At 65.0% G+C, this 54086-nt stretch carries 48 protein-coding genes, 1 tRNA gene and 2 pseudogenes; 23 read left to right on the top strand and 28 right to left on the bottom strand.

Going from position 1 to position 54086, the window contains the following annotated elements; all coding sequences use genetic code 11:
• Positions 1 to 97 (top strand): annotated as a pseudogene (locus Q319_RS29085) (IS630 family transposase); the annotation flags it as partial.
• Positions 98 to 528: 431 nt separating this feature from the next.
• Here Q319_RS29085 and Q319_RS0105900 read toward each other — a convergent pair.
• On the bottom strand, positions 529 to 1575 hold the full coding sequence (locus Q319_RS0105900; RefSeq protein WP_034413994.1) for a metallophosphoesterase: 1047 nt from the start codon (positions 1573 to 1575) through the stop codon (positions 529 to 531).
• A gap of 15 nt (positions 1576 to 1590) precedes the next feature.
• Between Q319_RS0105900 and Q319_RS0105895 the strand changes: the two genes are divergently transcribed.
• Positions 1591 to 2136 (top strand): GNAT family N-acetyltransferase, encoded by a 546-nt coding sequence (locus tag Q319_RS0105895; RefSeq protein ID WP_245618996.1) that lies wholly within the window; start codon positions 1591 to 1593, stop codon positions 2134 to 2136.
• Positions 2137 to 2143: 7 nt separating this feature from the next.
• On the opposite strand, the gene Q319_RS0105890 is transcribed toward Q319_RS0105895, so the two are convergent.
• From Q319_RS0105890 to hisF, 4 genes are all read right to left on the bottom strand, one after another.
• Positions 2144 to 2680, bottom strand: coding sequence for a 5-formyltetrahydrofolate cyclo-ligase (locus Q319_RS0105890; RefSeq protein WP_029481139.1), 537 nt, complete (start codon positions 2678 to 2680; stop codon positions 2144 to 2146).
• Between the two features lie 361 nt (positions 2681 to 3041).
• Positions 3042 to 3932 (bottom strand): DUF4394 domain-containing protein, encoded by an 891-nt coding sequence (locus Q319_RS0105885; protein ID WP_034413984.1) that lies wholly within the window; start codon positions 3930 to 3932, stop codon positions 3042 to 3044.
• 157 nt (positions 3933 to 4089) lie between these two features.
• A complete protein-coding gene (gene hisIE, locus Q319_RS0105880; RefSeq protein ID WP_029481137.1) occupies positions 4090 to 4761 on the bottom strand; it encodes a bifunctional phosphoribosyl-AMP cyclohydrolase/phosphoribosyl-ATP diphosphatase HisIE in 672 nt (223 codons plus the stop codon).
• Positions 4758 to 5573, bottom strand: coding sequence for an imidazole glycerol phosphate synthase subunit HisF (gene hisF / locus Q319_RS0105875; protein WP_034413981.1), 816 nt, complete (start codon positions 5571 to 5573; stop codon positions 4758 to 4760). Before hisF ends, hisIE begins: the two co-directional genes overlap by 4 nt.
• A 339-nt stretch (positions 5574 to 5912) precedes the next feature.
• Between hisF and Q319_RS0105870 the strand changes: the two genes are divergently transcribed.
• Complete coding sequence (locus Q319_RS0105870; protein WP_029481135.1) at positions 5913 to 6350, top strand: response regulator; 438 nt, start codon at positions 5913 to 5915, stop codon at positions 6348 to 6350.
• Between the two features lie 124 nt (positions 6351 to 6474).
• Positions 6475 to 7302 (top strand): DUF72 domain-containing protein, encoded by an 828-nt coding sequence (locus tag Q319_RS0105865; protein WP_029481134.1) that lies wholly within the window; start codon positions 6475 to 6477, stop codon positions 7300 to 7302.
• Between the two features lie 207 nt (positions 7303 to 7509).
• Here Q319_RS0105865 and Q319_RS0105860 read toward each other — a convergent pair whose 3' ends face one another.
• The 3 genes from Q319_RS0105860 to nirB form a co-directional block, all read right to left on the bottom strand.
• Entirely contained in the window at positions 7510 to 8346 is an 837-nt protein-coding gene (locus Q319_RS0105860) for a uroporphyrinogen-III synthase (RefSeq protein WP_029481133.1), read from the bottom strand.
• Positions 8325 to 8699 carry a nitrite reductase small subunit NirD gene (gene nirD, locus Q319_RS0105855; protein WP_051655142.1) on the bottom strand — a complete coding sequence of 125 codons (375 nt, stop codon included), beginning with the start codon at positions 8697 to 8699 and terminating at the stop codon, positions 8325 to 8327. Before nirD ends, Q319_RS0105860 begins: the two co-directional genes overlap by 22 nt.
• A 116-nt stretch (positions 8700 to 8815) precedes the next feature.
• A complete protein-coding gene (gene nirB / locus Q319_RS0105850; RefSeq protein WP_029481131.1) occupies positions 8816 to 11407 on the bottom strand; it encodes a nitrite reductase large subunit NirB in 2592 nt (863 codons plus the stop codon).
• 221 nt (positions 11408 to 11628) lie between these two features.
• On the opposite strand from nirB, the gene Q319_RS0105845 reads away from it, so the two are divergent.
• The 3 genes from Q319_RS0105845 to Q319_RS0105835 all read left to right on the top strand — a co-directional run bounded on the left by Q319_RS0105845 (position 11629) and on the right by Q319_RS0105835 (position 15553).
• Complete coding sequence (locus tag Q319_RS0105845; protein ID WP_029481130.1) at positions 11629 to 13752, top strand: molybdopterin oxidoreductase family protein; 2124 nt, start codon at positions 11629 to 11631, stop codon at positions 13750 to 13752.
• Between the two features lie 53 nt (positions 13753 to 13805).
• Positions 13806 to 15059 (top strand): MFS transporter, encoded by a 1254-nt coding sequence (locus Q319_RS0105840; RefSeq protein ID WP_029481129.1) that lies wholly within the window; start codon positions 13806 to 13808, stop codon positions 15057 to 15059.
• A 164-nt stretch (positions 15060 to 15223) separates the two neighbouring features.
• Positions 15224 to 15553, top strand: coding sequence for a non-heme iron oxygenase ferredoxin subunit (locus tag Q319_RS0105835; protein WP_029481128.1), 330 nt, complete (start codon positions 15224 to 15226; stop codon positions 15551 to 15553).
• A gap of 57 nt (positions 15554 to 15610) precedes the next feature.
• Here Q319_RS0105835 and Q319_RS0105830 read toward each other — a convergent pair whose 3' ends face one another.
• From Q319_RS0105830 to Q319_RS0105820, 3 genes are all read right to left on the bottom strand, one after another.
• The gene (locus tag Q319_RS0105830; RefSeq protein WP_029481127.1) at positions 15611 to 16138 is read right to left on the bottom strand and encodes a hypothetical protein; all 528 of its coding nucleotides are present in this window, start codon (positions 16136 to 16138) and stop codon (positions 15611 to 15613) included.
• 77 nt (positions 16139 to 16215) lie between these two features.
• Positions 16216 to 16881, bottom strand: a complete 666-nt coding sequence (locus Q319_RS0105825; protein WP_029481126.1) for an ankyrin repeat domain-containing protein — start codon at positions 16879 to 16881, stop codon at positions 16216 to 16218.
• Between the two features lies 1 nt (position 16882).
• Positions 16883 to 18079 carry an acetyl-CoA C-acetyltransferase gene (locus tag Q319_RS0105820; RefSeq protein WP_029481124.1) on the bottom strand — a complete coding sequence of 399 codons (1197 nt, stop codon included), beginning with the start codon at positions 18077 to 18079 and terminating at the stop codon, positions 16883 to 16885.
• A gap of 35 nt (positions 18080 to 18114) precedes the next feature.
• Between Q319_RS0105820 and Q319_RS0105815 the strand changes: the two genes are divergently transcribed.
• The gene (locus Q319_RS0105815) at positions 18115 to 18582 is read left to right on the top strand and encodes an acyl-CoA thioesterase (RefSeq protein ID WP_029481122.1); all 468 of its coding nucleotides are present in this window, start codon (positions 18115 to 18117) and stop codon (positions 18580 to 18582) included.
• A gap of 119 nt (positions 18583 to 18701) precedes the next feature.
• Entirely contained in the window at positions 18702 to 19778 is a 1077-nt protein-coding gene (locus Q319_RS0105810; RefSeq protein ID WP_245618994.1) for a TRAP transporter substrate-binding protein, read from the top strand.
• Between the two features lie 106 nt (positions 19779 to 19884).
• Here the strand turns inward: Q319_RS0105810 and Q319_RS0105805 are convergent, their stop codons facing one another.
• The 6 genes from Q319_RS0105805 to Q319_RS0105780 all read right to left on the bottom strand — a co-directional run bounded on the left by Q319_RS0105805 (position 19885) and on the right by Q319_RS0105780 (position 23691).
• Complete coding sequence (locus Q319_RS0105805; RefSeq protein ID WP_245618993.1) at positions 19885 to 21207, bottom strand: TRAP transporter large permease; 1323 nt, start codon at positions 21205 to 21207, stop codon at positions 19885 to 19887.
• Positions 21207 to 21869, bottom strand: coding sequence for a TRAP transporter small permease subunit (locus tag Q319_RS0105800; RefSeq protein WP_081845908.1), 663 nt, complete (start codon positions 21867 to 21869; stop codon positions 21207 to 21209). Before Q319_RS0105800 ends, Q319_RS0105805 begins: the two co-directional genes overlap by 1 nt.
• Positions 21870 to 22120: 251 nt before the next feature.
• Positions 22121 to 22513: a DoxX family protein gene (locus Q319_RS0105795; protein WP_029481118.1), complete on the bottom strand. Its 393-nt coding sequence runs from the start codon at positions 22511 to 22513 to the stop codon at positions 22121 to 22123.
• 78 nt (positions 22514 to 22591) lie between these two features.
• Positions 22592 to 22813, bottom strand: a complete 222-nt coding sequence (locus tag Q319_RS0105790; RefSeq protein WP_029481117.1) for a hypothetical protein — start codon at positions 22811 to 22813, stop codon at positions 22592 to 22594.
• An 82-nt stretch (positions 22814 to 22895) separates the two neighbouring features.
• Positions 22896 to 23456, bottom strand: coding sequence for a dCTP deaminase (dcd, locus tag Q319_RS0105785; RefSeq protein WP_029481116.1), 561 nt, complete (start codon positions 23454 to 23456; stop codon positions 22896 to 22898).
• A 34-nt stretch (positions 23457 to 23490) separates the two neighbouring features.
• Complete coding sequence (locus Q319_RS0105780) at positions 23491 to 23691, bottom strand: hypervirulence associated TUDOR domain-containing protein (protein WP_029481115.1); 201 nt, start codon at positions 23689 to 23691, stop codon at positions 23491 to 23493.
• A gap of 156 nt (positions 23692 to 23847) precedes the next feature.
• Between Q319_RS0105780 and Q319_RS0105775 the strand changes: the two genes are divergently transcribed.
• Both Q319_RS0105775 and Q319_RS0105770 read left to right on the top strand, forming a co-directional pair.
• Positions 23848 to 23921, top strand: a tRNA-Gln gene (locus Q319_RS0105775).
• A gap of 232 nt (positions 23922 to 24153) precedes the next feature.
• Positions 24154 to 24780: a DUF4384 domain-containing protein gene (locus Q319_RS0105770; RefSeq protein ID WP_029481114.1), complete on the top strand. Its 627-nt coding sequence runs from the start codon at positions 24154 to 24156 to the stop codon at positions 24778 to 24780.
• 89 nt (positions 24781 to 24869) lie between these two features.
• Here the strand turns inward: Q319_RS0105770 and Q319_RS0105765 are convergent, their stop codons facing one another.
• Entirely contained in the window at positions 24870 to 25832 is a 963-nt protein-coding gene (locus tag Q319_RS0105765) for a homoserine dehydrogenase (RefSeq protein ID WP_029481113.1), read from the bottom strand.
• 235 nt (positions 25833 to 26067) lie between these two features.
• On the opposite strand from Q319_RS0105765, the gene prfA reads away from it, so the two are divergent.
• Genes prfA through Q319_RS0105750 form a run of 3 tightly spaced genes read left to right on the top strand, consistent with a single transcriptional unit; the run spans position 26068 to position 28379 of the window.
• On the top strand, positions 26068 to 27216 hold the full coding sequence (gene prfA / locus Q319_RS0105760; protein WP_029481112.1) for a peptide chain release factor 1: 1149 nt from the start codon (positions 26068 to 26070) through the stop codon (positions 27214 to 27216).
• Positions 27203 to 27697, top strand: coding sequence for an NUDIX hydrolase (locus Q319_RS0105755; protein ID WP_029481111.1), 495 nt, complete (start codon positions 27203 to 27205; stop codon positions 27695 to 27697). The genes prfA and Q319_RS0105755 overlap by 14 nt, the downstream gene beginning before the upstream one ends.
• 7 nt (positions 27698 to 27704) lie before the next feature.
• Positions 27705 to 28379: a Dph6-related ATP pyrophosphatase gene (locus Q319_RS0105750; RefSeq protein ID WP_029481110.1), complete on the top strand. Its 675-nt coding sequence runs from the start codon at positions 27705 to 27707 to the stop codon at positions 28377 to 28379.
• Positions 28380 to 28516: 137 nt separating this feature from the next.
• Here the strand turns inward: Q319_RS0105750 and Q319_RS0105745 are convergent, their stop codons facing one another.
• Positions 28517 to 28987 carry a transcription elongation factor GreA gene (locus Q319_RS0105745; RefSeq protein ID WP_029481109.1) on the bottom strand — a complete coding sequence of 157 codons (471 nt, stop codon included), beginning with the start codon at positions 28985 to 28987 and terminating at the stop codon, positions 28517 to 28519.
• Between the two features lie 136 nt (positions 28988 to 29123).
• On the opposite strand from Q319_RS0105745, the gene Q319_RS0105740 reads away from it, so the two are divergent.
• Positions 29124 to 29465 carry a hypothetical protein gene (locus Q319_RS0105740; RefSeq protein ID WP_029481108.1) on the top strand — a complete coding sequence of 114 codons (342 nt, stop codon included), beginning with the start codon at positions 29124 to 29126 and terminating at the stop codon, positions 29463 to 29465.
• A gap of 60 nt (positions 29466 to 29525) precedes the next feature.
• On the opposite strand, the gene Q319_RS0105735 is transcribed toward Q319_RS0105740, so the two are convergent.
• Together Q319_RS0105735 and Q319_RS0105730 are read right to left on the bottom strand one after the other, a co-directional pair.
• Positions 29526 to 30614 carry a phosphohydrolase gene (locus Q319_RS0105735; RefSeq protein WP_081845907.1) on the bottom strand — a complete coding sequence of 363 codons (1089 nt, stop codon included), beginning with the start codon at positions 30612 to 30614 and terminating at the stop codon, positions 29526 to 29528.
• Positions 30607 to 31416 (bottom strand): enoyl-CoA hydratase/isomerase family protein, encoded by an 810-nt coding sequence (locus Q319_RS0105730; protein WP_029481106.1) that lies wholly within the window; start codon positions 31414 to 31416, stop codon positions 30607 to 30609. The genes Q319_RS0105735 and Q319_RS0105730 overlap by 8 nt, the downstream gene beginning before the upstream one ends.
• A 527-nt stretch (positions 31417 to 31943) precedes the next feature.
• Between Q319_RS0105730 and Q319_RS0105720 the strand changes: the two genes are divergently transcribed.
• The 3 genes from Q319_RS0105720 (at position 31944) to Q319_RS0105710 (ending at position 35837) form a co-directional block, all read left to right on the top strand.
• Positions 31944 to 33182, top strand: coding sequence for an outer membrane protein (locus Q319_RS0105720; RefSeq protein ID WP_029481105.1), 1239 nt, complete (start codon positions 31944 to 31946; stop codon positions 33180 to 33182).
• A gap of 148 nt (positions 33183 to 33330) precedes the next feature.
• On the top strand, positions 33331 to 33690 hold the full coding sequence (locus Q319_RS0105715) for a lipopolysaccharide assembly protein LapA domain-containing protein (protein ID WP_029481104.1): 360 nt from the start codon (positions 33331 to 33333) through the stop codon (positions 33688 to 33690).
• Positions 33687 to 35837 carry a single-stranded-DNA-specific exonuclease RecJ gene (locus Q319_RS0105710; RefSeq protein ID WP_029481103.1) on the top strand — a complete coding sequence of 717 codons (2151 nt, stop codon included), beginning with the start codon at positions 33687 to 33689 and terminating at the stop codon, positions 35835 to 35837. Before Q319_RS0105715 ends, Q319_RS0105710 begins: the two co-directional genes overlap by 4 nt.
• A gap of 82 nt (positions 35838 to 35919) precedes the next feature.
• Here Q319_RS0105710 and Q319_RS0105705 read toward each other — a convergent pair whose 3' ends face one another.
• The 6 genes from Q319_RS0105705 to Q319_RS25380 all read right to left on the bottom strand — a co-directional run bounded on the left by Q319_RS0105705 (position 35920) and on the right by Q319_RS25380 (position 41283).
• Positions 35920 to 36951 carry a S66 family peptidase gene (locus Q319_RS0105705; RefSeq protein ID WP_029481101.1) on the bottom strand — a complete coding sequence of 344 codons (1032 nt, stop codon included), beginning with the start codon at positions 36949 to 36951 and terminating at the stop codon, positions 35920 to 35922.
• A gap of 66 nt (positions 36952 to 37017) precedes the next feature.
• Entirely contained in the window at positions 37018 to 37650 is a 633-nt protein-coding gene (locus Q319_RS0105700) for an SDR family NAD(P)-dependent oxidoreductase (RefSeq protein ID WP_029481099.1), read from the bottom strand.
• Positions 37651 to 37709: 59 nt separating this feature from the next.
• Positions 37710 to 38099: a hypothetical protein gene (locus Q319_RS0105695; protein ID WP_029481098.1), complete on the bottom strand. Its 390-nt coding sequence runs from the start codon at positions 38097 to 38099 to the stop codon at positions 37710 to 37712.
• A 66-nt stretch (positions 38100 to 38165) separates the two neighbouring features.
• Positions 38166 to 38711, bottom strand: coding sequence for a 2'-5' RNA ligase family protein (locus Q319_RS0105690; RefSeq protein WP_029481097.1), 546 nt, complete (start codon positions 38709 to 38711; stop codon positions 38166 to 38168).
• Between the two features lie 7 nt (positions 38712 to 38718).
• Positions 38719 to 40671 (bottom strand): acetate--CoA ligase, encoded by a 1953-nt coding sequence (gene acs / locus Q319_RS0105685; protein WP_029481096.1) that lies wholly within the window; start codon positions 40669 to 40671, stop codon positions 38719 to 38721.
• 156 nt (positions 40672 to 40827) lie between these two features.
• On the bottom strand, positions 40828 to 41283 hold the full coding sequence (locus Q319_RS25380) for a hypothetical protein (RefSeq protein ID WP_051655141.1): 456 nt from the start codon (positions 41281 to 41283) through the stop codon (positions 40828 to 40830).
• Positions 41284 to 41602: 319 nt separating this feature from the next.
• Here Q319_RS25380 and Q319_RS0105675 point away from each other — a divergent pair, with 319 nt between their 5' ends.
• From Q319_RS0105675 to Q319_RS0105655, 5 genes are all read left to right on the top strand, one after another.
• Positions 41603 to 41914 (top strand): DUF4212 domain-containing protein, encoded by a 312-nt coding sequence (locus tag Q319_RS0105675; protein ID WP_156039188.1) that lies wholly within the window; start codon positions 41603 to 41605, stop codon positions 41912 to 41914.
• Positions 41914 to 43638 (top strand): sodium:solute symporter family protein, encoded by a 1725-nt coding sequence (locus Q319_RS0105670; RefSeq protein ID WP_029481093.1) that lies wholly within the window; start codon positions 41914 to 41916, stop codon positions 43636 to 43638. Before Q319_RS0105675 ends, Q319_RS0105670 begins: the two co-directional genes overlap by 1 nt.
• Positions 43639 to 43756: 118 nt before the next feature.
• Positions 43757 to 44965, top strand: a complete 1209-nt coding sequence (locus tag Q319_RS0105665) for an MFS transporter (RefSeq protein WP_245618991.1) — start codon at positions 43757 to 43759, stop codon at positions 44963 to 44965.
• A gap of 566 nt (positions 44966 to 45531) precedes the next feature.
• Complete coding sequence (rpoB, locus tag Q319_RS0105660; protein WP_029481091.1) at positions 45532 to 48987, top strand: DNA-directed RNA polymerase subunit beta; 3456 nt, start codon at positions 45532 to 45534, stop codon at positions 48985 to 48987.
• 127 nt (positions 48988 to 49114) lie between these two features.
• The gene (locus Q319_RS0105655; protein WP_029481090.1) at positions 49115 to 53776 is read left to right on the top strand and encodes a DNA-directed RNA polymerase subunit beta'; all 4662 of its coding nucleotides are present in this window, start codon (positions 49115 to 49117) and stop codon (positions 53774 to 53776) included.
• A gap of 213 nt (positions 53777 to 53989) precedes the next feature.
• Here the strand turns inward: Q319_RS0105655 and Q319_RS29080 are convergent.
• Positions 53990 to 54086 (bottom strand): annotated as a pseudogene (locus Q319_RS29080) (IS630 family transposase); the annotation flags it as partial.

Genomic DNA, 54086 nt, shown 5'->3' with positions numbered 1-54086 from the left:
TTGCTGTATCTCTCGCCCTACAGCCCGGATTTCAACCCGATTGAACTGCTGTTCTCCAAACTCAAAGCTCTGGTGCGCGGTGCAGCACCGCGCACCATTTCGGATGTCATCTCCAGCATTGGGAGGGCACTTCAAGGAATCCAGTCCATGGAAATCCGAGCTTGGTTCAAGCACGCACATCCGAGACTTCTTTTGTGACAAATGCTCTAATATCGCCCAGTTGCGGGGGCGTCAGGCTGGTCTGCGCGCCCCCAGCGCAACTGAATCTGGTGGTGTTCACTGGCTTTCCAGCGCTCATGGACTGTTCCTGAAACTCCGCGCCCGCCCCTGTCCGGCTCAGGGCATAACTGGAGGTGGGCTTTTTGATGTCGCCCGGTGTGACCCGGTAGGTCCAGACCCAGCCCGCCTGCACCGGATTCAGTGCGTTGTCGCAGGCGGCGGCGGCGGGGGCCGTCTATACCGCGCCACAACTCCAGATCAGCAGGCCGCAGAAGGCTGGTTTCCAGCCCGGTCTGAAGAAGGGACGGCTCAATTGCCCCCCTTCCTGATCTCCTGCGTCGCGGCCAGTGTTGGCACGCCGTCTGGGGCCACTGTGTAGGTGTTGATCGTGAGCGTCTGCGGCGTCACATCCAGCCACATGAAACCGGGCTGCCCGAAGAATTCGGCGGCGGCTTTCCGGGTGCCGACTTTGCCGCCCTCCGTTTTGCCCGCCGCCCCTGAAACGGCGGTCCAGGTGCCGGGGCATTCGGGTTGCGGTTCAAAGACCTCCAGTGCGTGGACATGGCCGCTGAGCAGCATGTCCGCCCCGCCGCAGGCCCGCCCGTACAGGTCCCGCACCGCGTCCCCGCGCTGGAAGGCGAAGGGCAGGCCGTCGTAGTGTCCGGCGTCCCCATGCTTGCCGTTGGAAAACAGCGGGTGGTGGCCCAGCACCAGCTTCCAGCGGGCGGAACTGCGCTGGAGTGACCCGGCCAGCCACTCTCGCTGGGCGGCGTCCCACGGGCCTCCGGGCCGTTCGCTGGCGCGGCGCACGGGCAGGTAGGCGGCCAGCGGCGAGGTGTCCACCGCAAAGAACTCGGCCAGCGTTCCCCCCGGTCCCGCACGCACGGGCGCGCGGTAGGTGCGCCCCGGCATGACCCACTGTGGATTCAGTTTGCCGTAAGCGACTTCGGCCTCCGCGCCGCGTGCGTTGGTGCCGTCGCCGCCAAAAAGACCGCTCTCGTCGTGGTTGCCGGGCACCATCAGGAAGGGAATGTTCAGCGGGCCGTAGATGTCCGCGAATCTGGTTTTGAACAGCGGCGAACTGGCCTCCCTCGGTCCTGCCGGGTAAAAGTTGTCGCCCAGACCCACGCCCAGATCGCAGCCCCGTTGGGCGCATACCTTTTGCATGGCCGCCGCCACCCGCCGCTGAACCCCGTCCCCGGTGCCCTGATCGCCCATGACCACCACCCGCAGGCGTTCGGGATCGGGGATGCCCAGCGTCGCGGTCACGTCTGGCAGGGAACCCACCGGGCCGCTGATGGCGGGGGCGCAGGCAGTCAGAAGCAGGCCCAGCAGGGGCAGAAAACGGCGTGACATGCCCGTATGGTACAGATGGCGGATGCGCGTCGGCAGGCGCGGCGTTACGGTGTGGCCATGCATGTGCGCCCCGCCGTCCCCACCGATTTCCCGGCCCTGAAGCCCATGCTGCTGGACATGGGCTTCGTGGAGGACGGGGCGGCGCTGGAAGCCCGTTTTCCCTCGTTCTGCGGCGATCCGCTGCGCCCCCTGCTGGTGGCCGAGACGGGCGGCGGAGAGGCAGACGGTGGAGGGATGATCGGCTACGCCCTGCTCCACGATTACGGCCCGCATCTGCGCTCGGGTAATTCGCACCGTACCGCCAAGCTGGAAGACCTGTACACCGCTCCGGCATGGCGGCGGCGCGGCGTGGCCCGGCTGCTGATGACTGCGGTAGAGGACTGGGCGCGGGCAGGACTGTTGCGCCACGTCTTCTGGTACGCCAACACCCACGAGGCTGGCCCCGCTTACGTCCGCATGGGCTACTGCCACGCCGACGCCGGACAGGAGGGCTTCCTGTTCTTCGAGATCGACTTTGGAAACCCGGCAGACCGTCTGCCTCACCCGCAGCGCGGTTCGTGAAGGGGGGCTAGCACCGCGTGCGCTCCAGTCCGTCCTCTGTTGCCAGCCACGCCACCGGGCAGTCGTGGGCATCGGCAGGCAGGCGGGGCACAATCAGGGCGCGCTGAATAACGCCCACGGTCAGGCCGCCGAATCCAGGGAGCAGGCGGTCATAGAAGCCGCCGCCGTAGCCCAGCCGGACCCCCTGTACGTCGAACGCCAAACCCGGCAGCAAGATGGCATCCACACCGCTCAGCAGGATTTCAGGAGCGTCGGCGGGCGGCTGCAAGGCCCCGAAGCGGCTCATCTCGGTGGCGGTGTCCCAGGGGTGCAGCGTCAGGCGCGGCGTGGGCCGAAAGCGGGCGCGCGGGGCCAGCAGCTCGAAGCCGTGGGCCAGCGCCGACACGTCTATTTCGCCGGGCAGGGCGCGGTAGGCCAGCACCTGCCGCGCCCCCATTTCCCGCAGGAAGATGCTGAGGTGGGCGGTGAACGCTGCCGAATGATCGGGGAGTGCCCGCCGCACCTCACGCGCCCAGGTGCGCCACTCGGCTTTGTTGGAAGGCATCAACGCAGACAAGATGGATTCATTTTAAGCCCACGGCGGACCAGGGCAAAAAAAAGGGGAACGCATGCCTCCCCAGGTGGACACGCGCTCCTGAACAGCCATATGCAGCGGCGGCGGCTTTGGATCACGTCAGGGCTTCATCTTCTTTTCATGCCGCAGTTGGCAGCAGAAGCGCAGGCGACAGCAGAAATACAGAGCAGAGCAGGCCATGCTTTTCAGCCATGACCTGCCCTGTGTGATGTTCAACTCTGTGTGATGTTCAGCGCCGGTAGCGCCCGACTCCGCATCAAGCTCAACTCCCGGTCCTGGGTCCAGCGCTCAGTTCAGTGCGCCCGCCCAGCCAGGAGGTTGAGCCGGAGGCTTAGTTGGTGGGCAGCGTCACGGCCAGATTCTTGATGGTGCCGGGGAAGGTGGTCTTGACGGTGGCTGCGCCGCTGGTCAGGTTGACGGTGTACAGCGTGACCGTGTTGCCGTCATTGACCGTGGCGTAGGCCTCGGTGAGTCCTACAATGTCGAAACCGGTGGCCCCGGCCACGGCGTTAAAGTTCAGCTTGCCGACGGTGTTCAGGGTGCTGAACGCCGCACCAACCGTATGCAGCACGAGCTGATCGGTGTCGGCATCCATGCTGTACAGCGCAGTTGCGGTGGCGTCGGGCCTCTGACCGTTCACCGAGTTGGTGTAGGCCGCCGCCACCAGATTGGGGTTCTTGCCCGCGTTGGCATCGGTCCCAAGATAAACCAGCTTGCCGTCAGCCGTCGTGGTTCCATCAACAGGGGTCACGCGGAAGTTGTCGTCGGTGGTGTTCAGCACGCGCAGGCGAAAGGCCGCCGGGTTGAAGTCGATGGCGGCGGGGGTGCCCACGGTGCTGGGGGTGTCCAGGGTCAATGCGCCAGTCGCGGTGTTGACGCGGTACAGCGCGCCCGTGTTGGACATGGTGTACAGCACGCCGTCCTTGTTCCAGAAATCCAGGTCCACCAGGGTCTGGCCAGCGCCCAGACCGGTCAGGGTCAGGGTCTTGTAGCTCGTGGCGGGATTGTCCAGGCCGAAGGAGGCCAGCTTGCCGCCAGCGTCCAAGCCATACGCGGTGCGGCCCAGGGGCGCGTCTGCACCGGCAGGTCCGGTGGGGCCACCGGGGCCAGCAGGTCCGGCGGGGCCAGCAGGTCCAGCGGGTCCCGCCGGGCCGACGGGTCCCTGGCTACAGGCGCTGAGCAAAAGGGCGGAAACGGCGGCCAGTGCAATCATTTTCTTCATTATTCTTCCTCCGGTAGAGACATGCTCCATCGCCGTCCTGAATGTGAATTAGACGGAATTTCGGTTCTGGAGCTTCAAACAGGAGTATGCAGAAACTGGTCAATCGGATGATCCGTTGATCTTCATTCAAACTTGGCGTTGGTCTCACCTCCAGCGCTCATCCCGCTTCTTTTGGTCCTTTCAGCCCAGTCTTGCCCTCGCGCCCTTGCAGGACGGCGGCCACATCGCCCGGCGAGACGCCCACCTCGGCCATGGCGAACAGGGTGTGAAACAGCAGATCGGCCACCTCGGTTGTCAGTTCGGCGCGGTCATTGTTCTTGGCGGCCAGCAGCACCTCGCCGCTTTCCTCACTGATCTTCTTGAGAACGCGGTCCAGGCCCCCGGCGTGCAGGCGGGCCACGTAACTGCCCTCCGGCAGCGTGGCGAGACGCTCGGTGATGGTGGCGTAGACGCGCTCCAGCGTGCCGTCCAGGTCAGTTGCCGGGGCTTCTTCGGCCAGCAGCGGCGTGTAGAAGCAGGAATATTCTCCAGTGTGGCAGGCGGCTCCGGTCTGCTCCACGCGGTACAGCACGCTGTCGCCGTCGCAGTCCACAGACACCCCCACAATGCGCTGGGTGTGTCCGCTCGTTTTCCCCTTGATCCACTGTGAGGCGCGCGAACGGCTGTAATAGGTGGCCTCGCGGGTTGTCAAGGTGCGCTCCAGCGCGTCCCGGTCCGCATACGCCTGCATCAGCACGGCCCCGGTGCGGGCGTCCTGCGTGACCACCGGGATCAGGCCGTCTGCGCCGAATTTAAGAGCCGAGAGGTCTGGCAGGGGTGCGCCGCTCATCTGGCTCCGCCTTCCAGCACAGCTTCCTGAAGTGCCGTGTCCTGCCACTCGGGCCGCACCGCCACATCCCGCCCATGCAGGTACGCCTTGACCTGCGGTACGGTCAGCTCCCCGAAGTGAAAGACGCTGGCGGCCAGTGCGGCGTCGGCCTGCCCGGCAGTCAGCACGTCATAGAAGTCCGAGAGTTGTCCTGCCCCGCCGGAAGCGATCACGGGCACGTCCACGGCAAGGGCCACGGTGCGGGTGGCGTCCAGATCAAACCCCGCCCGCGTGCCGTCGGCGTCCATGATGTTCAGGCAGATTTCACCTGCGCCCAGGGTCTGCCCGCGCACGGCCCATTCCAGCAGGTCCAGCCCGGTGTCCACCCGTCCGCCCGCGCGGAACACGTTCCATCCGCTGCCGTCCGGGCGGCGCTTGGCGTCGATGGACAGCATCACGCACTGCGCGCCGTGGTGGTCGCTGGCCTCGCGGATCAGTTCGGGGCGGCTCAAAGCGCCGCTGTTCACGCTGATCTTGTCGGCCCCGGCCATCAGCAGTTGCCTGAAGTCCGACAGCGCGTTCACGCCGCCGCCCACGGTCAGCGGCATCATGACCTGCTCGGCCACCCGCGCGGCCACGTCCAGCATCAGGCCCCGGCCTTCATGTGTGGCGGTGATGTCGTAAAAGACCAGTTCATCGGCCTGCTGCGCCTCATACGCCTGCGCCAGCACTAGGGGATCGCCCGCATCGCGGTGGTCCTCGAAAAAACGGACGTTCTTGACCACCCGGCCATTTTGCACGTCCAGACAGGGAATGATGCGCTTGGTCAACATGCCCAGAAGTTTACGCGAGGGCCGGGTATGAGATGGCCGGGTGCGGGGTGGTGCAGGCGTCGACCGGATGGGGGCCGACTTTGTCCCCGTGCTCCTACACGGCCTGTCAGAGACACTAAAATGAGAGACGATTCCTTGACTAGAAAATCGAATTGTGTCCTTCTGCACACAGTATTTGTCCAATGCGTACTAATTCACAGTGCCACTAAACCTTTAAGTTCCCTTCATTCTCTATGCTAAACTCTGGACATCTGGTGGCTTCCCCAGGCCAAGCCAGCCACCTCTGAGCGCCCCTTAAAACAGGGGGCGGTCTTCCGGCCACCCTGACTGGAGAATGCCGTGACCACGCACCGAATTCTGCTCGTAGACGATAACCCCAATGATCTGGAACTGGCCCTGTCTGCCATCGGCGGCGAGAAGGTGGGCGAATCACGGCCCGAAGTCGTGGTGGCCGGGGGAGGCCAGGAAGCCATGAAGCTGCTGCGCTGCGCGGTCAAGTGCGGGCGGCCCCTGCCGGACCTGATCCTGCTGGACCTCAAGATGCCGCAGATGGACGGTCTGGCCGTGCTGGACGCCGTGCGCGCGGACCAGGACCTGCGCGATATCCCGGTGGTGATGCTGACCACCAGCGGCGAGGACCGCGACATCCGCGACGCCTACGCGCACGGCGCGAGCGCCTACGTGATCAAGCCGCTGGACTTTGCTCAGTTCGGTGAGGCGATGCACACCATCCAGGCGTTCTGGACCAACCTGAACCGCCACCCGCGCCTATCCTGATGTGCTGACGGGTCTGCTGGAACGGGAGGCATGGAGGGTGTTCCTCGCCTCTTTTCCTGCCTTCCGCCTTGAACCCATCTTTATCCTCGCTCACCGCGCCTGACCGTCCCCGTACCCTGAACCCATGCGCGTGTATATCGGCTGCGGCGGCTACAGCAACGACGACTGGACGGCCCCCGGCCTGATCTACGAGGGCGTCAAGAAGGACGGCTATCTGGACGCCTATGCCCGGCATTTCGATGCCGTGGAATTGAACAGCTCGTTTTACGCCATTCCCGGCCTGAAAGCCTTTGAAGGCATGGCCCGCAAATCTGGCGGGCGCGTGCGCTTTGCCGTTAAGTTAAATAAGGCGTTCACCCATGAGCGCACCCCCACCGATGCCGACTATGACCGGATGCTCCAGAGTCCCGAACCACTGCGCGAGGCTGGGCTGATGGGGCCGTATCTGGCGCAGTTTCCGTACTCGTTTCACCGCACCGCCGACAACCGCAAGTACCTGCTGGCGCTGTCTGAGCGTTTTGCCGGACACGAGCTGGCCGTGGAGTTGCGCCACGGGAGTTGGGACAGGCCCGAGGTGCGGGAGGGCATGGGCGAGTTTGGCCTGCTGTGGGTCAGCCCCGACTACCCCCCGGTGGGCGGGATGCCCGAACCGCAGGTGCATGTCACCGGGGATGTGGGCTACCTGCGGCTGCACGGGCGCAACGAGGGCAGTTGGTGGGAGGGCAAGAGTGCCGCCGAACGCCACGACTACCTGTACAACCGTGCCGAGATGGACGAGTGGGCCGAGAAAATCGCGCTGGTGGCCGGGGACTTATCGGAAATCTATATCTTTTTCCAGAACACCACCAGGGGCCATGCCCTCAAGAATATCCCCATGCTGCGCGAGGCCCTGAACGCGCGCGGTGTACCCGTGCAGACGCCGGATGCTGGGGATGACGGACGGTTGCTGTAGGGGACCCCTCTCGTTCCGAGCTGTACCAGCCACCTGCCGAGTGGCGCGGCACCCTCTGCAAGCAGGTCTGCGACTCTCCCCGTGCTAAAGGGTCAGAAGGTGACAGATTCACCGTTCGCGCCTCGCACACCCCAACAACAAAAAGCCCCTCTCCGCAGGGGAGAGGGATTGGGGTGGCTTGCAAAGCTGCGGAGCAGAGGGGTCTCTTTACCCCGCCCGCAAAAGCCGCCGCTTCTCAATAATGCCCGGCGCATGTTCGGCGGCCAGTCGCACCAGAATGCCCATCTTGTGGGGGTTGGCTTCCAGATCAATCCGCAGGCCTAGATCGGCGGCGGCCTCGCTGCACGCCGGGCCGATGCTGACGATGACCAGACGGTTCAGCGCCTCGCGGGCGTGCGAGAGCAGTCCCAGCCCCTCGGCGTATTTCAGGAAGTGCAGGGCCTGGGTGCCGCTGGACAGCAGCAGCACGTCCGGGCCGCCCAGAATGCAGTCGCGCACCGCCTGATCCAGGGGGCCAGTGTCCAGCGGAAAGGCGCAGCGGTAGACCGGCAGGCTGGTCACGCGCAGGCCCGCAAAGCCCAGTTCGCGCAGCATCGGGGCGGGCATGGCCTCGCCGTATTCCAGCAGGACGGCGTGCTGCCCGGCTTCCAGCGTGGTCAGCAGGTGGGCCTGAACCTCGTGCCAGGTGTGGGGTTTGGCGACATTCACACCCACCAGACCGAATTCCTTCAGCGCCTGCATGGGCTTGTTGCCGCGTGCCACCAGTTGAATGCCGCGCAGCGTCTCCAGATGGCGGGGGTCACGGGCGGCCAGCTCGCGCAGGAACATGCGGGTGCCCACGCCGGTCATGCAGGCCAGCGCGTGAATGTCCCCGGCGGCCAGCGCCCGCTCAAAGGCGTCCAGCGCGCGGGTCAGATCCAGCTTCTGCTCGCGCATGCTGGGGGCCACCACGGGCACGCCGCCGTATTTGCCGATCAACGTCGCCATTTCCTCGGCGCGGCGCGATTCCAGACTCAGCACCTTCAGTCCACCAAACCAATCCATACCTCACCTCCCTCAACCCGCGCAGGGTAGGTGGGCAGGGTCATGTCCGCGTGGTCCAGCGCCTGTCCCGTTTCCAGATCAAAGGCGTGTTTCAGCAGCGGCGAGGCCACCTTGGGCCGTTCCTGCGAATCCTTGAGATAACTGCCCGTCAGCCCGCGCGAGATCACGTCTGCCCCGGTAAAGGGATCGCGGTTGCCCACAGCGTAGACCTGCCCGGCGACATGAAAGACAGCGATCTGCCGCCCGCCCACCAGCGCGCAGACGCCCAGGCCCGGCAGGATATCTGCTAGGGCGCAAATGCGCTGCCAGGAGGGAAGGGGAGGATTTGGAAGGGTGTTGAGGTTGAGGGTCATGGGAACTCCTTTGGGGAGGGGATGTGGAGCGTGGGTTGTGTGAAAGAAGGAGAGAGTGTGCAGGACGCGATTTCTGGCGCTTAGACAGTTAGACGGTTTGACTTTCAGACCATCCCTCAGTCATCCCCGCCCGCCATCGGCAGCGGCGTCAATCCCTGCGTCAGCTCATGGGCAAAGGCCGGACGCAACTGGCCGCGTTCCTCCACCCACTGCAAGCCGGTGTCGCGGGTGTCGGCGTTGACGAAGGTGCGGAAGCGGGCGGGCGTGGCTGGATCGGCCAGGGCGGCGGCCCATTCGTCTTCATAGCTGCCAACGTGCTGATCCATCGCGGCGTCCAGATCGGCGCACAGGCCCAAAGAGTCGTCCATGATCACCCCGCGCAGATAATCCAGGCCGCCCTCCAGCCCTTCCAGCCACGCGCTGGTGCGCTGGAGGCGGTCTGCGGTGCGGATATAGAACATCAGGTAACGGTCAATGGTGCGGGTCAGCGTGGCCTCGTCCAGCCCCTCGGCCAGCAGCAGGGCGTGTTTGGGGGTCACGCCGCCGTTGCCGCCCACGTACAGGTTCCAGCCCGCCTCGGTGGCGATGATGCCGAAGTCCTTGCTGCGGGCCTCGGCACACTCGCGGGTGCAGCCGGACACGCCGCTTTTCAGCTTGTGCGGGCTGCGGAGGCCCCGGTAACGCAGCTCCAGCCGGATCGCCAGCGTGGTGCTGTCCTGCACGCCGTAGCGACACCACGTTGAACCCACGCAACTCTTGATGGTCCGCAGGCTCTTGCCGTAGGCGTGACCGCTCTCAAAGCCCGCCGCGATCAGCTCGGCCCAGATGGCGGGCAAATCGTCGCGCTGTGCGCCCAGCAGGTCAATGCGCTGCCCGCCCGTGATCTTGCAGTACAGGCCAAAGTTGCGCGCCACCTCGCCAATGGCAATCAGACCATCCGCCGTGATTTCGCCGCCCGGCACGCGCGGCATCACCGAATACGTGCCGTTCTTCTGGATGTTCGCCAGAAAGGCGTCGTTGGTGTCCTGAAGCGGCGCGTGCTGCGGCTTCAGCACGTATTCGCCGTGCAGGCTGGCGAGGATGCTGCCCACGGCGGGCTTGCAGACCTCGCAGCCCAGGCCCGTGCCGTGCGCGGCCAGCACGTCATCCCAGGCGCGGTATCCCCTGACCCGGATCAGGTCAAACAGTTCCTGGCGCGAGTAAGGGAAGTGTTCGCACAGGTGGTTGCTGACCGTCTCGCCCAGCCGCCGCAGTTCGCTTTGCAGCAGGCCGTGCAGGCTGGGCACGCAGCCGCCGCAACCTGTCCCGGCCCCGGTGCAGCTTTTCAGCGCCTTGATATCGCGTGCCCCATCCCCAATCGCGGCGCACACGGCGTCGGCGCGCACGTTCTCGCATGAGCAGATCAGGGTGTTGGTGCTTACAGGGATTGCTGCGCCACCCGGCAGCGGCGGCACGATCAGCGTTTCGGGCGGCACAGTCAATGGCGTGCCCGACAGCGCCAGATCAAGCAGATCGTTGTAACGTGCGGTGTCGCCCACCAGCAGCCCGCCCAGCACGCGTAGGCCATCGGCAGACAGCACCAGTTTGCTGTAGGTGCCGCGCACATTGTCGCTCAGGGACACGGTGCGGCAGCCCTCGGTCACACCCTTGGCGTCGCCGAAGGAACCCACCTCCACCCCCAGCAGTTTGAGTTTGGTGGACAGGTCCGCGCCTGTGAACGTCGCCGGAGCGTCACTCAGCCCCAGCCCGTGCAGGATGTTCGCCGCCGCCACCTTCGCCATGTTGTAACCGGGGGCCACCAGACCGTAGATGCGTCCGTCGTGCAGCGCGCATTCGCCCACCGCGTACACGTCCGGCGCGCTGGTCCGGCAAGTGTCGTCAATAACGATGCCGCCACGTTCGCCCAGCGCCAGCCCACTTTCGCGGGCCAGATCGTCACGGGGGCGGATGCCTGCCGAGAAGACCACCAGATCGGCCTCCAGCGTACCGCCGTCGGCGAAAGCCAGCCCGGAGACATGCCCGGCAGCGTCCAGCGTCACTTCAGAGGTGGATTTGCCGACATGCACGCCGATGCCCATAGCTTCAATGGTGCGGCGCAGGGTCTGGCCGCCCTCCGCGTCAAGCTGGGCGGGCATCAGTTGCGGAGCAAATTCCACGACATGCGTGGTCAGTCCCAGCTTTTGCAGTGCGCCCGCCGCCTCCAGCCCCAGCAGCCCGCCGCCGATGACCACGCCGCTTTTCGCATTCCGTGCCGCATCCCGAATCTGTTCCAGATCATCTAGCGTGCGGTACACGAAGCAGCCGGGCGCGTCCCTGCCGGGGATGGGCGGCACGAAGGGAAAGCTGCCAGTGGCGAACACCAGCGCGTCGTAATGGATGGTCTGATCGTTGACCTGAATCGTCTTCTGCGCGGTGTCCACGCCATGCGCCTTGCCATAGATGACTTGTACACCGCCCTCTTCGTACCTCGCAGCAGTCGCCAGCGCCAGATCGGGGGCCGGGTCATCAAAGTGGCTGGACAGGTGAACGCGGTCATAGGCCAGCCGCGTTTCCTCGCAGATGACGGTGATTTGAAAAGCAGTGTCATTGGCCTGGGCTTGCAATTGCTCCACCAGGCGGTGGCCCACCATGCCGTTGCCGATCACGACGATCCGGGGCGGGTGTGCTGGGGCGAGTGGAGTTGACGGTTGGTTCTGTGGCTGAGGCATAGCAAGGCTCCTGAAACGTCCTCCACGGTTGGAGGCGGGGGAGTCGGGCTGGCGTGGGGCCAGACCTGCTGACCATTTGGACCGATTCATCGCAATTTGTCAAGAGACTTTTGAACGGAATGCAGATTTTCTAGATGTCTAGTGCTAAATGATCCAGATTTCGTGCCATTTGGTCAAATCTGGCCTTGACAGATCGCAGCCTCTCCCGCAGGCTCAGCCCCATGACTGCGCCCTCCCTTCCGTCACCCGGCCCGCGCGTCGTTCGCACCACCTGTCCGTACTGCGCGGTGCAGTGCAACTTTGATGTGCATGTGGAAAATGGGCTGGCCGTCAAGTTGATGCCCACGAAGGAATGCCCGGTGGCGCGCGGCACGGTGTGCAAGAAGGGGCTGGCGGCCCTGAACGATCTGCGTCACCCCGAACGCCTGACCGATTCGCTGCTCCGCAAGAACGGTCAACTGGTCCCGGTGTCCTGGGCCGAGGCGCTGGCCTACGTGCGGGACGCGCTGACACCGCTGCTGGACAGCAATCCGGCGGCGGTGGGCGTGTACGGCAGTGGCAGCCTGACCAACGAGAAGACCTATCTGCTGGGCAAATTCGCGCGGCTGGCGCTCAGGACGCCCAACATTGACTACAACGGGCGCTACTGCATGGCCTCGGCCTCGGCAGCGTTAAACCGCACGGTGGGCTATGACCGGGGGCTGGGCTTTCCGCTGGGCGAGATGGCGGGCAGTGACCTGATCCTGCTGGTGGGCGCGAACATCGCCGAAACCCTGCCGCCGATCATGCAATATCTGAAGGCAGCAAAGGACCGGGGCGGCGTGGTCTACAGCATTGATCCGCGCGCCACCGTCACTTCTAAAGTCGCCGGGCAGCATCTGGCCGTGCGTCCCGGCAGTGATGGCGTGCTGGCGCTGGGATTGATCCACCTGATGAAACGCTGGGGCAAGATTCGCCCCACCGCCCCCGCCCACGGGCTGGCCGAGGTGCTGGCGCAGGCCACCGCGTACCCGTCCCAGCGTGTGGCTGCCGAATGCGGTATCCCCGAAAGTGAGCTGCTGCTGCTGGCCAAACGCTACGCCGAGGCCGCCAAACCGCTGATTCTGACCGGACGCGGCGCGGAGCAGCACGCCCACGGCACCGATACCGTGCAGGCGTGGCTGAACCTGTCGTATCTGACCGGGCATTTCGGCAAACCCGGTGGCGGCTACGGCACCCTGACGGGGCAGGGCAACGGTCAGGGCGGGCGCGAACACGGCCAGAAGAACGATCAGCTCCCTGGCGCGCGTTCCCTGCGCGATCCGCGCCACCGCGCCGAGATGGCCGCGTTGTGGGGCTGCGCGCCCGAAGACCTGCCCCAGCCGGGCCTGAGCGCCCAGAACCTGCTGAACGCCTGCGGCCAGCCGGGCGGTATTGAGGCCCTGATCGTGCTGGGCAGCAACCCGGTGGTCAGCGCGGCGGGGGCGGGGCAGATCACGGAGAACCTGAAAGCCCTCAAGCACCTGATCGTCATTGACTTTCTGCCCAGCGAGACCGCGCAGCTTGCCACCCTGGTCTTGCCCGGCGGCATGTGGTGCGAGGAGGAAGGCACCACCACCAACCTGGAGGGCCGCGTGCAGCGCCGCCGCAAGGCCATCACTGCCCCCGGCGCGGCCCGCGAGGACTGGCGCATTCTGTGTGATCTGGCGGCAGCCGTCGGACGCCCGCAGGGCTTTGAATACGCCGCCTTCCGTGAGTTGCAGGATGAGTTTTTCCGCGCCACGAAGGGAGGTAAAGCTGATTACAGCGGCCTCAGTGCCGAGAGGCTGGACCGTGCCAGCGCCCAGTGGCCGGTGCGGCACCCGGACGGCCCCGACACGCCTCACGCCTACGCGCCCGCCTATCCCACCGCTGACGGCTGGGCGACGCTGCACGTTCCCGAATTGCCCGCCCCGGCCCAGGCCCGCCAACTGACCCTGACTACCGGGCGGCTGGGTCACCACTACCAGAGTGGCACCCAGACGAGGCGCAATACCGCGCTGCTCTCCAAGAACGGGGCCGATCACGGCGCACAGGTCCACCCCGAAACCGCCCGCGACTATGGCCTGCGCGCGGGCGAGGAGGTCATCCTCCGCACGGCGGACGGGCAGGTCACGCTGCCTCTGACCCTGAATCCCAGCCTGCGCCCCGACACGGTTTTTCTGCCCTTCCACTGGCCCGAGGCGGCCAATCTACTGACCGATCCCCACACCCTGGACCCCCATTCTCACATGCCTGCGTTCAAGGCGACGGCGGTGACGCTGCTCCCGGCCCACGCTGAGGTCTTTTCGGCGGCGCGCGGCGGGCTGGAGGTGGTGCTGGGCTAGGCCGCCCGGTTTTCGCCTTCTCCCCTCGCCTCCATTCCCCCAGAGGTTCGCCCATGACCCACACCGCCCCGACGCCCGCTAGCACTGCCCCCGCCCTGACCCCCGACGCCCGCAAAGTCGTGGCCTGGAGTACCGTCGGCTTCACGCTGATGTTTGCCGTGTGGCTGATGTTCGCCATCCTGGGCCTGCCGATTCGCAAGGAACTGGGCCTGAGCGACGCGCAATTTGCGCTGCTGACCGCCATTCCGGTGCTGACCGGATCGCTGCTGCGCCTGCCTGCGGGCATCTGGGCGGACCGCTACGGCGGCAAGAAGGTCTTTCTCGCCAATACGCTGCTGACCGCCGCGTTCTCGCTCGCATTGGCCCTCGTTCCCACCGGGGGCGCTGACGGCTACAACCTGTTGCTGGTCTTGGCCCTGGGCGTGGGTCTGGCCGGGGTCAGTTTCGCGGTGGGCAATGCCTGGATCGCGCAGTGGGTGCCCGCCGCGCGGCAGGGGCTGGCACTGGGCACCTTCGGGGCCGGGAACGCGGGCGCGAGCATCACCAAGCTGCTGGCCCCTGCCCTGATCGGTGTGGTGCCGCTGGGCCTGCTGATTCCGGGCGGCTGGCAGTTCGTGCCCTTCGTCTTCTCGCTGGCGCTGCTGGTGTGCGCTGGCCTGACCGCTGCCCTGACCCCCGCCGATGTCGCCACGCCGGGGACCCGCACGCTGGCCGACTGGCTGCGTCCGCTGGCGCAGGCACAGGTCTGGCGCTTCGGGCTGTATTACGTGGTTTTCTTCGGCGCGTACGTGGCCCTCAGCCTGTTTCTGCCCAGATATTACGTGGACCACTACGGCATTCCACTCGCACAGGCCGGGCTGCTGACCGCGCTATTCATCTTTCCGGCTAGCCTGCTGCGCCCCGTCGGCGGCTACCTGAGTGACCGCTTCGGCCCGCGCGGCGTCACCGTGGTGGCATTCGCCGCGATGCTGCTGGGCCTGCTGTTCCTCACCCGCGAGTTGCCCCTGACCGCCTTTATGCTGCTGACCACCGTGGTGGGCCTGGGCATGGGCGTGGGCAAGGCCAGCACCTACACGCTGGTGGCGCAGTGGCACCCCGGCCAGATGGGCACAGTGGGCGGATTGGTGGGCCTGCTGGGTGGCCTGGGCGGATTTTTCCTGCCGCTGGTCTTCGCGGCCCTGAAGCCCACGCTGGGTACGCAGGCCGCGTTTATCGTCCTGCTGGCCCTGACCGGCCTGACCACCGCCGTCTTTATCGGCAGCATGATGCGCTTGCGGGCGCTGGGACGGCAGCCGAATTTCGCCTGAGCATCTAAAATTCCGGGGGGTCTGTGTGGGCGTGAACAGCCCACCGGACTCCTTTTCGGTTGATGGGCGAAAGGTGGCCATCGGCTGTTGTGGAACACACCGGACGTGCCGAGGGACATGTTTTTCGGTGGCGTCCATCCGCCTGCTGGTCTAGACTCGTGGCAATGAGCGCAGCAACAAGCAGTGAGCGGGTCCGCGTGGGTCCAGAATCCGAGATGCCCGAGGGTCACCAGATCACCGTGGACATGGACGGCATCAGCGTGCTGGTGGTGAATTTCGAGGGCGTGTTCTATGCCCTGCGGAACAACTGCACCCACCAGGATTATCCGCTGCTGGGTGGCGAGGTCAGCATGGGCCGCATCACCTGCCAGAAACACGGCGCGAAGTTTGAGCTGGCGACGGGCAAGGCCAGGTCGCTCCCCGCCGTCAAGCCCGTCAGGCTGTTCAAGACCGAGGTGGAGGAAGGCGTGGTGTACGTCTCACCGCTGGAGTAGAGGCCAAAAAGGGCCGCACTAGAATTCCTTCCGGTGCGGCCTTTTTGGTGCGGAGCGTCAGCGCTGGTTGCCGCTGATCTCGTCTGCGAGTTCCTCGGACTGGCCGGGCAGCAGGTCACCGGGCTGCTCGCGCACATGCGGCGCGACTTTCTCGCTGGGGGGGGTGTAGCCGGGGTTCTGATCGGCGCGTCCCACCACGGGGCCACGGCCCAGCGCCGCCGCCGGGTTGACCCCCAGGCCCGCCGAGGGAACAACCTCGTCCAGCGCCTCGCCGCCCAGCCCAGCCACGCTCTGCGCCCCGGCAAATTCGGGAGCCTCGGGGTCATGTTCCATGGCGATCACGTCCCGCGTGGCCAGATGGTCATATTTGCCGGTGACATCTTCTGCGGCGTCTGCCTGCGGCGGCGTTCCCTCACCGTGGTCCGCGCTGCCCACCCGGTCATCCCCAGGCGTGGTGGTGTAAACAACCGTGTGGTTGTCCTTGGGGTCCGGCGTGTCAAACCCTGTTTCCGCACCCGTCCTGCCATCGGTTTCGGGGCCGATCACGTTGGGGTTGGGGGCGTCTGTTCTGCGCTCGTCACTCATGCCCCAGTCTGTCCCAGGGCGCGGTGAGGTGGATACGGCCCGCCTTCCCGGTTTCTTGAGGGTCCATGAATGCCCGTTCAGGGCGGCCCGGCCAGCAGAATCAGCACCTCGCCGTGGCCTTCCTCCTGCGCCAGATTGGCAGCGCTGAGTCCCTCCTCGTTCACGGCCCCCGGCATGGCCCCGTGCGAGAGCAGCAGCCGGACCAGTTCGGCGTTGCCGTTCTGCGCCGCGCCCATCAGTGGGGTGAGTCTGCCGCTCTGCACGGCATTCACGTCTGCTCCTGCCTCCAGCAACTTCCGGGCGAGGTTGGTGTGGTTTCCGGTCACCGCCGAATGCAGCGGCGCAACCTGCATGGCATTCTGGCTGACCGTGTTCGCGTCTGCCCCGCGCGTGAGCAGCAGCGCCGCCATTTCCTCCTGTCCGAAGAAAGAGGCGAGGCCCAGCGGGGAAAACCCGTCGGGACTTACAGAGTTCAGCAGCCCAGAATCGGCGTCCAGCAACTCGCGCACGCGCTCTGTTTCCCCAATCGCCGCCGCCTCAAAGATGTCCAGCGCCGCGCCCTCCTGCACCAGCACGCGGGCCATTTCAGGGTGATGGTAATAGGCGGCGAACAGCACCGGGGACACGCCCATCGGGCTGAGTGCTGTCAGCAAGGCGCGGTCCTGCCTCACCAGCTCGCGCACCGCCCCGGCGTCGTTGGCGCGGATTGCCAGAAACAGTTCCTTCTCGGCCTCGGTGGTCACGTCAGTTCCTGGCCCGGACCACCACGGCGATGCCCATGCCGCCGCCGATGCACAGGCTGGCCACCCCAGTTTCCTTCCCGGTGCGCCGCAGCGCGTGAATCAGCGTGACCAGCACCCGCGCCCCACTCGCGCCGATGGGGTGGCCCAGCGCAATTGCGCCTCCGGTGATATTCACCCGCGCTGGGTCCGCCCCCAGATCCCGCACCACGGCCAAAGACTGCGCGGCGAAGGCCTCGTTCAGCTCCAGCAGGTCCACGTCGGCCAGGGTCAGGCCGGCCCGCTCCAGCGCAATGGGAACGGCTCTGGCCGGGCCAATGCCCATGACTTTGGGGTCCACGCCAATCGCCGCATAACCGCTGATCTCGGCCAGAATGCTCAGGCCGTTGGCTCTGGCGTAGTCCTCGGTGGTCACTGCCAGCATGGCCGCGCCGTCGTTCAGGCCGCTGGCGTTGCCCGCCGTCACCGTGCCGTCTTTCTTGAATGCCGGGCGTAACTTTGCCAGCGCTTCGGCAGAGGTGGCGCGCGGGTACTCGTCGGTGTCAAAGGTGGTGGGGCCTTTCTTGCCCGGTACTTCTATCGCCACCAGTTCATCGGCAAAGTGCCCGCCCGCCAGTGCGGCGGCGGCGCGGTTCTGGCTTTCCAGCGCGAAGGCGTCCTGCTCTTCGCGTGTAATGCCCCACTGGGCGGCAATATTTTCTGCCGTGATCCCCATGTGGTAATCGTTGAATACGTCGGTCAGCCCTTCACTCAGGATGCTGTCCAGCGCCGTCGCGTGGCCCAGGCGGTAGCCCTCGCGGGCGCGGGGCAGCAGGTACGGCGCGCGGCTCATGGACTCGGTGCCGCCCGCCAGATACAGCCTGCCGTCCCCCGATTTCAGGCCCTGAGCCGCACTGATGACCGATTGCAGACCGCTGCCACACACGCGGTTGACCGTCAGGCCCGGCACATGGTCCGCCAGACCCGCGCCCAGCGCCACCTGCCGCGCCACGTTCATGCCGTTGCCCGCCTGAAGCACGTTGCCCACGATCACGTCGGCAATGTCGTCCCCAGGCAGACCCCCGGCCACCGCCCGCGCCGCTGCCACGCCCAGTTCGGCAGCCGAAACGTCTTTCAATCCGCCCATGAAGCTGCCAATCGGTGTGCGCCGCGCCGCCACGATCACGATTTTCGGGTTGTTCTGAGCTGCGTTTTGAGTCATGGCCCAAGTCTAGCGGGCGGCTCTACTCTGACTCTATGAACTCCGGCTCTGTGAACGCCAGCTCTGCGCCCCGCCCCACGCCCCAGCCCCGCGCCGCCTACCCGTACCACCACCCCATCCAGACCCGCTGGGCCGACAACGACGTGTATGGCCATGTCAACAACGTGACCTATTACGCCTACTTTGATACGGCGGTCAACGCCTATCTGGCTGCTCAGGGGGCGCTGGACATCCGTGGTGGAGAGGTGATCGGTCTGGTGGTGGAAACGGGCTGTGCCTTCTTTGCGCCCGTCGCCTTTCCCGAGGCGCTCCAGGTGGGTGTGCGGGTGGCAAAACTGGGCCGGAGCAGCGTGCGTTACGAACTGGCGGTGTTTCAGGAAGATTCAGAAAAGGCTGCCGCCCAGGGTCATTTCGTGCATGTCTACGTGGACCGGGCCTCGCGGCGTCCGGTGGACCTGCCCCCGGTTCTGCGGGCGGCGCTGGAAGCCCTGACAGTGGCTTGAAACTGGGTTAATCCTCTGCATGAAGTGCGGATCAGGATTGCCCGTTATACTGTGCCCATCTTCAACCAGGGAAAACGCCGTGTGCCATAAGGTTCAGGGGCGTTCACAGGAGGGTATTCATGGGAATTGACCGCCGCAAGTTTTTGAAAGGGGCCGCCGTCACCGCCGCTGCCAGCACCGTCTTCTCGCCTCACAGCTTCGCCCAGACCGGCAACGTGCGCTGGAAATGCGCCACGAGCTGGCCCAAGAGCCTGGACGTGCTGTTCGGCGGCGCGCAGATGATCGCGGACCGCGTGAGTGCCATGACCGACGGCAAGTTCACCATTCGCGCCTACGAGGCAGGGGAACTGGTTCCCGGCCTTCAGGTGCTGGACGCCGTGCAGCAGGGCACCGTGGAATGCGGCCACAGCGCCGGGTACTACTACGTGGGCAAGAACCCCGCCCTGGGTTTTGCCACCGGCGTTCCCTTCGGCCTGACCGCCTCCGAGCAGAACGCCTGGATCTACAGCGCGGGCGGTCTGGAACTGATCCGCGCCGTCTATGACGATTTTGGGATCATCAACTTCCCGGCGGGCAACACCACCGCGCAGATGGGCGGCTGGTTCAAGAGGGAAGTCAAGACGGCGGCGGACTTCAAGGGCCTCAAGATGCGGATTCCCGGCATCGGCGGGCAGGTCATGGCGAAACTGGGCGTGAACGTGCAGGTGCTGCCCGGCGGCGAAATTTATCTGGCGCTGGACCGTGGGGCCATTGACGCCGCCGAGTGGGTCGGGCCATACGACGACGAGAAGCTGGGGCTGCAAAAAGCCGCCAAGTTCTACTACGCCCCCGGCTGGTGGGAACCCAGCGCAGCCTTTGACCTGATGGTGGGCAAAAAAGCCTACGCCGCGCTGCCCAAGGCGTACAAGGAAATTCTGGCGAGCGCCTGTGCCGAGGCCAACCTGGCCGTCGCCGCCGACTACGACGCCAAGAACCAGGCCGCGCTGCAACGCCTCAAGAAGGGCGGCACCCTGATCCGCCGTTATTCCACCGACATCCTCAAAGCGGGCAACAAGGCCACACAGGAACTGCACGCCGAGAACTCGGCCAAGAATGCTGATTACAAGAAGGTGTACACGCCCTGGAATGCCTTCCGCCGCGATGTCCGCGCCTGGCACCAGGTCAATGAACGTCCCATGATTGACTTCACCAGCTAAAATTTTCTGACAGCAAGAAGGCCCGCACTGAGTTTGTGCGGGCCTTCTTCTGTTGCCTTCTGGAAAAGAGGTGGAGCCTTTTGTGCGCCCCACCTCTCCCATTTTCTTACGGCCCAGCGGCCCGCAGCCCCGTCAATCCGGGGAAGACGATGCACAGCGCCAGCACGAAGATCTGAATGAAGATGAACGGCACCACCCCCCGGTAAATATCGCTGGTTGCCAACTGTTTGCCCGCAATCCCTCGCAGATAGAACAGGGAGAATCCAAACGGCGGCGTCAGGAAGCTGGTCTGGAGGTTGATGCCCAGCAGGATGCCGTACCAGATCATGTCCACGCCCAGTTCGCGGGCGACGGGCGCAAAGATGGGCAGCAGAATGAAGGCGATTTCAAAGAAGTCCAGGAAGAAGCCCAGGAGAAAGATGGCCAGATTGGTCACGATCAGGAAGCCCAGCACGCCGCCTGGCAGGTTGGCCAGGATGTTCTGCATGTACAGATCGCCGTCCAGCGCCCGGAACACCAGCGAGAACGACGTGGAGCCGATCAGGATGAAGATGACGAAAGTGGTCAGGCGGGCGGTGGACAGGGTCACTTCCCACAGCGCCCCCCGCGTCATCTTGCGGTTGGCCAGAGCCAGCAGCACCGCGCCCAGCGCCCCCACTGCTCCGGCTTCGGTGGCGGTGGCGAGGCCGAAGAAAATGGAACCCAGCACCGCGAAGATCAGCAGCAGCGGCGGAATCATGGCCCGCACCACCTGCAACGCCATCGCGGCGGGCTTGATGTTCAGTTCGGCGGCGGGCATGGCCGGGGCCAGCTTGGGGTTCATGGCCGAGCGCACGATCACGTACACGATGTACAGCCCCGCCAGCATCAGCCCCGGTACGAGGGAACCCAGGAACAGGTCGCCCACCGACACGCCCAGTTCGCTGCCCAGTACCACCAGCACCACGCTGGGCGGAATGACCTGCCCCAGCGTGCCGGACGCCGCGATCACGCCGCTGGCAAGGCCCTTGTCGTAGCCGTAGCGCAGCATGATCGGCAGGCTGATCAGGCCCATCGTGACCACCGTGGCGGCCACCACGCCCGTCGTGGCGGCCAGCAGCAGGCCCACCAGCACCACGGCCACCGCGATGCCGCCGCGCAGCCGCCCGAACAGCAGACCCGCCGTCCGCAGCAGGTCCTCGGCCAGCCCGCTCTTGCCCAGAATGCCGCCCATGAACACGAAATACGGAATCGCCAGCAGCGTGAAGTTGCTCATGGTGCCGAAGATGCGGTCAGGAATGGCGCGCAGCAGCAGAGCGTCAAATTGGCCGGTACTCAGGCCGATCAAGCCAAAAATAATGCCGGTCCCGGCCAGCGAGAACGCCACCGGAAAGCCGCTGAAGATCAGAACGAACGCGCCGAAAAACATCCACAGCCCGATGGCTTCCACTACTGCTTCCTCTGATTGTTCTTCATCTGTTCTTCAGCCTCGTCGGGGATGCCCACCAGCAGGCCGTCCAGCCCGGCGCGCTCCAACTGCACGTCGGCGGCCAGGGCAGCCACCTCGTCCAGCTCATCCTGGGTGCGGTACTCATAGTGTCCAGTGAGTGCGCCCGCCGCCTTGATCGCCTCGCCGACGCCCTGAATGAACAGCAGCACGAAGCCGATGGGCAGCAGCAGCTTGATGGGCCAGCGCAGCAGCCCGCCCGGATCGGAACTGCCTTCCTGAATGCCGTAGCTGAGCTGGAACCACGGTATCGCCACCCACAGCACGATCACGCAGAACGGCAGCAGGAACAGCAGCGTGCCCAGCAGATTGATCAGCGCCCGGCGTTTGGGGGCCAGCCGCCCATACAGCACGTCCACCCGCACATGCTCGTCCACGCTCAGCACGTACGCGCCGCCCAGCAAAAAGATCACGCTGAACAGATACCACTGGAGTTCCAGCAGGGAATTGCTGCTGAACGCCGTGCCCAGATACCGGTCCGCGAACCGCCCGAACACGTTGAAAAGGCCCACGCCGATCATCAGCAGCGTCACTCCGCCGATCAGGATGCCCAGCCAGGATGAAAAACGGTCTATTGCGCGCGCAAGTCCCAGCAGTGCTGGCATCCCTACCTCTCTTCGGATGGTCCGCGCCGCAACCCGCGCTGCACGCTGAAACCGCTCCTTTAGAATTTGTTTACCTGCGGAGTATACGGGTCCAGCCAGGCAGGGAAGTCATACGGACTCCGATTGAAAGGTGTTGGAAACACCCGGAAATCCGAACGAAGCGAGCAGGAAGAAAACGGGTTCCGGGCGTGGAATGTAAGAACCCTGCGCTGTCCCGATTTCTATGCGAAATAGACGGCATCCGTATCAGGTCATTCGCGCCCGCGCCCGGCCCGCCAGACCAGCCACATCAGCAGCGGCTGGAGCGGCAATCTGGCCCAGGCCACCCACGCGGGCACGCCGAATTTCTGCGGTTCCTGCGCCATGTAGATGTTGGCGGGAAAGACGGCCAGCAGCAGCGCCAGCAGTCCCCAGCGGGCGGCGGGCCGGGTGGCCGGGTGCAGCAGCCCCAGCCCGCCTGCCAGTTCCGCCGCGCCGCTGATCAGCGTGGCGGCGCGGGCGGGCATGGGCAGCCCCGGCGGCACAATCCGGTCAAAAAACTGCGGCGCGACAAAGTGCGTGATCCCCGCAGCAGTGAAAATGAGCGCCAGCGCCAGTACGCCGGGGGTGGGACGGCCAGCTCTGGAAGGGGCAGTTTCGGCCATAGTCCACTGTAGCCGTATAGGTGCAGCAGAAAGGGCCAGGAGATTTCGCCTCCTGGCCCCGCTGTTCTGTGGTCAGCTTTAGCCCTGCTTGCTGGCTGGCACGGAACGCGCTTCCTCGACGTCCTTCTTTTCCTTCAGACCGTCGTGTTCGGTGTTGCGGGCGGCAGTGGCCTCGCGGTCATTGTTGCCCTTGAAAGACGGCTTGTGGCCGTCGTCGATCTCGTGGACTTCCTTCTTGTTGCGCTCGAACTGATCGGGCATGCTGGTGTGGCCGCTGTTCTTATCGTCTTTGTCTGGCATGAGGAGAGGCTGACAGCTTTTCAGTTGCACGAGGACAGAAAAGCTTCAAGCCGCATTCAGAGATGAAGGGGAGATAAAGCCCTCACATCTTGGGCAAGGTAACGCCTTTTTGGCCCTGATACTTCCCTTTGCGGTCCCCATACGTCACTTCGGGGCGCTCACCTTCAAAAAAGAGAAGCTGGACACAGCCTTCAAAGGCGTACATCTTGGCGGGAAGGGGGGTGGTATTGGAAAACTCCAGCGTGACATGGCCTTCCCAGCCGGGTTCTAAAGGCGTTACGTTTGCCACAAGGCCACAACGCGCATACGTCGATTTCCCCAGCGCCACCACCATCACGTTATCGGGAATCTTCAGGTATTCCAGACTGCGGGCCAGCGCAAAGGAGTTGGGCGGAATAATGATCTCGTTTGCTGTGATGTCCACGAAGCTGCGCTCATCAAAGTGCTTGGGGTCCACGATGGCGCTGTTGACGTTGGTAAAGATCTTCCACTCGTCGGCGCAGCGCAAGTCATAGCCAAAGCTGCTCAGGCCGTAGCTGATCACCTGCTGGTTCTCGGCAGTGCGGACCAGACGGTCCTCAAAGGGGTCGATCATGCCCGCGAGGGCCAGTTCGCGGATACGCCAGTCGGGCAGAATGCTCATGGCCGTCATGGTAGCCGCAAACAGAGGCACAAAGTCAGGCTTTCGACAGGGCGTCCGCCGTATGCGCGACATGCTTGCCGCCCTCTACCTCGATGATGTAGCGGGGATCGTCCTGAGTGGCGCGGTACTGAAAGCCGCTGACCTCGCCGTCCTCGTGCGCCACGCGGACCACCCGGTCACTGGCCTCGCCGCCGTGGCTATTCCATTTCACCTGATCGCCTTTCTTAAAGGTCATGCGGCCAGCGTGGCATCCGGCAGACGCGCTGCCCGTTGCCGCCCCTACAGTGTGGATGCCGGGTGAAAGCCGTGCAGTCGTCCAAACGGCAGTTGACCCCCCGTGCCCGCCGCCCTTATACTCTTGACCGCCACGCTGTAAAAGCGGGACAACCCTAGGGATATGGTGTAATGGCAGCACAACAGATTTTGGATCTGTTTGTTCAGGTTCGAATCCTGGTATCCCTGCCACCGCAAACAGAGCAGTCTCCGCGTCACCGGGAGGCTGCTTTTTTCGTTTGGTCCGTCGCAGCCGCGCCTCATGAAAATAAACGTCAGCTTCCTCACCTTCAGTCAGCCTCCTTTCACCGGGCGTCAGGTGCGGGGGCGTAGCGTATGGACACAAGCAAAGACGCACCGAAAACGCGCGCTGGGAGGCTCCCTGCGTGACCGGCGACGCCTGCTTCTCCCCGGAGGCTCCACCATGACTGCATTCTCTAAAACAGCGTCCCTCAAGAAGCCCGCCCTGCTGCTCGCCGTTTCTGCCGCGCTGCTGGGACTGGCCGCGCCCGCTTTCGCTGCGCCCAAGATCAGCGCCCAGAGCATCATCGTCAATCCGGTGGCCACCACCCTCAGCGCCCGCGTGTGGGTGAACCGCGATCCCAGCGGCGCGCAGAACCCCAGCTACCGCGTCGGCGAACGCATCACGCTGTACACCAGCGTCAACGAAAACGCCTATGTCTACCTGTTCAACGTCAACCCGGACGGCAGCAGCGATCAGATTCTGCCCAACCGCATCAGCTCCAGCAACTATGTGCGCGCTGGGCAGACCCGCGCCTTTCCGGCCAGCGGTGACCAGTTCACCTTCGACGTGGCTGGCCCTTACGGCCTGAACCGTGTGCTGGTCATCGCCAGCCGCCGCGCCCTGAACCTGAACGAGCTGAGCAGCTATCAGAACGGGGGCAACTTCGCTGTCGTCAAGCCCAAGACCAGCCAGGGTCTGGCACAGGCGCTGAGCATTGTGGTGGACCCGGTCCCCAGCCCCGTGACGCAGCCCGTGGCCCAGACCGACTGGATCAGCGACACGGCGTATTACACCGTGGGCTACTGATCGTCTGAGGTAAAAGCGCACAGCCTGACCTCTCCACCCCGAAAGTGATCCAGAGCTTTCAGGATGGAGAGGTTCGATTTTTAGACCCCTCAGTGCAGGGGAACGTGGCCGGGAAAGCCTATAACCCAATCTAAAAGATCGCCCACCATCGCGCTGGCCGTGATCATGCCGCCCGCACCGCCCCCGGCGAAGATCAGGGTGCCGCACTCCTCGCCCTCGTAGACCAGGGCGTTGCGGCTGGCCCCGGCGTTGCACAGGGGATGGTTCTCGGGCAGGCGCTGCGGCGCAACCGTAGCCCGCCAGCCTGTCCCGTCGCGTTCCAGCTCGGCCACCAACTTGATGCGTTCGCCTGCCGCGCGGGCGTCCTGAATGTCCTTCTGGGTGATGTCCTCGATACCCTCCACCTGCACGGCACTATACGGAAAATTGCCGTCGGCGCAAAAACGGGCCAGGACCGCCAGCTTGTGCGCGGTGTCGAAGCCGCCGACATCCAGCGTCGGCGGGGTCTCGGCGTAGCCCAGCGCCTGCGCCCCGGCCAGCGCGTCGGCGTAGTCTCTGCCTTCTTCCATCTGGTTCAGGATGTACAGGCACGTTCCGTTCAGCACGGCTTGCAGGCGGGTGAAGGTGCTGGCGCGCAGGACGGTACTCATCGGGCCGATCACCGGGGTTCCAGCCATCACGCTGGCCTCGTAGTACAGGCTTCCGGCCAAAGCGTACTCGCGCAGCACGTCCCAGCGTTCGGCCAATAGCGCCTTGTTGGCGGTAATGACCGGACGGCCCGAGCGCAGGTACGGCAGCAGCATTTCCAGCGGGCGGTCCACGCCCCCCATCGCCTCGATGACCACCCCGCATTCCTGCAAAAAGCCCGGATCGGTGGTCACGCGCGTTCCGGGCGGCACGTCGCGCACCTTGTTCACGTCGCGCACCAGCACCCCGGAAATCTCGATCTTCACGCCCAGGTCCGTAAACACGCTTTCACGGCGCTTGATCAGGTTCAGCACGTCCTGGCCGACAGTGCCGCTGCCCAGGACGCCCACGGTAACAGTTCTCATGCCCCCAACCTTAACGCGGTATCGGAAGAGGGGCCGGGGCCGGGTTAGGTGTGGGCCGCACCTCCCCATGTCCGGCCCTGTGACCTCGCTCCAAGTCGTCTAGCCGGGGGAACGCTAGACTGCGCCGCATGTTACCTGTGTCTAAATTCTGTCTGTTGTTGGATTGTCTGTTCAAAGACGGCCCAACGGCTGAAAGTCCGCCGCGCCCCTGTGCGCCGCGTGCTGCGTCTGTCTTATGAGTTCGCGTCTGCAAGAACTCCAGTCTGAATTTGGGCTGGTGGAGCGTCGCCTGGGTGATCCGGCAGCCCTGGCTGATGGCCGCGAGTACGGCAAGCTGACCCGCCGCCACCGTGAACTGCTGCCCCTGGTCACCCTGCTGCGCGAGCGAGACGGCCTGGAAACCGATCTGGCCGGAGCGCGTGAGTTGCTCTCAGACCCCGACATGAAGGAGCTGGCAGCGGGCGAGATTAAGACCCTTGCTGCCCGCCTCGCGGAAATCGAGTCCGAGCTGGAAGTCCTGCTGCTGCCCACCGATCCAGACGACGCCAAGGACGTGATCCTGGAATTGCGGGCCGGGGCGGGCGGCGCGGAGGCCGGGCTGTTCGTCACCGATCTGCTGCGGATGTACACCCGTTACGCCGAGGGCCTGAACCTGAAAGTCAATGTCATGGACGCCAACGAGAGTGATCTGGGCGGCGCGAGCAAGGTGGTGGCGGAAGTGACGGGCGACTCCGCCTTCCGCGCCTTCAAGTGGGAGCGGGGCGTTCACCGGGTCCAGCGCGTGCCAGCCACCGAATCGGCGGGCCGCATCCACACCAGCACCGTCACGGTGGCCGTGCTGCCGGAAGTCGAGCAGGACGAGATCCATCTGGACCTCTCCGAAGTTCGCATTGACGTGTACCGTTCGCAGGGTGCGGGTGGGCAGAGCGTCAACACCACCGATAGCGCTGTACGCGCCGTGTACCGCGCCGGAACCCCGGACGAGATCATGGTGATCTGCCAGGACGGGCGTTCGCAGATCAAGAACCGCGAGAAGGCGCTGGTGGTCCTGGCCTCGCGTCTGGCCGAACGCGAACGCGCTGCCCGCGATGAGCTGGAACGCAACGAGCGCGCCTCGCAGGTGGGCAGTGGGGACCGCAGCGAGAAGATCCGCACCTACAACTATCCCCAGAACCGCGTGACCGATCACCGGCTGGAAGGCGAAGACAAGAACCACCCGCTAGACAGCGTGATCAACGGCGCGCTTGTTCCAGTGGTGGCCGGACTGGCCCGCGCCGAGAAGGAACGGCAGTTGCTGGCGATGGCCGATCAGGACGGGACCGATCAGGACGGGACCGATCAGGATGAGGGCACAGGCCGGGGCGGGCAGTATGGCGCGGCGTGACCTGCTGGTGGCGGCAGGCATCCTGCGGGACCGGTTTGGGCGGGTACTGCTGGTCGGCAACGACTGGCAGGGCCACGGGCGCGTGCGTCACACCCTGCCCGGCGGCGTCGTGGAGAACGGCGAAACACTGCCCGAAGCCCTGTACCGTGAAATTTTAGAGGAAACCGGCCTGCGCCTGACCGGCATCCTGCACATGGCCTACACCGTGCATATCGAGGACGAGCGCCGGGGCGAACGCGCCATCGCCGTGGCTTTCGAGGCCACCTGGGAAGGTCTCCTGAATCCCGCCGATCCCGACGGCTTCATCGTCGAGGCCCGCTTCTGCACCACCGAGGAGGCGCTGGAGAAACTGGAATCCCCGCCCATGCGCGAACCCCTCAGCGACTTTCTAAAAACCGGGGAGCCGGGCCGCTTTTACGCTTTCAAGGGCTGGGACGGACGCGGCGGCCTGCGGATTCCCGCCCTGAAACCCCGCCTGTGATCTGCCCATGAAGGGGGAGAAGTTCGTCACCTCCTGGAGCGGCGGCAAGGACAGTGCCCTGGCGTTTCACCGCGTAAAGCGGGCCGGAGGCATTCCCCTCGCCGTCATCAACATGCTGGACGAGGCGGGGCAGCGTTCACGTTCACACGGTCTGCGCCCCGAAGTTCTGGAGGCGCAGGCTGCGGCGCTGGGGGTGCCGCTCAGAACGGCGCGCGCCTCCTGGGCCACCTACGAGAGCGAATTCACGGCGCTGCTGGCGGGTGCGGCGGTGGACGGCGCAACCGCTGCCGTCTTCGGAGACATCGATCTGGCCGCCCACCGCGAATGGGAGGAAAAGGTCTGTGCGGCGGCGGGTCTGCGGGTCAGTTTGCCCCTGTGGCTCGAACCGCGCCGCACGCTGGTGGACGAACTGCTGGGTCTGGGCTTCCGCGCCCTGATCGTCGCCGTCAAGGAAGACGCCCTGCCCGCACGTTTGCTGGGCAAGGCGCTGGACGCCGAACTGGTGGCCGAGATCGAGGGTCTGGGGGCCGATGCCTGCGGCGAGAACGGCGAATATCACACGGTTCTGGTGGGCGGGCCGGATTTTTCCCAGCCGCTCAACCTTATCCCTGGCCCAGCGGGGATTCACTACACGGGCGAAGGCTTTTTAAAGGTGGCGACGCTGGATCTGGTGCTGGGGTAGCCTCAGCCCAGGAAACCCGTCAGTCTGCTTCGCAGCCAGCTCCCCTTAGAAGGGAGCCAGAGGGCTTGAAAGATCGTCCAGCGCAGGAGGGGTTAAGCCGTGGGAGCAACCCACAACCCACCCTCACGCCATCCCGCTCAGTCGTAAGTCACGGCCAGCACTTCAAACTTGGCCGTCCCCTTGGGCAGTTGCACCGTTACCTTGTCGCCCTCACGCTTGCCGGCCAGGGCCTGACCGAAGGGGCTGGCGTCGCTGACGCGGCCATTGGGCACATCCACCTCGTAGGTGCCGACAAGCTCGAACTGGCGCTCGTTGCCCTTCTCGTCGCGCACCCTGATCTTTGCGCCCAGGCCCGCGCCCTTGCTGGCGTCGCCCGCGATGATCTCGGCGCGTTCCAGTTGGTTCTCGATCTCGACGATGCGGGTCTCGTTCTCGCTCTGCTGCATGCGGGCCTCGTCATAGGCCGCGCTCTCGCTCAGGTCTCCGTCGGCGATGGCGATGCCCATGTACTCCGAAATCTGCTCGCGGCGCACGGTCTTCAGTTGGTGCAGGGTTTCGGCCAGCTTGTCGTAGCCGCGCTGGGTCATGGTGATACGTTCCTGAGTCATAGAACTTTCAGTATAGGCCGCTTTGGGCAAAACCCGCCATCGGGTTTTCGGAAAGTGTCGGCGTTCCGTAAAGACCCGGTGTTTCGTAAAGGCCCGGTTCAGCGCCGGACCGCCCCACGCGCATAGGCTGCCGGACATGACCCGATACGACGATGACCGCGAGATCAGAGGCGAGGTACAGGACGAGGGCGTGGACCGCGAGATCCTGCAAGACAAGATGGTGGCCGAGGACCTGCTGAGGCAGGACACCAAGGCGGACCGCCGCAACCCCAACGATCAGCCCGGCTTCATGGACGGCATCCTGGGCGACTGGGACGGCGAGGTGCGCCAGGGCGATCCCAACAACATGACCGGTGGCGATCTGGAAGGCGAGGAACAAGGTGGTGAGGGCGTGAAACACAGTGGCGGTGTGGACGGCGGCCCAGCCCGCAGCACGCCACTGCCCGGTGATAGGAATCTGCCCGGTGACGAGAAGTAGAGATCAGCAAAGAAGCGGCCCCGATTTAAACGTCGGGGCCGCTTTCCTGATTGCCTTGATCTAGCGCCGTTCCACTCCAGTTTGCATGGCCGCCACCACCGCTTCCTGCGCTCGTTTCTGGGTGTCGTCCACCTCCACGGCCACCTGCTGCCCATTTTCCAGGTCCATCACGAAATGGTCCCCGTCCAGCCGCACGCGCGACAGAATCTGCTCCTCGCCTTCCGGACGGGTGGCGGCGCGCAGTTCCACGTACCGGCGCATCGGGGTGCGGATCACCTTGGGAGCCAGAATTTCTTCCACCTGAAAGATGCCGCCGGAATTGTTCATGGTCACGCTGATCAACACCGGCACATTGCGGCCCCGCTCGATCACCACCTCGTCCACGGCCAGCGCGCTGATCGAGTGGATGTCCACGCTGCCCAGGCTAAAGGCCTTGCGCCCGCGCCCCTTGGTGATGTCGGTGCCGTCGGCCACGGCGGTGATGCCGCCCTCCAGCGTTAGCGGCGGCGGGTTCAGATCGTGGCAGTTGATCGCGCCCAGAATGAAGGAACGCACCTTGGCCCGCTTAAACGGATCGGCGTACAGCGGTCCCATGATCCGGTCCAGAATCGGCAGCGCCAGCGCCACACCGTGCTGCTCGTGACTGGCACGGTGAATCTGGTTGCCGATGTCGTGCAGCATGGTCCCCAGGATCACGGCCAGATACACGTCGTCCGCGTCGCCCACCCCCGAATCCATGATGTCGGGCTTGACGCCGCCTTCCAGCAGCAGTTCGGTGATGGCGAGGCTGGCCGCCCCGGTAATGAATGAATGCACCCGCCCGTGATCGTTGTAGCCCAGCTTGCGCATGGTGATGTAGTTCGCCATGTCCCAGCAGGCCAGCGCTTCAGGATCGGTGGCCAGGGCGATGTAGGCAGCCAGCGCACGCGGGGAGTGGGCCAGATCGTCGCGGATGGCGGTGTCGGCCTCCTGAATGATCTTGGAGCGTGGGGTGGTGAACTCGACGACGCGGTCCGGCTGCCCAGCAACGAGTGGAGGCTCAGTCTGTACCCCAGCCACATCCTGCACGTTGCCTGCCTGCACGCTCAGCTTGAATTTCTGATCGGGCCTGCGCGACAGTTTCTGGTTGGGGCGGGTGTGGTCACTCACCCTGGAAATCTGCCTTGCGCTTGTTCAGGAAGGCGTCCACGCCCTCGCCGAAGTCCTTGGTGGCCACCAGCAGGCCAAACAGATCGGCCTCGACCTCTAGCCCGGCTTCGAGCGTGGTGTCCAGCCCCCGGCGCACCGCTTCCTTGACCAGCGACAGGGCAATCGGGGCGTTCTTCAGAATCTGCTCGGCCACCTCGCGCGATTTGCTCAGGGCGTCGTCGGCCACGTAGTTGACTAGGCCCATGCCAAAAGCCTCGGCGGCCTCCACCTGACGGGCGGTGAGCATCATGTCCAGGGCGCGCCCCGCCCCGATCAGTCGGGCCAGACGCTGCGTGCCGCCGAAGCCGGGCAGCAGTCCCAGCGTTACCTCGGGCAGCCCCATCTTGGCGTGGGTGGAGGCCACGCGGATGTCACAGGCCAGTGCCAGTTCCAGCCCGCCGCCCAGCGCAAAGCCGTTGATGGCCGCAATCACCGGAATGGGCAGCGTGGCGATCTGGTGCATCACGTCCTGTCCGGCCAGCGAAAGCTCGCGGCCCGCGTACACGCCGTCCAGCGTCTTGAACTCGGCGATGTCAGCCCCGGCCACGAAGGCCCGGTCCCCGCCCCCCGTGATGATCAGCGCGCCCACCTCGGCGTCCTCCATAATCAGGTCCAGCGCCGCGCTGATCTCTCCAAACGTCTCGGCATTCAGAGCGTTGAGGGCTTTGGGACGGTTGATCGTCAGAACCGCAATCGGGCCGTGGCGGTCGATCTGCACGTTCTCGAATTCCATCTCGTCCAACTGCGTATCAGGCTGTGTCATTCAGCCATTTTGACACGGCAGGCCGCGTAGGGACCGCGCTTCAGGTCCGCCTCGTCATGATTGGTGCCGGAGATCAATCCGAAGTCTGAAGATTTTTCGGACAACTTGAGGTTAAGTTACACCGATCACAGGAAGAGGGCCGCACTGTGCCGATGGAGCTGTGCCGATACAGAAGGTCTGATCCATCCGGGCGTTGCCCTGCGTGCCAGGATTCTCTCATGAGTAAGATTTTATGATTGCGCCACAATCGAATGTCCAGAATCAGACGGAAATCTGAGAGCAAGAGCATGAGACGGCATTTCTGACCAATACGTTCGGCAATTACCTGCTCACTCATCACTCACATAAGATGTTAGAATTCTTATCTAACTCACTTCTGATGAAAAGGGCAAGAGTGAAAGTTGTTGATTTCACAATCTACTCACGTCCTGTGCCTACGGTAGACGTAGGAAACAGGAGGACTGCTCTGTATTCAGACCCTCAGCTCTGCCCAGTTTCAATTTGCTCAGTTTCAAGGAGACCTTCACATGCGTAAATCCCTTATTCTCATCTCCACACTTGCCCTGAGCCTCGGCGTTGCCGGCGCGCAGACCGCCGCGCCTGCCACCAGCCCCGTCCCCGTGACCATCACCGACGTTCCCGCTGGACACTGGGCCAAGGACGCCGTGGACCGGATTGTCCAGTGCGGCCTGATCCAGGGCTTCCCCGACGGCACCTTCCGTGGCAATGAGAACCTGACCCGTTACCAGGCCGCCCTGATTTTCTACCGTCTCCTCCAGACCGGCGCGCTGAGCAACTGCGGTATGGATCAGGAAGGTATGGCTTCTGTGGCCAATGGCATGACCGAAGTCAGCACCGAGATGGCCGCCATCGCTGGCCGCGTGACCGACCTGGAAAAGCTGAACGCTGACCAGCAGGCCCGCATCGACGCGCTGGAAGCCAAGATCAACGAGATGGGCACCATGAGCGCCGGTGCCGACACCGCCGCCCTGACCGCCCGCATCGACGCGCTGGAAGCCGCCGTGCAGAACATCCCGGCTGGCCCTGTCGGTCCCGCTGGTCCTGCCGGCCCCGTCGGTCCTGCTGGCCCCGCCGGAGCCGCTGGCGTTGCAGGCACGACCACCACGGTCACCCCTGCGCCCGTCACTCCTGCCACGCCTACCCCCGGCACCACCGTCGTGATTGGCGAACCCAGCACCGACATGAGCATGGCCAGCGCCAAGACGCTGTACGCCGGCATCAGCGGCGGCGCGAACTTTGTGGACGGCTCCAGCAACTGCGTCAACAAGTTCCAGCAGAGCAAGCAGATCAACCTGTGCGTTACGGCTGGCGCGATGATCGGCTCCACCAGCGTGATCGGCCCGGTCGGCGCGCGTGTGGCGGCCCAGTACCAGCCCGGCTACAACGCCATCCACGCCGACGTGAACGCGACCTACAACATCAGCGCAGGCAACCTGAACCCTTACGTGGGCGCGGGCCTGGGTCTGACCAGCAGCAAGTCGCGCACCGCCACCGGCAACACCAACGCGACCGACACCTACGTCAACGCGCTGGTGGGTGTGGACTTCCGCGTCACCGACAGCATCGCTGCTTTCGTTGAAGGCAACGGACGCTACTACCTGACCAACAAGGGCTTCGGCACGGGTCTGAGCAACGTCCGCACCGACAACACCGGTACCGACTTCGACAACGGCAGCACCGCCGCTGCGAAGACCACCCGTGGCTTCGGCGGCGCGGTCAAGGCCGGCCTGAAGTTCTACTTCTAAACCCCTCACCAAGTTCGTGAAGCTGGCCTCCCCTGTGGAGGTCAGTTTTTTTGTTTTCATGTTTCGGTGTGGTGGAGTTGAGTAAATGAGGCCCTGCCTGCTCCTGCCCGGCCCATTGCTTTCTTCTGGCGGCGCTAGACTGTCTGTCATGCGCCTCATTTCTTTTATTCAGGTGCTGCTGCTGCTGGCGGTCCTGGCCTACCTGACCCTGTTCACGCTGGAGAACCCGGCGCTGGTGCGTCTGCCGCTGCCGTTCGGACGGGGCGAGCTGTCGCTGTCGGTGGGCATGACCGTCACGTTGTTCGCCCTGATCGGGGCGGCCTACACGGCGCTGCTGCTGTTGCCCCCGGTCTGGCAGGAGCGGGTGCGCCGCCGCCGCGAACGCCGGGAACGCCGCGTGGTAGAGGAACGGCTGACCGCCACCCTGCAAGCGCGGCTGGGGGCCATGCCTGCGGCAGTTCTGGTCACCAGTCCTGCGCCCGTTTCAGGCGAGGGGCAGCCTTCATGAAGGCCGTTTCCCCAAGTGCCGTGCCTGCGGCCCGCTGGCTGCTGGCCCCGCCAGCCAGCCGCGAGGAGCTGCTGACCGTCATGCGGCAATGGCGCGTCTCGCCGCCGCTGGCGCAGGTGTTGCATGGGCGCGGCCTGACCCCGGCGCTGCTGGACCCACCGCTGGTCCTGACGCCCAACCCGGCGCTGCGTGAGGCGGCCCGCCGCATCGTGGGCGCGGTGCGCGGCAAGAAGCGCATCCGCATCCACGGCGATTATGATGCCGATGGCGTCAGCGCCACCGCCGTACTGGTGCTGGGGCTGCGGGCGCTGGGCGCGGATGTTCACGGCTTCATTCCCCACCGACTGAACGAGGGCTATGGCGTCCACCCCGATAAGGTGGCCGAGCATGCCGAGAGCTGCGACCTGCTGGTCACGGTGGACTGCGGTGTCAGCAACGTGGACGAGGTGGCCGCCCTGCTTGCACTGGGCACCGAGGTCATTGTCACCGATCACCACACGCCGGGCGATAATTTTCCGGCGGCGCTGGTGGTTCACCCCAACCTGACTGACGGCTATGACCCGGCCCTGCACAACCTGACCGGCGCGGGGGTGGCCTACCACCTGCTATGGGCCATTCATGCCGAGCTGGGGCTGGACGAGCCGAGAGCGCTGTCCGCCCTGGCGACGCTGGGCACCGTGGCAGACGTGGCCCCGTTGATTGGCGAGAACCGTGCGCTGGTGCGTGCTGGGCTGGAAGCGTTGCGGGAGACCGAACTGCCTGGCCTGCGCGCCCTGCTGGATTCCGGGCGGGTTCAGCGCCCCACGGCGCGGGATGTGGCGTTCGTCCTCGCGCCCAGAATCAACGCTGCCGGGCGGCTGGGCGAGGCGGATGTCGCGCTGGAACTGCTGACCACCGCCAGCCGCCACGAGGCCACGCGGCTGGCCGAGTATCTGGAAATCCGCAACGTGGAGCGGCGCAAATTGCAGGACGAGATGTTCGCGCAGGCGCTGCAAATCGCCGATCCCAGCGACCCCGCGCTGGTGGTCACGCACCCGGAGTGGCACGCGGGCGTGATGGGCATCGTGGCCAGCAAGCTGGTGGAGACCTATCACAAGCCCGTGTTCATCGTGGCCCAGGGCAAGGGTTCGGTTCGCAGCACCCCCGGCATTAGCGCGGTGAACGGCCTGACGTACAGCAGGGATTTGCTCAAGCGCTACGGCGGTCACACCGGGGCGGCGGGCTTCTCGCTGGACGAGGCACAGTTCGGGGCCTTCCGCGAGCGTATTCACGCCTATGTGCAGCAGTTTCCCGCCCCTGTGCCGCGCGTGCGGCTGGACGCGGCGCTGCCCACGCTGGGCGCGACGCTGGAACTGGTGGACGGGGCCAGCACCTTCGAGCCGTTCGGCGAGGGCCACCTGCCCCCGCTGTGGCATGTGCGCGACGGGTTGACCGATACGCGGCTGGTGGGCAAGCGCGGCGACAGTCTGCAATTTCGCGTGGGGGCGCTGCGCGGCATCAAATACGGCGAACATGACGCCACGCCGGGAGAACGGGACCTTGCCACCAGACTGGTGGTCAGCGAGTGGCGTGGGCAGACCCGGCTGGAATACCACGCCCAGGCGCTGCGCCCGCCCGCCCAGGTGTCGCTGGACCTTCCCTCTTTCGGCGGAACGGACCTGCCTCGCCTCAACCCCAGGGACGCCATGCAGCGCCTGACTGCCGGGGCGTACGCCTACGCCACCCCAGCCGTGGCCGACTACCTGCGCGACAACGTGCCAGGGGTGCGGCTGGTAGCGGCAGGCGAAGTCTGGTCTGGAAACGAACTGATCCTGTACGCCCTGCCCGCCGAGGACGACTTGCGGTGCTGGCTGCTGACCGGCGGGGCGGTGGCCTTTGCGCTGGGGCCGAAGACCCTGTCTGAACTGGAAGGCGCACTGACCCGCCACCACCTGAGCGCCCCGCCCACCAACCCGCTGGCCGACGCCACGGCGGACGAGGCCCACATGACCCGCGCCGCCGACGCCTACCGCCGCTGGCAGTGGACGCACCATTACCGCACGCTGGACGATGCAGGCTGGACGGCCTCGGTGTACGCGATGCTGGGTCTGGCCCTAACTGTTGAAGGCTTGAATGTGAAGACGGCAGAGCTGGCGCTGGGAGACTGACACCAACGCTGATCAGATCGCCTGCAAGAATGGCCCGATCCGCGTAGATGCGAGAAGGAAACAGACGGAATCCGTGTGGGTTTCAGGACAGGACCGTGACCCGCCCCGCCACCGGGTCCAGCCGCACCTGTGCGCCCAGCGGCAGCGTCAACTGCGGGCTGGTGTGGCCGAAATCCACGTTCGCCACCACGGGCAGGTCCTCGCGCCCAGCCTCATGCAGCACGCGGCGGATCCAACCGTACAGGTCCTGCACCATCTGGGGCGTGTAGCCCCTGGGGCGGGCCAGCATCAGCCCGGCGGCGCGGGTCAGCAGGCCCTGCGCGGCGTAGTTTCTGAGCCAGTACCCCACCTGACTTGGTGTGGGAACATCCTCGCTGGTTTCCAGTGCCAGCACTGCGCCCTCCCACAACCTCGGGGCAGGCCACCCCGGCGTGCCGTTCAGCATGTCCAGCACCTCCAGGCAGCCGCCGATCAGGTGACCCTGCGCGGCTGCGCCGCCCTGAAGCCACTGCCAGCCGTCCCCCGGCGCAAAGGGGCGGCGAATCTCCTGCAAGGTTTCATCCCCCCAATCGCTGAAATGCTGGGTCCACTCCGGGGCGGGGGAGAGGTCAAAGGGCTGGGGTTTGTCCACCAGCGCCCGGCGAATGCCAGCCACGGTGAAGGGATGCATCCCGCCGTTCTCGGCCAGATCAGTCAGCAGGGCGGGGCCGTGGTAGGCCACCACCCCGGCGCGCAGAAAGGCCAGCAGCGTGACCGTGCTGTCGCTGAACCCCAGAAACGGCTTGGGATGGGCACGGATCACGTCCAGATTCAGGAAGGGCAGCAATCTCACGCTGTCGTCGCCGCCGATCATGCTCAGCAGGCCGTCTATGTCGGGATTCTCCAGCGCCCAGTGCAAGTCGTCGGCACGGGCCTGCGGGTGGGCGTACAGATACTCTGGTCCACGCAGGGCGTTCGGTGCGGGCACCACCTCCCAGCCAAACTCATCGGCCACCTGACGCACGCCAGCGCGGTAACGGCCCATCACCTCGGTCACGAAGCCGCTGGACAGGCTCAGGGCCGCAATGCGTGATCCGGGGGGAAGGCGGGCAGGGCGCAGGAAGGTGGGCGACATCGGCTTAGGGTAGAGCAGCCTGCGCCCAGATGCCGCCTGCCAGGGCGTTTAGCTCCAGAAAAACGCTTAGCCTGAGACGCGAATTTCCAGTTCTCCTGCCCCGGCGCGGTCTGCGGCGATGGCCTGCGCCACCTCCTGCGGTGAGATGGAACCCTTGGGGGCCTTGCCCACCTGTGCCCACAGTTCGGTGTCCACGGCGGGGGGCAGGACCAGCGCCACCGTGACGCCGCGCGCCTCCATGCGGGCAATTTCGGCGGCGCGGGCCAGGGCCGCCTTGCTGGCAGCGTACTGCGAGAAGCCGCGCGCCGTGACCAGCTCCGGGCGTGCGCCCAGCAGGTACACCCGCCCGCCCTTGTTCATGCGCCCCAGCCCGTGCTTCAGCACCCACAGCGCCCCAAAGTAGTTGGCATTCCACACCGCGCGCACCTTGCCGGGGTCCGCGTCTTTAAGGGGTTCGGGCATGGCCGCTCCCGCCGCGTAGACCAGCGTGTCCAGTCCCTCCAGCCCATCAAATAGCGCCTTGACGTGGCTTTCATAGCCCAGATCGGCGGCAGTGGAGGCCGCGCCCAGTTCGGCGGCCAGGGCCGAGAGTTTGGCCTCGTCGCGTCCGCTGAGGGTTAAAGTTGCGCCGTCTGCCGCCAGGGCGCGGGCCGTTGCTGCGCCGATACCGCCGGTGGCCCCGAGAATCAGAGTGTTCATACCTCACACTAGCCGAGGGCCGGGGGGCCTGTCGGTACGGGGAAGTACGGATGCGCCGCTCAGGCTGGAGGGGCGAGGACGGCGGCCTGGACCCGGCGTTCCCGCCCGCCCATCCAGGCGCGCAGGTCTGCCAGCCCATCGTCGCTGAGGGCACTGCTGGCGCTGCGGCCCCCCGCGTCCACCGTCCAGCCGCGCTTGTTGGCCTCGTCGGGCAGGCCAAGCAGAAGGTAAGAGCCGGGGGCAAGCGGGACCGTCAGGGTCAGTGTGACCAGATTGGCAAAATGTTCGAGTTCAAAACGCTTTTCCATGCGTTCGGCGCGGGTGTGGTCCGTGCCGGATACGCCGAAATACAGAAAAAACGGCCCCCAGTCGATGGACATCGGTTTCAGTCGCCTGCGCTTCACGCTCAGGCCCTCCACTTTCGTTTCCTGAACGGGAGTCTCTTGCATACCCCATTGTCGGACACTTCTGTGCGCGTGGGGCGGGACGAACGGTTCCGGGTACGTTCGCGGCCCTCAGTCCAGCAGTGGCCACTCCTCCAGCGGCGCATAGAAACCGCCCGGCCCCGGCTTCCGCATCAGGGTGACGGTGTGGGCCATGAAGGCCAGCGGTTTGCCCTCCAGGTCAGCAAATTCGGCCTGCGCCGCCGTCAGCAAACTGGGCAACTCCACGCCCCGCCTGTTCAGGGCCAGCGAGAGGTGAAGCTGAAGCCCCGGCCCCTCGTAGCCAAAGAAACGCGTGGACTGTTGCATCTCTCGCAGGGCGTCCAGAAGCGTCAGATGCAGCCTCACGGCCTCCGCGCTGGCTGCCTCCAGATACAGGGCGGTGCCGTTGCCGAACAGGTGCGGCCCGCCGATAGAGATGGGCAGAGGCGCGTGCCGGGCCACCACCTCACGCAATTTTTCCTGCCAGTCCAGTTCCGGCAGGAGACCGCTGCGGGCCTTGACGGTGATGTGCGGCACGGCGGCGGCGTCCTTCAGGTGGTGGGCCGTGCGGAAGCTCTGGATTCGCGCCTCCAGTTCAGGGGGTGGCAGCACGGCCAGCAGGAAGGAGGGAGCCACCTTCAGGCTAAACGGCGTCCGTCTCGGCCAGCCGCTCCAGCACGCCGGGGTCTTCCAGCGTGCTGGTGTCGCCCTCGATGGCCTTGCCCGCCGCGATCTGGCGCAGGAAACGGCGCATGATCTTGCCGCTGCGGGTCTTGGGCAGCGCGTCGGCGATGTAGATGGCGTCCGGGCGGGCCAGCGCGCCGATCTCGCGGGTCACGTAGGCGCGCAGGGCGGCGGGATCAATGGTCTCATTGCCCTGCGGCAGCACGAAGGCCACCACGCACTCGCCCTTGATGTCGTCGGGGCGGCCCACCACGGCGGCCTCGGAGACGCTGGGATGGGCCACCAATGCGGATTCAATCTCCATCGTGCCCAGGCGGTGGCCCGACACGTTCAGCACGTCGTCCACCCGGCCCATCACGGTGATGTAACCGTCGGCGTCGCGGCGTGCACCGTCCCCGGCAAAATACACATGCGGAATCTCGCCCCAGTAGCTCTTGCGGTAGCGCTCGTCGTCGCCGTAGACCGTCCGCAACATGCTGGGCCAGGGGCGCTTGATGACCAGCAGGCCGCCGTCGTCCGGCCCCAGTTCCTCCCCCGAGCGGGTCATGATGGCGGGTTCGATGCCGTACATCGGCAATCCCGCGCTGCCGGGTTTGGCGGGGTGTGCCCCCGGCAGGGTGGTCAGCATGATGCTGCCGGTTTCGGTCTGCCACCACGTATCAATGACCGGGCAGCGGCCCCCGCCGATCACGCGGGCGTACCACATCCACGCTTCGGGGTTGATCGGCTCGCCCACCGACCCCAGCAGGCGCAGGCTGCTCAGGTCGTATCTACCGGGGATCTCGTCGCCCTGGCGCATCAGCGCGCGGATGGCGGTGGGCGCGGTGTACAGGATGGTCACTCCATGCTTCTGCACGATGTCCCAGAAGCGGCCCCAGTCCGGGTGGTTGGGTGCGCCCTCGTACAGCACCACCGTCGCGCCGTTCAGCAGCGGGCCGTACACGCTGTAGCTGTGGCCCGTCACCCAGCCCACGTCGGCGGTACACCAGAATACGTCGTCGTCTTTCAGGTCAAAGACCGTTTCCATGGTTAGGTAGGTGCTGACCATGTAGCCTCCGGTGGTGTGCAGCACGCCCTTGGGCTTGCCCGTGCTGCCGGAGGTGTACAGCACGAACAGCGGGTGTTCGCTGTCCAGCGCTGCGGCCTCGTGTTCGTCGGAGGCGGCGGCCAGCGCCTCGTTCCACCACACGTCGCGGCCCTCCTGCATAGGGGGGTTGCTGCCCGCGCGGTTGACCACCAGCACGTGTTCCAGGCCGGGGGCCTTTGCGGCAGCGTCGTCCGCGTTGGCTTTCAGGTTCACCAGCCCACCGCGCCGCAGCCCCGCGTCGGCGGTGATCAGCAGCTTGCTCTGGCAGTCGTTGATGCGGTCTGCCAGCGCGGAAACGCTGAAACCCCCGAAGACCACGCTATGCACCGCGCCGATGCGGGCGCAGGCCAGCATGGCAATCGCGGCCTCCGGGATCAGCGGCAGGTACAGGGTCACGCGGTCCCCACTCTGCACATCCAGAGCCAGCAGCGCGTTGGCGGCCCGTTTGACCTCAGAGAGCAACTCCGAATAGGTGAAGGTGCGAACCTCGCCGTCCTCGCCCTCCCAGATAAAGGCGCGCTTGTTCCCCAGGCCGCGCTCCACCTGTCGGTCCAGCGCGTTGTAAGCCAGGTTGGTCTGCCCGCCCACGAACCAGCGCGCGTGCGGCTCCTGCCAGTCCAGCACCTGATCCCAGGGTTTCATCCACGTCAGTTCCCCGGCCACCTCGCTCCAGAAGGCATCCGGGTCATCCAGGCTCTGGCGGTAGCGGCGGTCATATTCCTCGCGCGTGACCTTTGCCTGGGCCGCGAAATCGGCAGGGGGCTGGATCACGCGGGTTTCGTGCAGCACGTTGTCGATGTGATCGCTGGATGTGGGGTGCGTCATGGGAAAACCTCCGGGGCAAAAAAAACGCGGGAACGTGGCCCGGCAGGGCGGGCAATGCTCTGTGGGTTGTGGCTGCCGTCCACTGTAGCGCTGCGTGCCGACTGGGCCGGGAAACTGTCACCGGGACAGGACTGGACCCGGTTTAAGTTGCAGGGGTCAGCGCTTGCTGCGGGCCGCCTGCCGGGAAGCGGCGCGAGAGAGCGTGGGCTGCCGTTGTGCAGACTGAGCAGGTGCGGCCTGAACCTCACCGAACCGCCACTGTGCCCCCAGAAAGGCCGCCAGCGCCAGCACCAGCGCCGAGATGTCCGGGCGCAGCAGCAGGCCCAGCGCCATTGCCAGACCCATCGCCGGAATCGCCAGCAGCGCCATGCGGACCAGCCGCTGGAAGGACGCCTCCGGCAGCGGCCAGTAGCGGGTGTACATCAGGCCCAGCGCGAAGCCCAGCGCGGTCAGAAGCAAACACAGCAGCACGCCGCCGGGCGACAGCGGGTCCGCACCCGGCGTCAAAGCCCGTGAAAGTAACGTGAATGCCAGAAGCACGACATTCAGACCCAGCCAGAAGCGCAACAGCGGCAGCAGGGATGGCCAACGGGGGGTGGGCTGTGATGTCATTTGGTGTTCAAGTCTAGCAGGTGGCCCGGTCCACTCCTGCTGTTCTGGTATCGATAACACGCGCCAGCATGAGGTTTTCTGTGGAAAATGACCTGACTCCAGGCAATTTGTCCCCTGATCAGTAACACTGTGGGACATTAGTAAAAAACAGGTATTGTGTCGCCACGGACAAAACCAAGGATGGGTGAAGCGTCGGTGGTCGGGTTCTGGCCCGTTTGCGCAGGAGACGGCGAGCGTCTGACCCAGCGTGCGGGAACATTCCCCGTTGCCGTCCGTATCCCTGAGGTCCGAACCCGCCCTGCCCCAAGAGGAGAACGACATGACCCAGCCGCCCGGTTCCACGTCTACCGCCCCACCCGGCCCAGCCCACAGCGGCCTGACGGCTGAGCAGCGCCTGGGCTACTGGCGCAGCAACCTGACCCTGACCCTGATTCTGCTGGCCGTGTGGTTCGTGGTCCCTTATCTGCTGGGCATCATCTTCTCTGACAACCTGAACGCCGTCAGGGTGGGGCAGGCCCCGCTGGGCTTCTGGATCGCGCAGCAGGGATCGATCTACGTCTTTATCATCCTGATCGCTATCTACGCCTTCCGCATGAATGCACTGGACCGGGCCACCGGGGTGGACGGCTGATGTCGGTTCAGGTCTGGACCTACATTCTGGTGGCCCTCACCTTCAGCTTGTACATCGGCATCGCCCTGGCCACGCGGGTCCGCGACACCCGCAGCTTCTATATCGCCGGGCAGGGCATTCCGCCATTGTGGAACGGCATGGCCATTGCCGCCGACTGGATGAGCGCGGCCAGTTTCCTGTCGATCACGGGCATCATCGCCTTCAGCGGCTATGACGGCTCGGTGTACCTGATGGGCTGGACCGGCGGTTACGTGTTGCTGGCCCTGCTGATCGCACCTTTCCTGCGCCGTTTCGGCAAATTCACGGTGCCGGACTTCGTGGGGGACCGCTACGGCTCGCAGGCGCTGCGGGCGCTGGCCGCGCTCACCGCCATCCTGATCTCGTTCGTGTACGTGGCCGGGCAGATGCGCGGCGTGGGCGTGGTCTTCAGCCGCTTCCTGAACACCGACATCACCACCGGCGTGGTCATCGGGGTCTTCCTGGTCTTCGTGTACGCCAGCCTGTCGGGCATGAAGGGCATCACTTGGACGCAGGTGTCGCAGTACATCGTGCTGATCCTGGCCTTCATCATTCCTGCCGCCGCCATCAGCCTGCAACTCAGCGGCAACCCGATTCCGCAACTGGGCTTCCTGAACATCGTGGGCGATCTGGACAACCTGCAACGGGAGCTGGGCTTCCCGGCCTACACCGCGCAGAACAAGACCAATCTGGACATCTTTGCCATCACCATGGCCCTGATGGTCGGCACGGCGGGCCTGCCGCACGTCATCACGCGCTTTTACACCACGCCCACCGTGCAGGGCGCGCGCACCAGCGCCATCTGGGCCATCGTCTTCATCTCTATCCTGTACACCACTGTGCCCGCCCTGGCGATCTTCGCCAAGACCAACCTGATCGACAGCCTGGAAAACAAACCCTACGCCAGCGCCCCGGCGTGGTTCAAGAACTGGGAAAAGACCAGTCTGGTGGTCTTCAGCGACAAGAACGGCGACGGCCTGATGCAGTACAGGCCGGGGGCCGCTTTCCTCAAGACCGCGACAGGCGGCAACGACTTCACCAAGCCTGATCCGGCCAACGCCAACGAGCTGTACATCGACAACGATATTCTGGTGCTGGCCACGCCCGAGGTCGCCAACCTCAGCCCCTTCCTGATCGCGCTGGTTGCTGCCGGGGGACTGGCCGCCGCACTCTCCACGGCCTCGGGACTGTTGATTACCGTGTCCGGGGCCGTGGCGCACGACATCTATTACAAGCTGGTCAATCCCAATGCCAGCGAGGGCGCGCGGCTGCTGGCCGGGCGGATCACGGTGGGGGTGGCCGCCATCGCCGCCGGGTATTTCGGCATCAATCCGCCGGGCTTCGTGGCGCAGGTCGTCGCCCTGGCCTTCGGACTGGCCGCCGCGTCCTTTTTCCCGCTGCTGGTGCTGGGCATCTTCGACAAGCGCATGAACTGGCAGGGCGCGATGGCCGGGCTGCTGCTGGGTCTGGGCTTCACGCTGGTCTACATCATCAACTTCACCCCCAGCCTGGGCGGCACGGGCGCGCCCGCCGACCTGTTCTTAGGCATCAGCACCACCGGCATCGGCACGGTGGGCATGATCATCAACTTCGTGGTGGCCTTCGCGGTCAGCCGCCTGACCCCGGCCCCCAGCGCCCAGGTGCAGGAACTGGTGGAAAGCGTGCGCTATCCCTCGGGCACGCTGACCGAAGCGCAGAGCCACTGAGAGTAGAGCCGCCGAGAGTAGAGTCACTGGGCGCAGAATTACTGGACGGAACCACCGAAGGGCAAGGAAAGAGAGGGAGAGTGGGCAGCAATGCCTCCTCTTCCTTCCCCTTTTTTGTGTGCCCTGGGCCGTCAAGTCGGCAGTCGTCCAGCCTGCGGCGCGCATGCTCTACTGCACCGAGTTTATGACCCTGAACGCCACGGCACCTTCTGCACCCCGGCACCTAGCCACCATCGGCCTGCTGGGTTTTTTTGTGCTGGGCCTGATCTACCCGATCCTGGGACCGTCCCTGCCCCGACTGGGAGAGCAGTTCGGCCTGCGGGCCAGCGGCGTGGCCTGGCTGCTCAGCGCGAATTCCCTGGGGGCCTTTTGCGGCGTCATCCTGGTCGGGCTGCTGGCCGGGCGGCAATCCCCGCAGGTGCGCTCCCTGACGGCTGCCGCCGTGGTGGCTGTGGGCTGTCTGGGTCTGGCCTTCGCTCCCGGCTTTGCCCTGGCGCTGCTGGCTGCCGCAACGCTGGGCGTGGGCTTCGGCATGCTGGACCTGACCCTCAACGTCTGGATCTCCGGCAGCTACGGGAAGCGCAGCGCCGCCATGCTCAACCTGCTCAGCGCCAGTTTCGGGGTGGGTGCGGTGCTGGCTCCGCTGGCCGTGGGTCTGGCGGACGGGGACTTTCAGTTGCCTCTGCTGGTCTGCGGCGCACTGGCCGCCGCGCTGCTGCTGGCCCTGCTGGTGCTGCCGACTGGCACGCCCCAAGTGGCCGCCTCGCCTGCCCCGGCCTCCGTTAAGCCGTCTTATCTCCTGCTGGGCGGCTTTATTCTCTTCTTCATGGCTTACGTTGCCGTGGAGGGTGGAGTGGGGGCCTGGGAAGTCACTCACCTGCAAGCCACCCTGGGCCTCGCCACCAGCACGGCGGCCCAGCTCTCGGCCCTGTTCTGGATCAGTTTCACCGTGGGGCGGCTGATCTCCGCACCGCTGGCCCTGCGCGTCCCCCCGGCGCGGCTGGTCACGGCGGCGTTGCTGCTGGCCGCAGGCAGTCTGGCGCTGGCCGCCGTGCCGTCGCTGGCGGTGCTGGCCTACGCCCTGACCGGACTGTTCCTGGCCCCGGTCTTTACCACCGGGCTGGTGTGGATGACCCGCGTGCTGCCGGGCAGCCAGGCCCCCACGCTCGTGTTTGCCGGGGCCTTCCTGGGACCCGTGCTGGCCGCGCCGATGATCGGCACGCTGCGGGACACCTTCGGGCCATCGGCCATTCCGCTGTCGCTGCTGGGCATCACGGTGCTGGCCCTCGCCCTGCTGGCGGGCCTGCGTCTCAAATTGCGGACGTGAGAGTGGGCCAGGATCGTGATCACTTTTTGGGAATTTCAGGTGCGACCTCAGAGCGTGTTTTGAAAGGGTCTTGGGATTTTCTGACTCCCCACCACTGGTGACTTTTTGCTCCTCTCCCCTCTGCGGGGGACTGGTACAGCTCCCACCGCGAGAGGCTGGGAGGGGGAAACGCAAGCGCCATCCAGACGCCCCCTGTTAAGCACGACCCCTGTTAAGCACGAGACGACTTTCAAAACACGGTGTCAGGGGTCCGCCCACCAGCCTTCGCAATCGGCCACCGCCCTCTCTTGACAGCGCTGACCCACGCGGTATATATTCACCTGTGGCCAACCAGGATGGGTTAGGCAGGAGTGAATTGGTAATTCCCAGTTTTCAAAATTAACGCCCAATGACAGGAACGCAGCCGGGGAGGTTGCGAGTCCTGACTGCGCCGTTTCTGACGTTCGCCAACTCCACTTTCCCAGGCTCGATTGCAGTTCGATTCTACAGTACCAAGGGTTACAAAGGTCTTTTTCCGCCCCGAGAAGGCCGTGAGCAATAGACCGCAGGGTGCGTGCGAGGTGTGCATGAGTTTTATCGGTAAAGAGTCCCGCATTGAACGGTTCGGCGAGATCACTGAGGTCATCCCGCTTCCCAACCTGACCGAGATTCAGGTCAACTCCTTCCGCGCGTTTTTGCAGGCGGACCGTGCACCGGACAAGCGCGACAACGTGGGTCTCCAGAGCGCCTTCAAGGAAGTCTTCCCCATCGACGAAACCGAGAAGGGCCGCAGCACGGGCCTGGTGCTGGATTACCTGGAATACCGCCTGGGTGACCCGCCTTACACCCCCGAGGAGTGCCGCGAGAAGGACCTGACCTATCAGGCCCCGATGTACGCCAAGCTGCAACTGATCCACAAGGACAGCGGTCTGATCAAGGAAGACCAGGTGTTCCTGGGCGATCTGCCCCTGATGACCGGCGACGGCTCGTTCGTCATCAACGGCGCAGACCGCGTGGTGATCTCGCAGATCCACCGCAGCCCCGGCGTGTACTTCACGTCCAGCTACAAGGGCATCAAGAAGCTGTACACCGGCGCGATCATCCCCATGCCCAAGCGCGGTCCCTGGATCGAGCTGGAAGTCGTGGGCGGCGTGATGGAAATGAAGGTCAACAAGCGCAAGTTCCCCGTGGCGATGCTGCTGCGCGTGCTGGGCTATGACGACGCGAGCCTGAAGGCGCTGTTCAGCGAATTCGACACCAACCCCGAACCTGCCGAGGACAAGAGTGCAGGCATGGGTGCGGATGAGGCCCTGCTGCGTCTGTTCACGGTGTTGCGTCCGGGCGACCCGCCCAAGCGCGACAAGGCCACCCAGTACCTCTACGGTCTGCTGGCCGATCCCCGCCGCTACGATCTGGGCAAGCCGGGCCGTTTCAAGATGAACCGCAAGCTGGGGCTGGACCGTCAGGAGTACACCCTGCTGACCTTCGCGGACGGCAAGTTCAGCGACGCCGGACTGGTGGACACCATTCGCTACCTGATGGCGCTGCACCACGGCCACGCCACCGTCTCCATGATGGGGCCGGAAGGCAAGATGCACGACGTTCCCGTGGGCGAGGACGACATCGATCACCTGGGCAACCGCCGCGTGCGCACTGTGGGCGAACTGCTGGCCGATCAGCTCCGTGTGGGCATGGGCCGCATGGCGCGTGGTGTGCGTGAGCGCATGCTGCTGGGCAACCCCGACGCCGCCACCCCCACCAAGCTGGTCAACAACCGCCCCATCGTGGCGGCCATGCGCGAGTTCTTCGGACGCAGCCAACTGTCACAGTTCAAGGACCAGACCAACCCACTGTCGGATTTGCGCCACAAGCGCCGCATCTCCGCGCTGGGGCCAGGCGGGTTGACGCGTGAGCGCGCGGGCTTCGACGTGCGCGACGTTCACCGCACGCACTACGGGCGCATCTGCCCGATCGAAACGCCGGAAGGCGCCAACATCGGCCTGATCTCCTCGCTGGCCTCGTATGCCAAGGTCAACCCGCTGGGCTTTATCGAGGCTCCGTACCGCCGCGTGAAAGACGGCAACGTCAGCGAGACGGTGGAGTACATGACCGCCGACATCGAGGACCGGTACACGGTGGCGCAGGCCAACAGTCCGCTGAACGCCGACAACACCTTTGCCGACGAGCGCGTGCTGGCCCGCCGCAAGGGCGATCCCCTCTGGTACACGCCCGACGAAGTCGACTACATGGACGTGTCGCCCAAGCAGATCGTCAGTATCAACACCTCGCTGATTCCCTTCCTGGAGCACGACGACGCCAACCGCGCCCTCATGGGTTCCAACATGCAGTCGCAGGCGGTGCCCCTCGTGCGCGCCGACAGCCCCGCCGTGGGCACGGGCGTCGAGCGCCGCGTCGTCACCGATTCCGGTACCAGCGTCGTCAGCGACGTGACGGGCCGCGTGACCTACGTGGACGCCCGCGCCATCCAGATCACGCTGGCCGAGGACTCTGCCGCCGCCGGCATGGTCACAGGCAATGTCCGTACCTTTGAGCTGGTGCGTTTCACCCGCAGCAACCAGGGCACCAACCTCGATCAGCACCCGATTGTCAGCCTGGGCGACGAGATCAAGGCCGGACAGGTCATCGCCGACGGCCCGGCCAGTGACCGGGGCCGCCTGGCGCTGGGACAGAACATCACCATCGCGATCATGCCCTTCGACGGCTACAACTTCGAGGATGCCATCTGCATCAACGAGGGTCTGATCCGCAAGGACTTCTACACCTCCGTCCATATCGAGAAGGACGAGGTCGACGCCCGTGATACCAAGCTGGGGCCAGAGAAGATCACGCGCGACATCCCCGGTCTGTCCGAGGCTGCCCTGCGCGACCTCGACGAGGACGGCATCGTGCGTGTGGGTGCTGAAGTCAAGCCCGGCGACATTCTGGTGGGCAAGACCTCGTTCAAGGGCGAGTCCGAACCCACCCCGGAAGAACGTCTGCTGCGCTCGATCTTCGGCGAGAAGGCCCGTGAAGTGAAGGACACCTCGCTGCGCGTGCAGTCCGGTCAGGGCGGCATCGTCGTCAAGACCGTGCGCTTCCGCCGCGGCGACGAGGGCGTGGACCTCAAGCCCGGCGTGCGCGAGATGGTCCGCGTGTACGTGGCCCAGAAGCGTCAGTTGCAGGTGGGCGATAAGGTCGCCAACCGCCACGGCAACAAGGGCGTCGTGTCCAAGATCATGGCCCCCGAGGACATGCCCTACCTGGAAGACGGCACCCCCGTCGATCTGGTGTTCAACCCGCTGGGCGTGCCCTCGCGCATGAACCTGGGCCAGATTCTGGAAACGCACCTGGGCGAAGTCGCGCGCCTGACGGGTCAGAAGTTCGAGACCCCGGTGTTCGACTCGGTCACGGAAGCCACCATCAAGGAAATGCTGGAAGTCGCTGCCGCCGAGAGGTTGCAGGCCCGCAAGGACGACGGCTTCGAGCTGGACAAGCGCGAGCAGGAAGTGCTGGACCGCGCCGGGAAACTGGGCGTCATCAACAAGGCCAGCGTCGATTACGAGGCCGCGCAGATGAGTCTGGCCCGCACCGGCAAGAGCATCCTGTTCGATGGACGCAGCGGCGAGCCGATCAGCGGCCCCGTCGTGGTGGGCACCATGTATGTCATGAAGCTCTACCACATGGTGGAAGACAAGCTGCACGCCCGCTCCACCGGCCCCTACAGCCTGATCACCCAGCAGCCGCTGGGCGGTAAGGCGCAGTTCGGCGGCCAGCGCTTCGGCGAGATGGAAGTGTGGGCGCTCGAAGCTTACGGCGCGGCGCACACCCTCCAGGAAATGCTGACCATCAAGTCCGACGACATCGACGGACGCGACGCCGCGTACCAGAGCATCGTCAAGGGCGAGGAAGTCTCGGGCAGCACCATCCCCGAATCCTTCAAGGTGCTGGTCAAGGAACTCCACTCGCTGGGCCTGAACGTGGAAGTGCTGGACGCCGGGGACCGCCCGGTGGACATCTTCGAAGGGATGATGCCCAAGCGCTGAGCGCTGTCAAACTGAGCGCTGTCAACAGATTCAAAGGTCTGACCGTCAAAAAGCCCAATACTTCAAGCCTTTTGCGGTTAGACCGTCCGGTAGTCCAACGGTCTAACAAAACTCCAGAGGAGTTTCAATGAAAGATTTCAGCAAAGTCCGTATCGCCATTGCCAGCCCGGAAAAAGTCCGTGAGTGGAGTTTTGGCGAGGTTGAAAAGCCCGAAACCATCAATTACCGCACCCTGAAGCCCGAGCGCGAGGGCCTGTTCGACGAGCGCATCTTCGGGCCACAGAAGGACTACGAGTGCGCCTGCGGCAAGTACAAGCGCCAGCGTTACGAGGGCAAGGTCTGCGAGCGCTGCGGTGTGGAAGTCACGTCCAGCAAGGTGCGCCGTTACCGCATGGGCCACATCGATCTGGCGACGCCTGCCGCGCACATCTGGTACGTCAAGGACAGCCCCAGCAAGATCGGCACGCTGCTGGACCTGAGCGCCGGGCAACTGGAAAAGGTGCTGTACTTTTCCTCCTTCCTGGTGACCGATCCCCGCAACGCCCAGAAGGACGGACGGCCCCTCAAGCGCGGCGAACTGCTGACCGACGACGAGTACCGCGAACTGCGCTTCGGGCGGCAGGAAACCTACACCATCCCCAACGGTCAGGAAACCGTCGTGGGTGACGGCGAGTACGTCACGCGCGGCCAGACCCTGGGCGGTAACGTGGTCGCCAAGATGGACGGTCTGGCCCAGTACCGCTTCCCCCGCCGCGCCGAGATCGCCTACCGCGAGGAAGTGGAAGCCACCCTGCCCCTGCCGAGCGACGTGCTGGTGGATCAGGAAACCTTCCGCGCCGGGGAAATCCTGGCCGAGCTGGAAGCTGACGTGAGCATCACCGCCCCCGTCGCCGGAACTGCGTTCCTGAGCGAGATGGGCGAGGATTCCGTGATGGTGGTCATCCGCGAAAGCGTGGATGCCGCCCCTGCCGAGCAGGACGAGAATGGCGAGGACATCGAAGTCGAAACGCCGCTGGGCGAAGTCCTGGCCCGCATCTATGTGCCGCAGGGCATGGAAGTTGCGGTGGCACACGGCGAGATTATTGACGCTGGAGCGGAACTGGCCTCGGCCAAATCCGGCCAGCGCCTGCGCGTCAGCCGCGACAGCCGCCTGAGCGCCGTCAAGCTGCCCAAGAAGGGTGACCCCACCGTCACCGCCCACTGGACCCGCCGCGCCGAGTACCCGATCAACCCCACCATGCACGTTCTGGTCGGCGACGGCAGCGATGTCGAGGCCGGTCAGCGCGTTGTGGGAGCCATCGACACCGCCGAGGAAATCACCGCCGAGGCCAACGGCACCATCACGCTGCACGCCCCCGCCAGTGTCATCGTGTCCAAGGCCAAGGTCTACCCCTACGAGGACGAACCCCTCGTGGTGATTGGGGACCGCGTGGAACCCGGCGATGAGCTGGCCGACGGCGGTAACCTGCGCTCCGAAATCTCGGGCCGCATCGAGATCGACTTGGTCCGCAAGCAGGTGCGCGTGATCGAGTCCTACGATTTCGAGGCCAAGATGGGCGCCGAGGCCGTCAAGGAACTTCTCGACGATATCGATCTGGACGTGCTGGAAGCCGAGCTGAACGAGGCGATGAAGGACTCCTCGCGCCACAAGCGGGCCAAGTCGCGCAAGCGTCTGGAAGTCACGCGCGCCTTCAAGCGCAGCGGCAACCACCCCTCGTGGATGATCCTCAACACCGTTCCGGTCATGCCACCCGATCTGCGCCCGATGGTGCAGGTGGACGGCGGACGCTTCGCCACGTCGGATCTGAATGACCTCTACCGCCGCCTGATCAACCGCAACAACCGCCTCAAGAAGCTGATCGGCCAGGGTGCGCCCGACATGATCATCCGCAACGAGAAGCGCATGTTGCAGGAAGCCGTGGACGCCCTGATCGACAACGGACGGCGCGGCAGCCCCGTGACCAACCCCGGTAGTGACCGCAGCCTGCGCTCGCTGACCGATTTGCTGGGCGGCAAGCAGGGGCGCTTCCGCCAGAACCTGCTGGGCAAGCGCGTGGACTACTCCGGGCGCTCGGTGATCGTCGTCGGCCCGCAGCTCAAGCTGCACCAGTGCGGTGTGCCCAAGCGCATGGCCCTGGAACTGTTCAAGCCGTTCCTGTTTAAAGTGCTGGAAGAGAAGGGCGAGGTCACCAACATCAAGCAGGCCCGCAAGATGCTCGAGCGCTACCGCGACACCCGCGACAGCGTATGGGACGCACTGGAAGAGGTGATTGAGGACAAGGTCGTGCTGCTCAACCGCGCGCCCACCCTGCACCGCCTGGGCATTCAGGCCTTCGAGCCGATCCTGGTGGAAGGCCAGTCCATCCAGCTTCACCCCCTCGTCTGTGAAGCCTTCAACGCCGACTTCGACGGTGACCAGATGGCGATTCACGTCCCGCTGAGCGCCCAGGCGCAGGCCGAAGCCCGCATTCAGATGCTGGCCTCGCACAACCTGCTCTCGCCCGCCAACGGCGAGCCGAACGTCAAGCCCAGCCGCGACATCATCCTCGGCATCTTCACGCTGACCCAGCTCCGGCACGACAACCTGGGTGCAGGCACGGACTTCACCGACGAGAACGCCGCCTTGCAGGCACTGGAAGCCGAGACGGTCAGCCTCAACAGCCCGATCACGGTACGTGGCGTGGCCACCAGCCCGGGCCGCCTGAAGTACAACTTCTCCAGCCCCGACGAGGCCATCATGGCCGTCGAGCGCGGCGGCCTTGACTATCAGGATCACGTCCGCATCCGCCTGAACGGCACCATCTACGAGACCAGCGCCGGACGCGTGATGTTCCGCCGTCTGGTGCAGGAAGCGCTGGGTACCCAGGCCGCGTTGGTGGACACCCTGGTCAACCTGGACACCGCGTACGAGAAGGATCACCTCAAGGACATGGTGATGGCCTGCTTCAAGCACCTCGGGATCGAGGCCACCGCTGGACTGCTGGACGCCCTCAAGGACAGCGGCTTCAAGCTGTCCACCTCTTCCGGCATCACCATCGGCATCGACGACGTCGTGATTCCGCCCAGCAAGGGCGAGATCCTGGCCCGCGCCGAGGAGCAGGTCGCGGAAATTGAGCAGAACTACGAGTTCGGCTTCATGACCAACGAGGAGCGCTACAAGCAGGTGGTGCAGCTCTGGAACGAGACCAAGGATGAGGTCAAGAACGCCATGTTCGACAACTTCAGCCAGAACTACCCGTTCAACCCGCTGTGGATCATGAGCCAGTCCGGCGCGCGTGGTAACGCCCAGCAGATCACTCAGCTCGCTGGTATGCGCGGCCTGATGGCCCGCCCCGACGGATCGACGATTGAGGTGCCGATCAAGGCCAGCTTCCGCGAGGGCCTGACCGTGCTGGAATACTTCATCAGTACGCACGGCGCGCGTAAGGGCGGGGCCGATACGGCTCTGCGCACCGCCGACTCCGGCTACCTGACCCGCAAACTGGTGGACGTGGCCCATGAAGTCGTGGTGCGCGACGTGGACTGCGGAACCACCGACTACAGCACCATCAGCCTGGGCGCAACCGACGAGCGTAGCGGCGAGTGGCGCGCCCGCAAGGCCAGCGAGATCGAGACCAGCATCTATGGCCGCACCCTGACGGCAGACATCGAACTGTCCGACGGCAGCACCATCCGCGAAGGCGAGATGCTGTCGCTGGAGCATGTCAAGGCGATTACCAAGGATGCCAAGATTCTGCTGGACATCTTCGTCCGCACCCCGCTGAACTGCCGGGTCAAGAGCGGCGTGTGCCAGAAGTGCTACGGCTACGATCTGTCGCAGGCCAAGCCGGTCAGCATGGGCGAGGCCGTGGGCGTCGTGGCCGCCGAATCCATCGGTGAACCCGGCACGCAGCTCACCATGCGCACCTTCCACACTGGCGGCGTTGCCGGCAGCGGCGGCGGTGACATCACGATGGGTCTGCCCCGCGTGATCGAGCTGTTCGAGGCTCGCAAGCCCAAGGTTCCGGCCCTGATCGCCGATACCACTGGCGTCATCCACATCACCGAGGAAGACGAGCGCTACCTGATCAAGGTGGAGGCCGACGACGCCCAGTTCAGCGGCAAGCTGCATAAGGTCTCGCGCGCCACCCGCCTGCTGCCCGAAATCAAGGACGGCTCGCACGTCGAGGCCGGTCAGCAACTGACGCGCGGGGCCGTCAATCCCCACGATCTGCTGGAGTACAAGGACAACGAGTCCGCCCAGAAGTATCTGGTGGATGAAGTGCAGCGCGTGTACCGCAGTCAAGGTGTGAAGGTCCACGACAAGCACATCGAAGTGATCATTCGCCAGATGCTGCGCTACGTGGAAATCGTGGACGGTGGCAGCACCGATCTGCTGGAAGGCCAGACCGTCGAGCGCTGGGAAGTGGACGGGGCCAACAACGCCCTGCCCGAGGACGCCACGCCGTCGAGCTGGAAGCCCGTCCTGCTGGGCATCACCAAGAGCAGCCTGACCACCAAGAGCTGGCTGAGCGCGGCGTCGTTCCAGCACACCACCCACGTCCTGACTGAGGCCAGCATGAAGGGCCAGGTCGATGATCTGATCGGCCTGAAGGAAAACGTCATCCTGGGCAAGCTGATTCCCGCTGGCACGGGTCTGCTGACCGTACGCGACATGCAGGTGGCCGATGACCGCACGCTGGAGAAGTACGGTGAGAGCAACAACAGCAGCGACTCCGTCACCGGGGACCGCAGCTATGACGACACCCGCCCAGGTGTGGTCAACGAGAACGTGACCTACACTAACTGAGCGCGGAAGCTTCAAGCTGAATCGCTGAGAGGTTAAACGAAAGCCCCCACCTGGGAACGGGTGGGGGTGTTCTTGTTGTGTGCCTTCGTTGTCCCCAACACTAGAGCATTTGTCACAAAAGAAGTCTCGGATGTGCGTGCTTGAACCAAGCTCGGATTTCCATGGACTGGATTCCTTGAAGTGCCCTCCCAATGCTGGAGATGACCTCCGAAATGGTGCGCGGTGCTGCACCGCGCACCAGAGCTTTGAGTTTGGAGAACAGCAGTTCAATCGGGTTGAAATCCGGGCTGTAGGGCGAGAGATACAGCAA

It is taken from the genome of Deinococcus marmoris DSM 12784 (genome assembly GCF_000701405.1).
GTDB classification, from domain to species: domain Bacteria; phylum Deinococcota; class Deinococci; order Deinococcales; family Deinococcaceae; genus Deinococcus; species Deinococcus marmoris.
The sequence above is the reverse complement of the archived record's forward strand: the minus strand, read 5'-3'. Positions and strand labels throughout refer to the sequence as shown.

What these genes read in the sequence shown, in the direction of transcription:
- Q319_RS0105770 (WP_029481114.1), top strand. Translation starts at nt 24,154, where the DNA reads ATGACTGCATTCTCTAAAACAGCGTCCCTCAAGAAGCCCGCCCTGCTG.
- Q319_RS0105790 (WP_029481117.1), bottom strand. Translation starts at nt 22,813, where the DNA reads ATGCCAGACAAAGACGATAAGAACAGCGGCCACACCAGCATGCCCGAT.
- acs (WP_029481096.1), bottom strand. Translation starts at nt 40,671, where the DNA reads ATGACGCACCCCACATCCAGCGATCACATCGACAACGTGCTGCACGAA.
- Q319_RS0105705 (WP_029481101.1), bottom strand. Translation starts at nt 36,951, where the DNA reads ATGTCGCCCACCTTCCTGCGCCCTGCCCGCCTTCCCCCCGGATCACGC.
- dcd (WP_029481116.1), bottom strand. Translation starts at nt 23,456, where the DNA reads ATGAGCATTCTGCCCGACTGGCGTATCCGCGAACTGGCCCTCGCGGGC.
- Q319_RS0105830 (WP_029481127.1), bottom strand. Translation starts at nt 16,138, where the DNA reads ATGAGTGACGAGCGCAGAACAGACGCCCCCAACCCCAACGTGATCGGC.
- Q319_RS0105715 (WP_029481104.1), top strand. Translation starts at nt 33,331, where the DNA reads ATGCGCCTCATTTCTTTTATTCAGGTGCTGCTGCTGCTGGCGGTCCTG.
- hisF (WP_034413981.1), bottom strand. Translation starts at nt 5,573, where the DNA reads ATGTTGACCAAGCGCATCATTCCCTGTCTGGACGTGCAAAATGGCCGG.
- prfA (WP_029481112.1), top strand. Translation starts at nt 26,068, where the DNA reads ATGAGTTCGCGTCTGCAAGAACTCCAGTCTGAATTTGGGCTGGTGGAG.
- Q319_RS0105675 (WP_156039188.1), top strand. Translation starts at nt 41,603, where the DNA reads ATGACCCAGCCGCCCGGTTCCACGTCTACCGCCCCACCCGGCCCAGCC.
- rpoB (WP_029481091.1), top strand. Translation starts at nt 45,532, where the DNA reads ATGAGTTTTATCGGTAAAGAGTCCCGCATTGAACGGTTCGGCGAGATC.
- Q319_RS0105750 (WP_029481110.1), top strand. Translation starts at nt 27,705, where the DNA reads ATGAAGGGGGAGAAGTTCGTCACCTCCTGGAGCGGCGGCAAGGACAGT.
- Q319_RS0105885 (WP_034413984.1), bottom strand. Translation starts at nt 3,932, where the DNA reads ATGAAGAAAATGATTGCACTGGCCGCCGTTTCCGCCCTTTTGCTCAGC.
- Q319_RS0105695 (WP_029481098.1), bottom strand. Translation starts at nt 38,099, where the DNA reads ATGCAAGAGACTCCCGTTCAGGAAACGAAAGTGGAGGGCCTGAGCGTG.
- Q319_RS0105730 (WP_029481106.1), bottom strand. Translation starts at nt 31,416, where the DNA reads ATGACACAGCCTGATACGCAGTTGGACGAGATGGAATTCGAGAACGTG.
- Q319_RS0105820 (WP_029481124.1), bottom strand. Translation starts at nt 18,079, where the DNA reads ATGACTCAAAACGCAGCTCAGAACAACCCGAAAATCGTGATCGTGGCG.
- Q319_RS0105890 (WP_029481139.1), bottom strand. Translation starts at nt 2,680, where the DNA reads ATGCCTTCCAACAAAGCCGAGTGGCGCACCTGGGCGCGTGAGGTGCGG.
- hisIE (WP_029481137.1), bottom strand. Translation starts at nt 4,761, where the DNA reads ATGAGCGGCGCACCCCTGCCAGACCTCTCGGCTCTTAAATTCGGCGCA.
- Q319_RS0105710 (WP_029481103.1), top strand. Translation starts at nt 33,687, where the DNA reads ATGAAGGCCGTTTCCCCAAGTGCCGTGCCTGCGGCCCGCTGGCTGCTG.
- Q319_RS0105670 (WP_029481093.1), top strand. Translation starts at nt 41,914, where the DNA reads ATGTCGGTTCAGGTCTGGACCTACATTCTGGTGGCCCTCACCTTCAGC.
- Q319_RS0105900 (WP_034413994.1), bottom strand. Translation starts at nt 1,575, where the DNA reads ATGTCACGCCGTTTTCTGCCCCTGCTGGGCCTGCTTCTGACTGCCTGC.
- Q319_RS0105700 (WP_029481099.1), bottom strand. Translation starts at nt 37,650, where the DNA reads ATGAACACTCTGATTCTCGGGGCCACCGGCGGTATCGGCGCAGCAACG.
- Q319_RS0105800 (WP_081845908.1), bottom strand. Translation starts at nt 21,869, where the DNA reads ATGCCAGCACTGCTGGGACTTGCGCGCGCAATAGACCGTTTTTCATCC.
- Q319_RS0105865 (WP_029481134.1), top strand. Translation starts at nt 6,475, where the DNA reads ATGCGCGTGTATATCGGCTGCGGCGGCTACAGCAACGACGACTGGACG.
- Q319_RS0105835 (WP_029481128.1), top strand. Translation starts at nt 15,224, where the DNA reads ATGAGCGCAGCAACAAGCAGTGAGCGGGTCCGCGTGGGTCCAGAATCC.
- Q319_RS0105815 (WP_029481122.1), top strand. Translation starts at nt 18,115, where the DNA reads ATGAACTCCGGCTCTGTGAACGCCAGCTCTGCGCCCCGCCCCACGCCC.
- Q319_RS0105745 (WP_029481109.1), bottom strand. Translation starts at nt 28,987, where the DNA reads ATGACTCAGGAACGTATCACCATGACCCAGCGCGGCTACGACAAGCTG.
- Q319_RS0105765 (WP_029481113.1), bottom strand. Translation starts at nt 25,832, where the DNA reads ATGAGAACTGTTACCGTGGGCGTCCTGGGCAGCGGCACTGTCGGCCAG.
- Q319_RS0105655 (WP_029481090.1), top strand. Translation starts at nt 49,115, where the DNA reads ATGAAAGATTTCAGCAAAGTCCGTATCGCCATTGCCAGCCCGGAAAAA.
- nirD (WP_051655142.1), bottom strand. Translation starts at nt 8,699, where the DNA reads ATGACCCTCAACCTCAACACCCTTCCAAATCCTCCCCTTCCCTCCTGG.
- Q319_RS0105840 (WP_029481129.1), top strand. Translation starts at nt 13,806, where the DNA reads ATGACCCACACCGCCCCGACGCCCGCTAGCACTGCCCCCGCCCTGACC.
- Q319_RS0105740 (WP_029481108.1), top strand. Translation starts at nt 29,124, where the DNA reads ATGACCCGATACGACGATGACCGCGAGATCAGAGGCGAGGTACAGGAC.
- Q319_RS0105720 (WP_029481105.1), top strand. Translation starts at nt 31,944, where the DNA reads ATGCGTAAATCCCTTATTCTCATCTCCACACTTGCCCTGAGCCTCGGC.
- Q319_RS0105795 (WP_029481118.1), bottom strand. Translation starts at nt 22,513, where the DNA reads ATGGCCGAAACTGCCCCTTCCAGAGCTGGCCGTCCCACCCCCGGCGTA.
- Q319_RS25380 (WP_051655141.1), bottom strand. Translation starts at nt 41,283, where the DNA reads ATGACATCACAGCCCACCCCCCGTTGGCCATCCCTGCTGCCGCTGTTG.
- Q319_RS0105810 (WP_245618994.1), top strand. Translation starts at nt 18,702, where the DNA reads ATGGGAATTGACCGCCGCAAGTTTTTGAAAGGGGCCGCCGTCACCGCC.
- Q319_RS0105755 (WP_029481111.1), top strand. Translation starts at nt 27,203, where the DNA reads ATGGCGCGGCGTGACCTGCTGGTGGCGGCAGGCATCCTGCGGGACCGG.
- Q319_RS0105845 (WP_029481130.1), top strand. Translation starts at nt 11,629, where the DNA reads ATGACTGCGCCCTCCCTTCCGTCACCCGGCCCGCGCGTCGTTCGCACC.
- Q319_RS0105860 (WP_029481133.1), bottom strand. Translation starts at nt 8,346, where the DNA reads ATGGATTGGTTTGGTGGACTGAAGGTGCTGAGTCTGGAATCGCGCCGC.
- Q319_RS0105780 (WP_029481115.1), bottom strand. Translation starts at nt 23,691, where the DNA reads ATGACCTTTAAGAAAGGCGATCAGGTGAAATGGAATAGCCACGGCGGC.
- nirB (WP_029481131.1), bottom strand. Translation starts at nt 11,407, where the DNA reads ATGCCTCAGCCACAGAACCAACCGTCAACTCCACTCGCCCCAGCACAC.
- Q319_RS0105895 (WP_245618996.1), top strand. Translation starts at nt 1,591, where the DNA reads ATGGCGGATGCGCGTCGGCAGGCGCGGCGTTACGGTGTGGCCATGCAT.